General features: G+C 62.8%; 55 protein-coding genes and 1 tRNA gene (1 of these 56 running past the window's edge). 24 read left to right on the top strand and 32 right to left on the bottom strand.

Annotated features, from left to right (window positions below; all coding sequences use genetic code 11):
- The 6 genes from ATY78_RS24775 to lipB all read right to left on the bottom strand — a co-directional run.
- Window positions 1-162 carry the beginning of a YaiI/YqxD family protein gene (locus tag ATY78_RS24775; protein ID WP_088684953.1) on the bottom strand. It extends 306 nt beyond the left edge of the window, so only the first 162 of its 468 coding nucleotides appear in the window; it begins with the start codon at window positions 160-162; its stop codon lies off the left edge, out of view.
- Window positions 163-172: 10 nt separating this feature from the next.
- Window positions 173-646, bottom strand: coding sequence for a GNAT family N-acetyltransferase (locus ATY78_RS24780; protein WP_088685136.1), 474 nt, complete (start codon window positions 644-646; stop codon window positions 173-175).
- 117 nt (window positions 647-763) lie between these two features.
- The gene (locus ATY78_RS24785) at window positions 764-2,773 is read right to left on the bottom strand and encodes an acetyl/propionyl/methylcrotonyl-CoA carboxylase subunit alpha (protein ID WP_088684954.1); all 2,010 of its coding nucleotides are present in this window, start codon (window positions 2,771-2,773) and stop codon (window positions 764-766) included.
- A 90-nt stretch (window positions 2,774-2,863) separates the two neighbouring features.
- Window positions 2,864-3,568 (bottom strand): hypothetical protein, encoded by a 705-nt coding sequence (locus ATY78_RS24790; RefSeq protein ID WP_088684955.1) that lies wholly within the window; start codon window positions 3,566-3,568, stop codon window positions 2,864-2,866.
- 97 nt (window positions 3,569-3,665) lie between these two features.
- On the bottom strand, window positions 3,666-4,592 hold the full coding sequence (locus tag ATY78_RS24795; protein WP_088684956.1) for a DMT family transporter: 927 nt from the start codon (window positions 4,590-4,592) through the stop codon (window positions 3,666-3,668).
- A 54-nt stretch (window positions 4,593-4,646) separates the two neighbouring features.
- Complete coding sequence (gene lipB / locus ATY78_RS24800; RefSeq protein WP_088684957.1) at window positions 4,647-5,360, bottom strand: lipoyl(octanoyl) transferase LipB; 714 nt, start codon at window positions 5,358-5,360, stop codon at window positions 4,647-4,649.
- Between the two features lie 182 nt (window positions 5,361-5,542).
- Here lipB and ATY78_RS24805 point away from each other — a divergent pair.
- A tRNA-Leu gene (locus tag ATY78_RS24805) sits at window positions 5,543-5,627 on the top strand.
- Window positions 5,628-5,819: 192 nt separating this feature from the next.
- Here the strand turns inward: ATY78_RS24805 and ATY78_RS24810 are convergent.
- The 3 genes from ATY78_RS24810 to ATY78_RS24820 form a co-directional block, all read right to left on the bottom strand.
- On the bottom strand, window positions 5,820-6,182 hold the full coding sequence (locus ATY78_RS24810) for a hypothetical protein (RefSeq protein ID WP_088684958.1): 363 nt from the start codon (window positions 6,180-6,182) through the stop codon (window positions 5,820-5,822).
- Between the two features lie 319 nt (window positions 6,183-6,501).
- The gene (locus ATY78_RS24815; RefSeq protein WP_088684959.1) at window positions 6,502-7,014 is read right to left on the bottom strand and encodes a BON domain-containing protein; all 513 of its coding nucleotides are present in this window, start codon (window positions 7,012-7,014) and stop codon (window positions 6,502-6,504) included.
- A gap of 71 nt (window positions 7,015-7,085) precedes the next feature.
- Window positions 7,086-7,580: a peptide deformylase gene (locus tag ATY78_RS24820; RefSeq protein WP_088684960.1), complete on the bottom strand. Its 495-nt coding sequence runs from the start codon at window positions 7,578-7,580 to the stop codon at window positions 7,086-7,088.
- A 240-nt stretch (window positions 7,581-7,820) separates the two neighbouring features.
- Here ATY78_RS24820 and mgtE point away from each other — a divergent pair, with 240 nt between their 5' ends.
- Both mgtE and ATY78_RS24830 read left to right on the top strand, forming a co-directional pair.
- Window positions 7,821-9,236, top strand: a complete 1,416-nt coding sequence (mgtE, locus tag ATY78_RS24825; RefSeq protein WP_088684961.1) for a magnesium transporter — start codon at window positions 7,821-7,823, stop codon at window positions 9,234-9,236.
- Window positions 9,237-9,299: 63 nt separating this feature from the next.
- Window positions 9,300-9,692: a MerR family DNA-binding transcriptional regulator gene (locus ATY78_RS24830; RefSeq protein ID WP_190237521.1), complete on the top strand. Its 393-nt coding sequence runs from the start codon at window positions 9,300-9,302 to the stop codon at window positions 9,690-9,692.
- A 13-nt stretch (window positions 9,693-9,705) separates the two neighbouring features.
- Here the strand turns inward: ATY78_RS24830 and ATY78_RS24835 are convergent, their stop codons facing one another.
- Together ATY78_RS24835 and ATY78_RS24840 are read right to left on the bottom strand one after the other, a co-directional pair.
- Window positions 9,706-10,695, bottom strand: a complete 990-nt coding sequence (locus tag ATY78_RS24835) for a DUF1624 domain-containing protein (protein WP_088684962.1) — start codon at window positions 10,693-10,695, stop codon at window positions 9,706-9,708.
- Window positions 10,695-11,459 carry a DUF599 domain-containing protein gene (locus ATY78_RS24840; RefSeq protein ID WP_088684963.1) on the bottom strand — a complete coding sequence of 255 codons (765 nt, stop codon included), beginning with the start codon at window positions 11,457-11,459 and terminating at the stop codon, window positions 10,695-10,697. The genes ATY78_RS24835 and ATY78_RS24840 overlap by 1 nt, the downstream gene beginning before the upstream one ends.
- 194 nt (window positions 11,460-11,653) lie before the next feature.
- Here ATY78_RS24840 and ATY78_RS24845 point away from each other — a divergent pair, with 194 nt between their 5' ends.
- Window positions 11,654-13,057: an L-serine ammonia-lyase gene (locus tag ATY78_RS24845; protein ID WP_088684964.1), complete on the top strand. Its 1,404-nt coding sequence runs from the start codon at window positions 11,654-11,656 to the stop codon at window positions 13,055-13,057.
- A 61-nt stretch (window positions 13,058-13,118) separates the two neighbouring features.
- Complete coding sequence (locus ATY78_RS24850) at window positions 13,119-13,556, top strand: DUF1489 family protein (protein WP_088685138.1); 438 nt, start codon at window positions 13,119-13,121, stop codon at window positions 13,554-13,556.
- Between the two features lie 3 nt (window positions 13,557-13,559).
- Here ATY78_RS24850 and ATY78_RS24855 read toward each other — a convergent pair whose 3' ends face one another.
- The 7 genes from ATY78_RS24855 to ATY78_RS24885 form a co-directional block, all read right to left on the bottom strand.
- Window positions 13,560-13,835: a hypothetical protein gene (locus tag ATY78_RS24855; RefSeq protein ID WP_088684965.1), complete on the bottom strand. Its 276-nt coding sequence runs from the start codon at window positions 13,833-13,835 to the stop codon at window positions 13,560-13,562.
- A 113-nt stretch (window positions 13,836-13,948) separates the two neighbouring features.
- Window positions 13,949-15,487, bottom strand: coding sequence for a D-alanyl-D-alanine carboxypeptidase (locus ATY78_RS24860; protein WP_088684966.1), 1,539 nt, complete (start codon window positions 15,485-15,487; stop codon window positions 13,949-13,951).
- A 121-nt stretch (window positions 15,488-15,608) separates the two neighbouring features.
- Window positions 15,609-16,394 (bottom strand): hypothetical protein, encoded by a 786-nt coding sequence (locus ATY78_RS24865; protein ID WP_088684967.1) that lies wholly within the window; start codon window positions 16,392-16,394, stop codon window positions 15,609-15,611.
- Window positions 16,395-16,617: 223 nt separating this feature from the next.
- The gene (locus ATY78_RS24870) at window positions 16,618-17,223 is read right to left on the bottom strand and encodes a transglutaminase-like cysteine peptidase (RefSeq protein ID WP_088684968.1); all 606 of its coding nucleotides are present in this window, start codon (window positions 17,221-17,223) and stop codon (window positions 16,618-16,620) included.
- A 365-nt stretch (window positions 17,224-17,588) separates the two neighbouring features.
- Window positions 17,589-18,560 (bottom strand): prolyl aminopeptidase, encoded by a 972-nt coding sequence (gene pip, locus ATY78_RS24875; RefSeq protein WP_088684969.1) that lies wholly within the window; start codon window positions 18,558-18,560, stop codon window positions 17,589-17,591.
- A 62-nt stretch (window positions 18,561-18,622) separates the two neighbouring features.
- Window positions 18,623-19,234 carry a PilZ domain-containing protein gene (locus tag ATY78_RS24880; RefSeq protein ID WP_088684970.1) on the bottom strand — a complete coding sequence of 204 codons (612 nt, stop codon included), beginning with the start codon at window positions 19,232-19,234 and terminating at the stop codon, window positions 18,623-18,625.
- Window positions 19,235-19,358: 124 nt separating this feature from the next.
- Complete coding sequence (locus ATY78_RS24885) at window positions 19,359-20,018, bottom strand: PAS domain-containing protein (protein WP_088684971.1); 660 nt, start codon at window positions 20,016-20,018, stop codon at window positions 19,359-19,361.
- Between the two features lie 263 nt (window positions 20,019-20,281).
- On the opposite strand from ATY78_RS24885, the gene ATY78_RS24890 reads away from it, so the two are divergent.
- Both ATY78_RS24890 and ATY78_RS24895 read left to right on the top strand, forming a co-directional pair.
- A complete protein-coding gene (locus tag ATY78_RS24890) occupies window positions 20,282-21,073 on the top strand; it encodes a rhomboid family intramembrane serine protease (RefSeq protein WP_088684972.1) in 792 nt (263 codons plus the stop codon).
- 94 nt (window positions 21,074-21,167) lie between these two features.
- Window positions 21,168-21,602: a CBS domain-containing protein gene (locus ATY78_RS24895; RefSeq protein WP_088684973.1), complete on the top strand. Its 435-nt coding sequence runs from the start codon at window positions 21,168-21,170 to the stop codon at window positions 21,600-21,602.
- 60 nt (window positions 21,603-21,662) lie between these two features.
- Here ATY78_RS24895 and ATY78_RS24900 read toward each other — a convergent pair whose 3' ends face one another.
- The 3 genes from ATY78_RS24900 to folE all read right to left on the bottom strand — a co-directional run bounded on the left by ATY78_RS24900 (window position 21,663) and on the right by folE (window position 23,840).
- Complete coding sequence (locus ATY78_RS24900; RefSeq protein WP_088684974.1) at window positions 21,663-22,631, bottom strand: patatin-like phospholipase family protein; 969 nt, start codon at window positions 22,629-22,631, stop codon at window positions 21,663-21,665.
- Window positions 22,632-22,747: 116 nt separating this feature from the next.
- Window positions 22,748-23,200, bottom strand: a complete 453-nt coding sequence (gene hisI, locus ATY78_RS24905) for a phosphoribosyl-AMP cyclohydrolase (protein WP_088684975.1) — start codon at window positions 23,198-23,200, stop codon at window positions 22,748-22,750.
- Window positions 23,201-23,225: 25 nt separating this feature from the next.
- Window positions 23,226-23,840, bottom strand: a complete 615-nt coding sequence (gene folE / locus ATY78_RS24910; RefSeq protein WP_088684976.1) for a GTP cyclohydrolase I FolE — start codon at window positions 23,838-23,840, stop codon at window positions 23,226-23,228.
- A 307-nt stretch (window positions 23,841-24,147) separates the two neighbouring features.
- On the opposite strand from folE, the gene ATY78_RS24915 reads away from it, so the two are divergent.
- The 4 genes from ATY78_RS24915 to thrS all read left to right on the top strand — a co-directional run bounded on the left by ATY78_RS24915 (window position 24,148) and on the right by thrS (window position 27,743).
- Entirely contained in the window at window positions 24,148-24,594 is a 447-nt protein-coding gene (locus ATY78_RS24915) for an iron-sulfur cluster assembly scaffold protein (RefSeq protein ID WP_088684977.1), read from the top strand.
- A gap of 5 nt (window positions 24,595-24,599) precedes the next feature.
- Window positions 24,600-25,004, top strand: a complete 405-nt coding sequence (gene yidD / locus ATY78_RS24920; RefSeq protein ID WP_088684978.1) for a membrane protein insertion efficiency factor YidD — start codon at window positions 24,600-24,602, stop codon at window positions 25,002-25,004.
- Between the two features lie 83 nt (window positions 25,005-25,087).
- Window positions 25,088-25,615 carry a DUF1697 domain-containing protein gene (locus ATY78_RS24925; protein WP_088684979.1) on the top strand — a complete coding sequence of 176 codons (528 nt, stop codon included), beginning with the start codon at window positions 25,088-25,090 and terminating at the stop codon, window positions 25,613-25,615.
- Window positions 25,616-25,736: 121 nt separating this feature from the next.
- The gene (gene thrS, locus ATY78_RS24930) at window positions 25,737-27,743 is read left to right on the top strand and encodes a threonine--tRNA ligase (RefSeq protein ID WP_088684980.1); all 2,007 of its coding nucleotides are present in this window, start codon (window positions 25,737-25,739) and stop codon (window positions 27,741-27,743) included.
- A 155-nt stretch (window positions 27,744-27,898) separates the two neighbouring features.
- On the opposite strand, the gene ATY78_RS24935 is transcribed toward thrS, so the two are convergent.
- Complete coding sequence (locus tag ATY78_RS24935) at window positions 27,899-29,002, bottom strand: hypothetical protein (RefSeq protein WP_088685139.1); 1,104 nt, start codon at window positions 29,000-29,002, stop codon at window positions 27,899-27,901.
- 113 nt (window positions 29,003-29,115) lie between these two features.
- Here ATY78_RS24935 and ATY78_RS24940 point away from each other — a divergent pair, with 113 nt between their 5' ends.
- The 3 genes from ATY78_RS24940 (at window position 29,116) to ATY78_RS24950 (ending at window position 31,564) form a co-directional block, all read left to right on the top strand.
- Window positions 29,116-29,700, top strand: a complete 585-nt coding sequence (locus tag ATY78_RS24940) for a nitroreductase (protein WP_088684981.1) — start codon at window positions 29,116-29,118, stop codon at window positions 29,698-29,700.
- A complete protein-coding gene (locus ATY78_RS24945) occupies window positions 29,700-30,317 on the top strand; it encodes a flavin reductase family protein (protein ID WP_088684982.1) in 618 nt (205 codons plus the stop codon). Before ATY78_RS24940 ends, ATY78_RS24945 begins: the two co-directional genes overlap by 1 nt.
- A 101-nt stretch (window positions 30,318-30,418) precedes the next feature.
- Window positions 30,419-31,564, top strand: a complete 1,146-nt coding sequence (locus ATY78_RS24950) for a DUF2336 domain-containing protein (protein WP_088684983.1) — start codon at window positions 30,419-30,421, stop codon at window positions 31,562-31,564.
- On the opposite strand, the gene ATY78_RS24955 is transcribed toward ATY78_RS24950, so the two are convergent.
- Window positions 31,561-31,983 (bottom strand): hypothetical protein, encoded by a 423-nt coding sequence (locus tag ATY78_RS24955; protein ID WP_088684984.1) that lies wholly within the window; start codon window positions 31,981-31,983, stop codon window positions 31,561-31,563. The genes ATY78_RS24950 and ATY78_RS24955 overlap by 4 nt on opposite strands.
- Window positions 31,984-32,113: 130 nt before the next feature.
- Here ATY78_RS24955 and ATY78_RS24960 point away from each other — a divergent pair, with 130 nt between their 5' ends.
- Window positions 32,114-32,572: a GNAT family N-acetyltransferase gene (locus tag ATY78_RS24960; protein ID WP_088684985.1), complete on the top strand. Its 459-nt coding sequence runs from the start codon at window positions 32,114-32,116 to the stop codon at window positions 32,570-32,572.
- 18 nt (window positions 32,573-32,590) lie between these two features.
- On the opposite strand, the gene ATY78_RS24965 is transcribed toward ATY78_RS24960, so the two are convergent.
- The 3 genes from ATY78_RS24965 to parE all read right to left on the bottom strand — a co-directional run bounded on the left by ATY78_RS24965 (window position 32,591) and on the right by parE (window position 37,320).
- Window positions 32,591-33,796 carry an AI-2E family transporter gene (locus ATY78_RS24965; RefSeq protein WP_088684986.1) on the bottom strand — a complete coding sequence of 402 codons (1,206 nt, stop codon included), beginning with the start codon at window positions 33,794-33,796 and terminating at the stop codon, window positions 32,591-32,593.
- 115 nt (window positions 33,797-33,911) lie between these two features.
- Window positions 33,912-35,051, bottom strand: coding sequence for an esterase-like activity of phytase family protein (locus ATY78_RS24970; RefSeq protein ID WP_088684987.1), 1,140 nt, complete (start codon window positions 35,049-35,051; stop codon window positions 33,912-33,914).
- A gap of 196 nt (window positions 35,052-35,247) precedes the next feature.
- Window positions 35,248-37,320, bottom strand: coding sequence for a DNA topoisomerase IV subunit B (parE, locus tag ATY78_RS24975; RefSeq protein ID WP_088684988.1), 2,073 nt, complete (start codon window positions 37,318-37,320; stop codon window positions 35,248-35,250).
- Between the two features lie 207 nt (window positions 37,321-37,527).
- Here parE and ATY78_RS24980 point away from each other — a divergent pair, with 207 nt between their 5' ends.
- The 4 genes from ATY78_RS24980 to ATY78_RS24995 all read left to right on the top strand — a co-directional run bounded on the left by ATY78_RS24980 (window position 37,528) and on the right by ATY78_RS24995 (window position 41,716).
- Window positions 37,528-38,427, top strand: a complete 900-nt coding sequence (locus ATY78_RS24980; protein WP_088685140.1) for a phospholipase — start codon at window positions 37,528-37,530, stop codon at window positions 38,425-38,427.
- A gap of 126 nt (window positions 38,428-38,553) precedes the next feature.
- Complete coding sequence (tpiA, locus tag ATY78_RS24985) at window positions 38,554-39,324, top strand: triose-phosphate isomerase (RefSeq protein WP_088684989.1); 771 nt, start codon at window positions 38,554-38,556, stop codon at window positions 39,322-39,324.
- 119 nt (window positions 39,325-39,443) lie between these two features.
- On the top strand, window positions 39,444-39,944 hold the full coding sequence (gene secG / locus ATY78_RS24990) for a preprotein translocase subunit SecG (RefSeq protein ID WP_088684990.1): 501 nt from the start codon (window positions 39,444-39,446) through the stop codon (window positions 39,942-39,944).
- 143 nt (window positions 39,945-40,087) lie between these two features.
- Window positions 40,088-41,716: a CTP synthase gene (locus ATY78_RS24995; protein WP_088684991.1), complete on the top strand. Its 1,629-nt coding sequence runs from the start codon at window positions 40,088-40,090 to the stop codon at window positions 41,714-41,716.
- Window positions 41,717-41,788: 72 nt separating this feature from the next.
- Here the strand turns inward: ATY78_RS24995 and ATY78_RS25000 are convergent, their stop codons facing one another.
- Window positions 41,789-42,877 carry a citrate synthase/methylcitrate synthase gene (locus ATY78_RS25000; RefSeq protein WP_088684992.1) on the bottom strand — a complete coding sequence of 363 codons (1,089 nt, stop codon included), beginning with the start codon at window positions 42,875-42,877 and terminating at the stop codon, window positions 41,789-41,791.
- An 84-nt stretch (window positions 42,878-42,961) separates the two neighbouring features.
- Here ATY78_RS25000 and ATY78_RS25005 point away from each other — a divergent pair, with 84 nt between their 5' ends.
- The 5 genes from ATY78_RS25005 to ATY78_RS25025 all read left to right on the top strand — a co-directional run bounded on the left by ATY78_RS25005 (window position 42,962) and on the right by ATY78_RS25025 (window position 49,379).
- On the top strand, window positions 42,962-44,107 hold the full coding sequence (locus ATY78_RS25005; protein WP_088684993.1) for a citrate synthase: 1,146 nt from the start codon (window positions 42,962-42,964) through the stop codon (window positions 44,105-44,107).
- 129 nt (window positions 44,108-44,236) lie between these two features.
- Entirely contained in the window at window positions 44,237-44,755 is a 519-nt protein-coding gene (locus ATY78_RS25010) for a FecR domain-containing protein (protein WP_088684994.1), read from the top strand.
- A gap of 3 nt (window positions 44,756-44,758) precedes the next feature.
- Window positions 44,759-46,615, top strand: a complete 1,857-nt coding sequence (locus ATY78_RS25015) for an adenylate/guanylate cyclase domain-containing protein (RefSeq protein WP_088684995.1) — start codon at window positions 44,759-44,761, stop codon at window positions 46,613-46,615.
- Window positions 46,616-46,713: 98 nt separating this feature from the next.
- Window positions 46,714-48,663, top strand: coding sequence for a DEAD/DEAH box helicase (locus ATY78_RS25020; RefSeq protein WP_088684996.1), 1,950 nt, complete (start codon window positions 46,714-46,716; stop codon window positions 48,661-48,663).
- A 44-nt stretch (window positions 48,664-48,707) separates the two neighbouring features.
- Entirely contained in the window at window positions 48,708-49,379 is a 672-nt protein-coding gene (locus ATY78_RS25025) for a 50S ribosomal protein L11 methyltransferase (RefSeq protein ID WP_088684997.1), read from the top strand.
- A gap of 2 nt (window positions 49,380-49,381) precedes the next feature.
- On the opposite strand, the gene glp is transcribed toward ATY78_RS25025, so the two are convergent.
- From glp to ATY78_RS25050, 5 genes are read right to left on the bottom strand one after another with little or no spacing between them, the layout of a single operon-like run.
- Window positions 49,382-50,605, bottom strand: a complete 1,224-nt coding sequence (gene glp, locus ATY78_RS25030) for a gephyrin-like molybdotransferase Glp (protein ID WP_088684998.1) — start codon at window positions 50,603-50,605, stop codon at window positions 49,382-49,384.
- Window positions 50,602-51,099, bottom strand: coding sequence for a cyclic pyranopterin monophosphate synthase MoaC (gene moaC / locus ATY78_RS25035; protein ID WP_088684999.1), 498 nt, complete (start codon window positions 51,097-51,099; stop codon window positions 50,602-50,604). The genes glp and moaC overlap by 4 nt, the downstream gene beginning before the upstream one ends.
- A 1-nt stretch (window position 51,100) precedes the next feature.
- Window positions 51,101-51,913: an indole-3-glycerol phosphate synthase TrpC gene (gene trpC / locus ATY78_RS25040; protein WP_088685000.1), complete on the bottom strand. Its 813-nt coding sequence runs from the start codon at window positions 51,911-51,913 to the stop codon at window positions 51,101-51,103.
- 9 nt (window positions 51,914-51,922) lie between these two features.
- Window positions 51,923-52,939 carry an anthranilate phosphoribosyltransferase gene (gene trpD, locus ATY78_RS25045; protein ID WP_088685001.1) on the bottom strand — a complete coding sequence of 339 codons (1,017 nt, stop codon included), beginning with the start codon at window positions 52,937-52,939 and terminating at the stop codon, window positions 51,923-51,925.
- A gap of 16 nt (window positions 52,940-52,955) precedes the next feature.
- The gene (locus ATY78_RS25050; protein WP_088685002.1) at window positions 52,956-54,848 is read right to left on the bottom strand and encodes a peptidylprolyl isomerase; all 1,893 of its coding nucleotides are present in this window, start codon (window positions 54,846-54,848) and stop codon (window positions 52,956-52,958) included.
- Between the last annotated feature and the right edge of the window lie 66 nt (window positions 54,849-54,914).

The following is a 54,914-nucleotide window of genomic DNA, read 5'->3' on the forward strand; positions in this document are numbered from 1 at the left end:
GGCGGCATCGAAGGCGTTGGAGACGATGACGTTGCGGACCATCGGGTCGCGCGAGGGGCGCAGGCCGGAATTGGCGACGAAGGTGACTTCGAGGCCATGACGCTCCGCGACCTTCAGGATTTCCGGCTTCACCGGGCAGGCATCGGCATCGACGTAGATCATGACGATATCCTCATGCCGGCTGCGTGGCCGGCTGGCGGACCATATCGATATGGGGAATGCCGTCTTCCAGATATTCCTGCGACGTGCCGATAAAGCCGAAGGATTCATAGAAGCCGCGCAGATGGGCCTGAGCCGACAAGGCAATGGGGTTTGCCGGATAAAGCCGCGCGCAAGCGGCGATCGCCTCATTCATCAATGCATCGCCCAGACGCTTGCCGCGATGGGCGGGCGAGACGACGACGCGGCCGATCTTCGAGGGATCCTGCACACTGTAGGGCTTGAGCAGCCGCGCGGAGGCAAGCAGTTCGCCGCCATCCAGCAGCCGCAGGTGCAGGGCATCGACATCCTTGCCGTCGAGCTCGGGATAGGGGCAGTTCTGCTCGACGACGAAGACGTCGACGCGCATTTTCAGAAGGTCGTAGAGCTCGCGCGCGGAAAGCTGATCGAGACCCTTGAGGTCGGTTGTGTAGGTCGTCGGAGCCATCGATAGAACCACGCTGCGGATGCCCTTGCCGGAACACATGGGCCAAGGTTTTCCGTATATGTACGACGGGACGGCTGACTTCAAGCGAGGAAATGGCGGGCTGAGCTGCGCCTTGCCTCAGGCGAACTCCATGATCACGGCATCGACGGCCAGGCTTTCGCCGGGGGCGGCATTGATCTTGGAGACGACGAGATCGCGTTCGGCGCGCAGCACGTTTTCCATCTTCATCGCCTCGACGACTGCGAGCGTCTCGCCAGCCTTGACCTCCTGACCCTCGGCAACCGCGATGGCGACGACCAGGCCGGGCATCGGGCAGAGCAGCAGCTTCGACGTATCCGGAGGCAGCTTCACCGGCATCAGCCTGTCGAGCTCCGCATGACGCGGCGAAAAGACCTTGGCGACCACCGAAAGCCCTTGCCAGTCGATGCAAAGGCCGTTCAGGACGGGGCGGATCTGTGCGGTGACATCGAGGCCGCCGACCTTGCCGCTCCAGACCGGATCGCCAGGTCTCCAATCGGTGACAACTGCTGAACGTTCGCCCTCTATCGCCATCTCCATATCGAAGGGGATAGTGACGAGGCCGTCGAGCAAGTTGGCGGCGACATATTTTTCGCCGATCTTGATCACAAATTCCTCGCGTAGCGCGGCGGATGCGGCACGCAGGCGATCGGAGAAACGTTCCCGGCGGTTCGTCTCGATCAGGAAGGCGGAGAGGGCGACGGCGGCAAGTGCCGCCTCTTCCGCCCGGTCCGGTTTCATCGGGGCAAAGCCATTGGGATATTCTTCGGCGATAAAGCCAGTGGAAAGTCGGCCCTCGCGCCAGCGCGGATGCTTCATCAGCGCCGACAGGAAGGGAACATTGTGCTCGATGCCATCGACGACGAAGCCGTCTAGCGCCCGGCCCATGGCGTCGACCGCTTCGTTGCGGGTCGGCGCCCAGGTGCAGAGCTTGGCGATCATCGGATCGTAATACATCGAGATCTCGGCGCCTTCGAAGACGCCGGTATCGTTGCGGACGACGACATTGCCGGTCCTGCCTTCCGCAGGCGGGCGGTAACGCGTCAGGCGGCCGATCGAAGGCAGGAAGTTGCGGTAGGGATCTTCGGCGTAGAGCCGGCTCTCGATCGCCCAGCCGTCGAGCCTGATCTCGTCCTGGGTGAAGGGAAGGGGCTCTCCGGCCGCGACTCGAATCATCTGTTCGACGAGATCGATGCCGGTGACGAGCTCGGTGACGGGATGCTCGACCTGCAGGCGGGTATTCATTTCGAGGAAATAGAAATTGCGGTCGCGGTCGACGATGAATTCGACGGTGCCGGCGCTCTGGTATTCGACGGCTTTGGCAAGCGCCACCGACTGTTCGCCCATGGCTTTGCGGGTGTTTTCGTCAAGAAAAGGCGAGGGCGCCTCTTCCGCCACCTTCTGGTTTCGCCGCTGGATCGAGCATTCGCGCTCGCCGAGATAGACGACATTGCCATGCGCATCGGCCAGTACCTGGATCTCGATATGGCGCGGCTCGACGACGAATTTCTCGATGAAGACGCGGTCGTCGCCGAAGGAGCTCTTCGCCTCCGAACGGGCGCGCTCGAAGCCGTCGCGCACCTCCGCCTCGTTCCAGGCGATGCGCATGCCCTTGCCGCCGCCGCCGGCGGACGCCTTGATCATGACGGGATAGCCAATCCCGCCAGCGATCGTTTCCGCGTGGACGGCGTCCTCGATGATGCCGAGGTGGCCGGGCACGGTGGATACGCCGGCAGCACTGGCGAACTTCTTCGATTCGATCTTGTCGCCCATCGCCATGATGGCTTTCGGCTTGGGGCCGATGAAGACGATTCCCTGCTTTTCCAGCTCAGCGCAGAAGGAGGCGCGCTCGGAGAGGAAGCCGTAACCGGGATGCACCGCCTCGGCGCCCGTCGCCTTGCAGGCGGCGATGATCTTGTCGGCAACGAGATAGCTTTCGGAGGCGGGGGCAGGGCCGATGTGAACGGCCTCGTCGGCCATCTCGACATGCAGGGCGTCCCGATCCGCATCCGAATAGACCGCGACGGTCAAAATACCCATGCGGCGCGCGGTCTTGATCACGCGGCAGGCGATCTCGCCGCGATTCGCGATCAGGATTTTCTTGAACATCGAGACTCCACCCAGAAATGCGTTCCGAAGTTTTACGCACAAAACACCGGAACGCACAATCAGGCTTGAGGCAGGTCACGCTTCGAGGGGTCAGGCGACGGCGGCTGCCGCAACGGGTTCCTCGTCGACGATGCGCAGCCAGCGGCTGCGCCGCGGCTCGGGACGATCGAGCAGCTCGACGGCGGCCATGATACCGGTCCAATGCGGGTGATTCGCGCCCGGCAGCGTCGCCTGCTCGATCTGCTGGAGCACGCCATATTCGGCCGGAGAGACGGGGATGACGCCGCCTGCGGAGATGCCTCTGAAAATGCGCATGGCGAAATCGACGTCCTGGCGGGCGATGCTCCTGCGGTCGACGGCGCGCGACAGGTGGTAGCCGCCGATCCCGTCGGTGATCGCCAGACGAAGCTGATCGAGGGCAAGCGCTCTCAGTTCGCCCGGGACATCGGCCGAAATCTCCATGACATGGAGGATGAGCTCGAGTTCCAGCGCCGAGTTGACGACGCCGTCGGTCGTGAACATCCGCATGATCCAGGCGACGTTGATTTCATCGAGCGAGCCTTGCGGATAGGTGTGATCGACGATGAAACCGGCGAGCTGCTCTACGAAGAAAGCATTCCACTCGCCACATTTTTCAGGACAGGAATTGTTGAGCGCCAACATCGCCACGACGTCCTGGGACGTCCGGATACCCTCCGGAAAAGCATGTTTGCGCAACAGCACTATATCTTCGGCCGTCAGCCGATGCTTGCCGGCCACGATACAGGCCGGAAAAGCGAGACGGAATTCGCTCATGTTTTAGCTCCAGGCTTCATCATGAAGCCGGAGACAGTTTTACCGCCCGCGCATTGACGATCCCTCAAGAAGAGGAGTTAACCCTGTATTCTCCAAGTCAGGAGGATTTTAACGATCGTGCCTGCACCCGCTCGCGCCAGATGATGAAGAGGCCGGACGCGACGATGATGAAAATGCCGATCCATTTGGAGAAATTCGGGAAATCGTTGAACAGCGCATAGCCGAGCACCGTCGCCGAGATGATCTCGAAGTACTGGAACGGCGCGAGCAGCGACAGCGGCGCAAGCCGGAAAGCCTTAACCACCAGGATATGCGCGTAGCCCGAGATCGAGCCGAGGATGAGAAGCAGGACGAGGCCGAGAGCCGAGGCGGGCAGGGACATGGCAAAATCGGCGTTGCCGGCGCTGCTCCCGACGAGCAGGGCCGCCGCCATGAAGGCGGTTCCGCCGATGCCGGCCATCGTCTGCATGGTCAGCGGCGAATCGGCCACGCCGATCGCGCGGTTGAGAAAGAGATAGAGCGAGAACAGGAAGGCGCAGGCGACCGGCAGCAGCGCCTTCAGGCCGAAGATCTCGTAGCTCGGCTGAATGACGATCATCGCGCCGCCGAAACCGACCACGATCGCCATCCAGCGCCGCCAGCCGACCTTCTCCCCGAGAAACAGGGCCGACATGGCGGTCAGCATGAAGGGCTCGACGAAATAGATGGCGAAGACATCGGCAAGCGGCATGTATTTGACGGCGACGAAGAAAAGCAGGCTTGCCGCGCCGTGCAGGACGCCGCGCAGCAGGTTCATCCATGGCCGCTTGGCCGAAAGCGCCTTTCGGCCGAAAAGGGCGAAGAGAATGGGCACGGTGCAGGCGATCTGGAAGAAGAATCGGTAGAACGTGATCTGGCCGGGCGACATCGCCTCGAAGGTCGCCATGTATTTGGCGATGGCATCCATGATCGGCAGGATGAGCATCGCGCCGGACATGATGGCCATGCCCTGCAGGGAATTTTGATGGGCTGACTGTTCTGCCATGGCTGCCGATTCTTTCGGGGAACGACGCCATCAATCACGGGAAAGCGGGGCAGATCAAGCCACGGTTTCGCCGAAAACCGACTCGAAAGCGGCGCGCAGCCGGATATCGACATCCGACATCATCACCAGCAGGCCGAGATCGACGAGGCTGGTCACGCCGTAGGCCGATATACCGCAAGGCACGATGCCGCTGAAATGATCGAGATCGGGATCGACGTTGAGCGACAGGCCATGGAACGTCACCCATTTGCGCAGCCTGATTCCCAAGGCGGCGATCTTGTCTTCGGCCATCGTTCCATCGGCCAGCAAAGGCTTCTCCGGGCGGCGCACCCAGACGCCGACGCGATCCTCGCGCCGCTCGCCGCGCACGTTCATCATGTCGAGCGTGCGGATGACGACTTCCTCCAGGGCGGCGACGAAGGCGCGCACATCCTGGCGCCTGCGTTTCAGGTCGAGCATGACATAGGCAACGCGCTGGCCCGGCCCATGATAGGTATATTCACCGCCGCGCCCAGTCGCGAAGACCGGAAAGCGGTCCGGCTGGACGAGATCGCCCGCATTGGCGCTGGTGCCGGCGGTATAGAGCGGCGGATGCTCGACGAGCCAGACGAGCTCGTCGCCGCCATCCGATATTACCGCCACCTCGCGCTCCATCGTCTCCACCGCCTCCTGATAGGGAACGAGCCCATCGGTGATGCGCCAGCGCACCGGGCGGGCGCCGAGTTTCGGAAGCATGGAGAATTCGAGATCGGTGCGAAGCATGGCCATTCCTTGCCGCGCTCCCCGAAAAGCCTGTGAAAGAGGGGCGGCAGGAGATCTATATGGACCCGTTTCGAGGCCAATTCAAATGCTGCGACCGGTTTTGAAAAAAACTGTCACATCGCCCTTGTGCACCCCAGATGCTTTTGCTACATGCAGCCCCGCCGGAGCAAATCGGCGCCTACCACGATGCGGTCGTGGCGGAATTGGTAGACGCGCAGCGTTGAGGTCGCTGTGGGGCAACCCGTGGAAGTTCGAGTCTTCTCGACCGCACCAAATTGTTTAAAAAACCCTCGTGACCTTTTGGTTCCACGAGGTTTTTTTACGTCTTCATTCCTGCGGATATTTTGTCAGACGCACCGGCGCGATTGAAATAGCGGGCGTTGTCAGGCCACGTCAAAAAGACGGCCCGATAGAAAAAAAGGGCCGATTTCCGGCCCTTTCCTCTCGATCATGCCTTGCAGCCGATCAATGCGTTGCACGGCATGCTTCCGTGCGGGAAGCACCGCTATCGGCGCCCTTGGTGTGGGAGCCGCTCGGGCCGATCATGCTGTGGCATGGGGGCAGGGCCTTGATGCTGGCGGTCGCGGTCTTGTCGACCACCGGAGTCACGGCCGTCGGCGCGAATCCGTCGCTGTCATTGGTATAGTCGCTCGAATAGGCCGGGGCCTTGCGGTTGGAATAATGCACCGGGGCTGGCTTGGCCACCGGGCTCGGCGCGAATCCATCGCTGTCGTTGGTGTAGTCGTCGGAATATGTCGGCTGGGCGAAGGCAGCGCCTGCAAGGCTGACGGCGAACAGGGACGCGGCGAGGGCAAATTTGATGCGCATGGTTCATCTCCTCAATCTATTGTTGAATTCAACAATATAAACCAACCCCTGGCGCTTAAGAGTTCGCGCCCCAATTCTGGCAATTTTGTGAAAGAAAAAGGCGCTGACCGCGACCTTTTGTCCAAATGAAATCACAGTCTTGTCAAGGAATTTGACGTTTTCGTTACGGGAATCCGCCTAAGAAAAACAGGCGAAGACGGCAGGCATCAAACAGCTCTCGCCACAATCGGAAATTGTTAATTTTTGGTAATGTGAAATGAGGCCGCCCGGAAGGCAACGCTGCCTCCCGGCCGACATGCTGTGTCTGTCATGGGTGATGTCAGTCCTCGTTCGGAATATGCGCATCGACGCCTGTCAGCCGGAGTTTGTTGCGGACATGACGGACGCCATCGACAGCAAGCGCGCTGAGTTCGACCTTGCGGGCGATGCCGATCGTTTCCACCGAACCTTCCAAGGTGATCACATGCCCGTCGGCATGTACCTCGATACTGTCGATGTCGACGTCGGGGATGTTTTCGAGATTGTCGTTCACCCGCGCCTCGAGGTCATCGCTTTCGTCGCGGTCGATCGTATCGGCGCGCAGCGAATCCTTCAGCCGGTTCTCGTTTCCGTCGGCGTCCGTGCCGTCGATCCGAAAGCCCTGGCTGGGATCGCTGTCGAAATTGGCGGCCGTTTCGCCATAGGGGCGGTTGGCGGGATCGCTGGCGCCGTTACCGTCGGCATAGGGCCAGCCGTCATCAAGGTTGCGCTCATCGAGGTCGCGATAGTCTTCCTCGCGCGAAAGCTCCTGCTTTCCGCGGGAAGGCGAAGTCTTTTCGCCGATTCTTGCCATTGCATTCGCTCCTTGTTTCTCTGCTGGAAACGTTGGCAGCGGCGAATGGTTCGGGGTGGGGCGGGGATTTGTCAGCCCTGCGCCTTCTCCCATTTTTTCACGAGGCGTTCGCGCTTCAGCCTCGACAGGCGCTGCAGCCAGAAAATGCCGTCGAGCTGGTCGACCTCATGCTGGATGCAGATGGCGAGGAAGCCTTCGGCGGCATCCTCATGTACGGTGCCCGCGCCATCCTGATAGCGGAAGCGGATCGCCCGTGGGCGCGTGACCTCGTCGGTTGCGCCGGGCATGGAAACGCTGCCTTCGGCATGGCTCATCGTCTCCTTCGAAAACCATGTGATCTCCGGATTGACGTAAAGGCGCACGCCGTCGGCCCTGTCGAGTTCCAGCACCGTGACGCGGCTGAGGACGCCGATATGGGCGGCGGTGATACCGACGCCGGGGGCAGCGCGCATCGTCGCCAGCAGGTCGTCGGCCAGTTCGGCGAGCGACGAATCGAAAGCCGTCACCGGCGCGCAGGCGGTCTTCAGATCAGGATGCGGATAGCGCAGAATCGGACGGATGGGCATCGGGCGGGCTTTCTCTGCTTGGACGGCTGCGGAAACTATCGCCGGCCGCGAGCATTGTCATCACGAAGCATGGTTTGCCGCTTTACGACATGGATGCTTTGAGCTAGCAGGAGCAGGAATTCCGGGCGCGGGAACGCCGAGCGGGATTGACTTATCCGCTTGTTGACAATCGTGTTTTCGGCCGACATTTGCGAATGTGGGCGGCAGTCGTTGAAATTCGAACCAGATGCGAGGCGGCAGATGACGACGACCGACGGGGAAGACCGCATTCGCAGGCGTCCCGACGACGAGGAAGCCGATATCTACGACGAGGACGGCAATGTCCGCAGCGATTTCCTGGCGCTCGTCGGCGCTGCGATCGCCGATCGCGACACGCTGTTCCTGCGTGAGAATGTCGCCCGACTGCATGAATCCGAAATAGGCGACCTGCTGGAATCGATCCAGCCGGATCAGCGTCTGGCGCTGGTGCGCCTGCTCGGCGACGATTTCGACATGACGGCGCTGACCGAGGTCGACGAGGCGATCCGCCGCGAAATCGTCGACCAGATGCCGAACGATCAGATCGCAGCGGCGATCGGCGAACTCGATTCGGACGATGCGGTCTACATTCTCGAAGACCTCGACAAGGAGGACCGGGAAGAGATCCTCGCCCAGCTGCCGTTCACCGAGCGGGTGCGGCTGCGCCGGGCGCTCGACTATCCCGAAAGTTCGGCCGGGCGCCGCATGCAGACGGAATTCGTCGCCGTGCCGCCGTTCTGGACGGTGGGACAGACGATCGACTACATGCGCGACGAGGAGGATCTGCCCTATTCCTTCTCGCAGATCTTCGTGATCGATCCGACCTTCAAGCTGCTCGGCGCCGTCGATCTCGACCAGATCCTGCGCACCAAGCGGCAGACGAAGATCGAGCAGATCATGCGCGAGACCAACCATCCCATCCCGGCCGAGATGGACCAGGAGGAAGCCGCGCAGCTCTTCGAGCAGTACGACCTTCTCTCGGCCGCCGTCGTTGACGAGAACGGCCGGCTGGTTGGCGTATTGACCATCGACGACGTCGTCGACGTCATTCACGAGGAAGCGGACGAGGACATCAAGCGCCTCGGCGGCGTCGGCGACGAAGAGCTCTCCGACAACGTGCTCTCGACGGCCCGCTCACGTTTCCTCTGGCTTCTGATCAACCTCGGCACGGCGATGCTCTCGGCCAGCGTCATCGGCCTGTTCGACGCTTCGATCGAGAAAATGATCGCGCTGGCGGTGCTGATGCCGATCGTCGCCTCGATGGGCGGCAATGCCGGCACGCAGACGATGACGGTGACGGTGCGCGCGCTCGCCACCCGCGATCTCGATATCTACAATGCCGGCCGCATCATCCGCAGGGAGGCGGGCGTTGGCATCCTCAACGGCATCGTCTTCGCGACGATCATGGGCGCGATCGCCGGCACGTGGTTTCACGACTACCAGCTCGGCGGCGTGATCGCGGCGGCGATGATCATCAATCTGATGGCGGCAGCCCTTGCCGGCATTCTTCTGCCGCTGCTGCTCGACAAGGTGGGGGCCGACCCGGCAATCGCCTCGTCCGTCTTCGTCACGACCGTGACCGACTGTACCGGCTTTTTCGCCTTTCTCGGCATCGCTACATGGTGGTTCGGCATCTGATCGACCGCAGAAATTGACTATTACGTAAAAGTCAATATGATGGCCCATGCTGATGGGGAAGACATGCTGGTGAACAAATATTATAGCATAACGGAGCTGACGCGCGAATTCGGTGTATCCACGCGCACGCTTCGCTTTTACGAAGACGAGGGACTGATCCATCCGGAACGGCGAGGGCGCACCCGTCTGTTCCGGCCCGCCGACCGGCGGCTCATCGCCGAAATCCTTCGCGGCCGGCGTATCGGCTTCACCATCGCGGAGATCCGCGAGATCATCCAGGTCTACAAGGAGCCGCCGGGCGAACTCGGCCAGCTGAAGCTCCTGATGAAGCGCGTCGACGAGAAGCGCGATGACCTGCGCCAGAAGCGCAAGGACATCGACGATACGCTGACGGAACTCGATAACATCGAAGAGGCCTGCCTCGGCCGCCTCGCCGAAATCGGCGTCACCACCTGAAAACTGCCGCGTTTTATTGCGCCTCGGCGCTGCATTCGGCGGCGATGGTCTGAACCCGCTCGTCGTTTTCTATGTCGATCGTTCCGGCCTGCAGCGGCGTGAGCAGGCTTTGCGTCTGCAATTTTTGCAGCGTGCATTGGCAGAAGCTGCGGCAGAGCGCTTCGCCTTGCTGCATCACGCAGGCGGCATTGCATTGCTTTAGGTAAGTTTCGACCGGGTCGGGCGTCGGCGGCGGCACTGCGAGGGAAAGCCCGTAGGCGATTGCGATCAAAACCGGCTGGTGAATGAGGTAAAAGGCAAGGCTGTGACGACCGAGCCATGCCGGCCACGAGGAGCCGGTGCCGATTGCGGCAAGCCGGCGTGTCAGCCCGGTTTTCAGCGCGATCGAGGCGAGGCTCAAGCCGACGAAAAAGGGCGTGGCCCAGGGAAAGAGCGGCACGTAGTCGTTGGAACGCTCCGGCATCTCGGCAAGGCCGATCCAGGCAAGATATCTGGGATCGAAGAAGGACGATCGAAGCAGGCCCGGCGGTCCGAAATTATCGGTGATCCAGGCGGCCAGCAGGGCGACCGTCACGATCAGCGTCAAGGCAAGCGGCAGCCTGACGAATACGATGCCGATGAGCGTCAGCACCGCGATGCAATGCAGGATGCCGAAGTAGATCCACCCGTCCGGCATCGCGATGCGCGTCGCGATCGAAATGATCGCGGCCGAGGCGGCGATCATGCCGAAACGCTTCCAGAAGGACGGCCAGCGAATCTCGGGCGTGCTGGAGAGCACCAGGCTGACGCCGACGATGAAGAGAAAGGTCGTGGCGATCGCCCGGGCATAGATCTTCAGCCAGCCGGTCTCCGCCGTGCCGGCGGCGAGATAGCCCATGAACTCCATATCCCAGCTGAAATGGTAGGTCGCCATGGCGATCAGCGCGACACCGCGCGCGGTGTCCAACAGACCGATGCGCGGCGGTCTGGCCGCCGCATCGGCTTCAATTGCCGGCAATGTCATCAGAGGCCCTCGGGCAAATCGTTTCCGTCGCGCGACGGTATATCGCGGCGAATAGCAGAAAGGTGGAGATTTGATGGCGAGCCGACATCCATGATCGCCAAACGCGCCTCCGAAAAGAACTGCCGGCGTGCGAGCACGAAGATGACGACCGCCGTCGTCACCATGAAGACATAAGGATTGATGAACCAGCCGAGATAACCGATCGACAGGAAGATCGCCCTGAGACCCTCGTTGAAATTGCTGCCCGCAATGACATTCATGCGGATGACGCGTTCGGCGGCCCGCTCGGCGGCAATGACGTCGTTCTCGCTGTCGCGCATCATCGGGATGGAGCCGAAAAGGATGGTGCAATAATTGAACAGCCGATAAGACCAGCCGAACTTGAAGAAGGCATAGCCGAAAAGCGCCGCCAGCCCACCGACCTTGAGCTCGAAAGCGGCGTGGCCGCCATGGAAGACAAAGGGCAGGTCGGCGAAAACGGCATCGACCTTTTCCGTCGCGCCGAGCAGCGCAAAGCAGCTGCCGAGTGCAAAGATCGAGGTCGAGGCGAAAAAGGCGGTGCCGTTCTGCAGGCCGGACATGATCTGCGTATCGATCATCTTCAGGTCACGGCGCAGCGAATTGTAGATCCACTCCCGGCGCCGTTCGGTCATCGCATGCGTCAGGCTGGTGCGTCCGAAGAAGGTGCGGCCCTTCAGCAGCCAGGAATAGCCCATCCAGACACAGGCAAAGAAGGCCAGAGCGATGTAATCCGCCGTCGTCATCAGTGATTCAGTCTCCTCGTGAATGCGGGCCACTCTACATATGCAATGAAATGCTGCAATGACTGGTAAGACGGGCCGCCTGGATTTAGTGTGCAGCCGGAATGTCGCACCGGCTCCATGCGATGTCGGTGCGCCGCACGGGTCGAAAACCGGCCTCGCTTAAGCTTGCATACTTGTGTTCAGAAGGCGCATCCATGTTTCTTTCGGTATTCGATGTCTTCAAGATCGGTGTAGGGCCGTCGAGCTCCCATACGATGGGTCCGATGTCGGCGGCCAACCGGTTTCTCGAGCTGATTCTGTCGAACGAATGGCCGCGCCCGTCATCGGGTGCACAGGTCGCGGCGATCAAGGTCAGCCTGCACGGCTCGCTTGCCCATACCGGCATCGGCCACGGCACGGGCAGGGCCGTCATTCTCGGGCTGATGGGCGAGGCGCCCGACAGCGTCGATCCCGACAAGATGGACGGCATCATCGATACGGTGGAGCGCACCGGCCGCATCACGCCCGAAGGTCATCCCGCCTATCAGTTCCAGCCGAAGACCGACCTGATCTTCGACAAGAAACAGCCGCTGCCGGGCCATGCCAACGGCATGTCCTTTTCCGCCTATGACAAAGACGGCCGGCTGCTCCTCAAGCGCATCTATTATTCGGTTGGGGGCGGCTTCGTCGTCACCGATACCGAGCTGGAGCAGATGCGCGCGAAAAAGAACGCGAGCGGTGGGGCGCGCGTGCCCTATCCCTTCTCGACCGCCAGGCAGATGCTCGACATGGCCGAGCGCTCCGGGCTTTCGATCGCGCAGATGAAGCGGGCGAACGAGGAGAGCCAGCGCTCGCCCGAGGAGCTCGATCAGGGACTCGACCGCATCTGGGAGGCGATGCGCTCCTGCATCGAGCGCGGCCTCAAGGTCGAGGGCATCATGCCGGGCGGCCTCAACGTCAAGCGCCGCGCGCGCCGGATTCACGACAAGCTGCAGGAGGAATGGCGCAGCAACCGCGTCAATCCGCTACTCGCCAACGATTGGCTGAGCGTCTACGCAATGGCCGTCAACGAAGAAAATGGGGCCGGCGGACGTGTCGTCACGGCGCCGACCAACGGCGCGGCCGGCGTCATTCCGGCGACGATCCGCTACTACGAGCATTTCCACGAGGACTGGGACCAGAACGGTATCCGCGACTATCTGCTGACCGCTGCGGCGATCGGCGGGATCATCAAGCACAATGCCTCTATCTCCGGCGCCGAGGTCGGCTGTCAGGGCGAGGTGGGCTCGGCGGCTGCGATGGCGGCTGCGGGGCTTGCCGCCGTCATGGGGGGTACGCCGGAGCAGATCGAGAATGCTGCGGAGATCGCGCTCGAACATCATCTCGGCATGACCTGCGATCCGGTCGCGGGCCTCGTGCAGGTTCCCTGCATCGAGCGCAATGCGCTCGGCGCGGTGAAGGCGGTCACGGCGGCCTCGCTCGCCGTCAAGGGCGACGGCCAGCATTTCGTGCCGCTCGACGCCTGCATCGAGACGATGCGCCAGACCGGGCACGACATGAGCGAGAAGTATAAGGAAACCTCGACCGGCGGCTTGGCCGTCAATGTGGTCGAATGCTGAGTTTGTGGACTCCTGAGGCTTCGTGCTTGACGCCCGCTGCCAAAAGGATTTCAACGGCAGCATGGCATTGCATCTCATCAAACTCTGTGTCGGCGCCGACTCGATAGACGATCTGCGCGAATGGGTGGCGGAACGCTCGCTTAGCGCCATCGCCGCCGGCCTTGAGCCGCATTCGGTGCACACGACGCGCATGGTGCCCAAACGCATGGAAGAGCTGCTCGACGGCGGCTCGCTCTATTGGGTGATCAAGGGGCAGGTGCAGGCGCGCCAGAAGCTGCTCGACATCGAGACCTTCACGGACGGCGAGGGGATTTCACGCTGCCGCCTGATGCTCGGCCCCGAAGTCATCGAGACTGCGGTACAGCCGAAACGGCCCTTCCAGGGCTGGCGCTACTACGTACAGGACGACGTGCCGCCCGACCTGATGAGCCTCGGCGCCGGCATCGCTGAAATGCCGGCCGACCTTCGCCGCGAGCTTACGGAACTTGGCCTGCTCTGAAATTCAGCGCAGGCGCAGTTGCACCGGCGCACTGCCGTCCGGCGAGGTCACATGCAGATGAATGCGCGCCTCCGGCTGGGAGTAACGCCAGGCGCGGGCGCCATGGCAAAGCAGCAGATTGATGAGGTCGCGGGTTTTCGGCGATTTCGCCTTCGGCCGCTGCAGGCCGATTTCGGCCAGGCGCAACGCCGCCTCGTGCAGAGGATGCAGGGATGAACGCGTTCTGGCCGCAGTGCGGCGCTCTGAAGGCGTTCCCGGAACATTCTCATTGATCGCCATTGTTTTCCCCGTAAGCAATACTGATCGAGTTCAAGAATGGTGGCCGGAAACGCAAACACCGATTCCGGCCGTTGCCGATGCCGCCGGCACTTCTGTGGGCAGCATCGAATGGCTCATTGGGCGGCCGCCCAGCACTTGACGCCGGCCTTCTTCAAGGCCTTGCAGGCGTTGACGGCATCACGCTGATCGTCGAAGCCGCCGAAGCGCGCACGGTAGACCTGGTCGCTGCCGGCGCCGTAGGCGACCGCGAAGGGCTTTGCCGAGGCGAGCGCCTTACCGCCCTTGCTCTTTGCGCCTTCCAGCAGGTCCATCGCCATCTGACGGCTCGGCGAAACACCGACCTGCACGACCCATCCGGCCGGACCGGTGTTGGCCGAAGTGGCGTTAGTCGAGGCGGTCGTGACATGATCGACGCCGGCATCGTCGCGCTCCGTCGGCTTTGCGGCCGAAGTCTGCGGCTTGAAAGTGGTGGTCTTGACCTTGGTTGGCGAAGGCATCGACTGCGTCACCAGTGGATTGTCGGATTTCGGAGCGGCGGTCTCGGCATAGGCGACTTCGGTCTCGGCGACCTGATAGCGCGCATCCGGCAGCGGCCCCTTGTGCGGCAGGCTGAGATCGGCGGCAGCGGCCGTGACCGGAGGCTGCGCTGCCGTGATCGTCTTTGCGACCTGCTGCGGAGCCTTCTTGGGCTGGACCGGGGCGGGCGTTTCGATGATCGCCGGCTCCGGAGCAGGGGCTGTCTGGGCGATCAGCGCCGAGGATCCGCCGCGGCTCGATGCCTTCGGCAGGTAGGTTGCGATCAGATTGCGCATCTGGGCGTCGCGGGCAGGCGTCGAGGTGCCGCCCATCACGACACCGACGATCGACCTGCCGTCCACCTGGACGGAGCTCACCAGATTGAAGCCGGCAGCACGGGTGTAACCGGTCTTGATGCCGTCGACGCCGCGCACGGAACCGACCAGACGGTTGTGGCTGCGGATCGTGCGGGTGCCGAACTTGAAGGCGCGGGTAGAGAAATAGCCGTAATATTGCGGGAAATGCTGGCGAAGGGCGATGCCGAGGCGGGCCTGATCGCGTGCCGTCGTCATCTGCGCCGTGTTCGGCAGGCCGTTGGCATTGCGGTAGGTGGTGCGCGTCATGCCGAGAGCATGCGCCTTGGCGGTCATCAGCTGCGCGAAACGATCCTCGCTGCCGCCGAGCATTTCACCGAGGGCGGTCGAGGCATCGTTGGCCGACAGGGTGACGAGACCGAGAATGCCCTGTTCGACGGTAATCGAGCCGCCGGCGCGCACGCCGAGTTTCGTCGGCGCCTGGGCCGCGGCATGAGCGGAGAAGGGAACCGGCGTATCGAGACGGATGCGGCCCTGCTCCAACGCTTCGAATACCAGATAGAGGGTCATCATCTTGGTCAGCGAGGCGGGATATTGCAGCCGATCGGCATTCTCACTGTAGAGAACGTTGCCGGTCTTGGCGTCGACGACGATGCCGGCATATTTCGGATTGGCCGCTTTCGCTTCGACACTCACCGAATCAACCAGGACGACCGTGACAGCCACCGAAAGGATCGCCAACAGCTTTGCGATAAAGCTGCCGGAACGGGACGATGATACGGAGGAGACTGACCTTGACACTATTCCACTCTTCGCTTGCATTTCAGTTGTTTGGCTCAAACCGCGCACACTCCCCACCGCACGGTTCGTCTTTTGAAATTACCGATTGGGCGTTACCAATCCGTTTATGATGAATCGTTTATTTCACTGTCCGGGGAGCATTTTAGGGACTTGTCGCAGAACGGTTCATAAGACGCGCCTCCACAAAGGTCCGGATAGCGGCATCAATATGTTCCCAGTCGCCGAGATGACTGCTGGAGAAGCGGTAAAGAACGCTGAGATCCCTGCCGACCTTGATGTCGCGCTGGCAATCTCCGCTCGCGGCCTTGTCGGGCGTTGAAGGCAATATGCAGCGCACGACGTAATCCGGCCCGTCCTTGACGGGGGCCGTCAGCAGCACCTCGTCGCCGTAACCCGCGTCGGCGCGCAGACGATGCAGCATCAAGCCGTTGCGAAAAGGCTCGGCAGTTCCTTCGAGCAGATGCGAATAGATCGGTTCGAGACGTCCGGACATGTCGCGCGACATGGTGCTCTGGGCGATCTGCAGGAAGATCAGGCCGGAGGATTGGGCGACGTCATCGAATCGAAGATGGTTTTCCTTGCCGTAACCCAGCATATCGGGCCAGGCGAGGTAGAGATCGACTCGCTCGGCGGCGCCGTCATGTCTCTGGCTTGGGAAGCGGATGGCGTTCTCGGGAAATTTGACGGTATCGCGGCCGATGGTCAGCGTGATTTCGGCCGTGCTGTCGGTGTTGCCGGCGAGCGAGATATGCCGGCCGAACCAGCGCCCGCCGATGCTGATCGCAACGGTCAACACCGCCAGGACGGCGATCACCGCCATGGTGCGGAGAAGAAATCCCATGGAAAGAAGCGGCTGCTCGTCGGGTGCGCTTTGCGCGGCTTGGCTCATGGCGGTTCTTCGCATTTCGGCCCGCCGCAGGAAGAACATGAGCCGCCGGCGCCGATGATGAATCTCATCGGCATGATCAGACCAGCAGGGTTAATACTTCGCTAAGATTTCCAAGGGATCGCTGCGTAGGAAACGAAACACTTGTTCCAAAAAGGAGCGAGCCGTTCCCGGGACAGCGGGAACGGCTCTTGGGCACCGGTCGGGACGGGATGCGGGGACTGACCGGGCCGAGGCCTTCTGCCGGTATTGCCGGCGGCCGTTCTTACTTGACGCTACCGACCGCGACAGTGCGGCCGTCCTGAAGCTTCGACCAGCGGGCCGGATCGTTGGCGGACTGGCGCTTCAGGTAGGTATATTCGGTATCCGACCACAGCAGCACCTTGTTGCGCATGTTGTCGAGGATGAAGTCGCCATGGTCGGTGCGGACCGTCAGCACGGCATGGCCTTCACCGTTCGGCTGCAGCACGACCGTGATCAGCGTATCGGAGGGCGAGAAACCGTCCTCGATCAGCATCTTGCGCTTCAAGAGGACATAATCCTCGCAGTCGCCGACGGTCGTCGGATAGGCCCAGCGCTCTTCGACACCGTAGATCTGTTCGTCCGTCTCCGGCTGGATCTCCGAATTGACAGTGTAGTTGACCTTCAGGATTTCCTTCCAGCGGTCCTCGGTGAGAATGGCCGGTCCGGCATCACCGCCAGAATAGGCGCATTCCTTCGGGTTCGCCTTGCAGAATTCATAGTGTCCGATCGGCGGGCTGGCATTGCCTGCCAATGCCATGCTGGCGGGCGTGGCCTGTCCCGAGCCCGCCATTGCCATCATGATCGCACCGGCCAGAAGGCCGCCTTTCAGGATTTTCGCAGTTGTCATTGCCGTCTCCCCGTAAGTTGAGGCGACAATGACACAGACGTTTTTATCTCACGGAAAATTACGCAATAGAATTAAAGGCTTAGTTGAAACAAATGCCGATAAAACCTGACTAAAAACAATCTCAAATGCGCATAAAATTTGAAGCTGATTTGTCTCGAATTCGATTAAAATTGAATCATACGGAACAAGGCTTTCAGTCGCGTAAGGCTTGTGCTCTCGCCCCTGTGTTAAGGATTTTCGTTGAGCCGGATAAATGCCGGTGTGCGCCCAGCGGCTGGTAGCCGGCGGGTGATGCCGTCGAAACCGATCGATTCGGCCGCTTCAAAATCAGAATGTCGCTCACGTCCGGGGTTTTGGCTGAAAAATTATTTTCGACAAAATTCGCGAAATCTATCGGTGGCGGCGACGATCGCGGCACTCATATCGGGGCTGAACATGGAATGGGCGGCGCGTGGAAGGATCTTGAGCTCGCTCTGCGGCCAAGCTCGCGCCAGTTCCCAGGCGGTGACGAGCGGCGCCTCGATGTCGAACCTTCCCTGCAACAAAATACCGGGAATGCCGGTAAGCAGCGCGGCATTCTTCAAAAGCACACCGTCTTCCAGCCATGCGCCATTCACGAAGTAGTGGGTAATGATGCGCGCGCGCGCCAGCAGATAGTCCGGATCGGCCCAGCGGCGCGGCCGGCCTTCGGGATCGGCGAGCAGGATCGAGGCCGCCTCCCAGTCATGCCAATCGCGCGCCGCCTTGAGACGCGTGTGCTGATCCGGATCGTTGAGAAGATGATGGTAGGCAGCAACCATATCCTCGCCTTGCGCCTGGCCCGAGGGAATCGCCTCGCGGAAACGGTGCCATTCCTCAGGAAACAGAGGCGCCATGCCGCGATAAAGCCAATCGATCTCCGAACGCCGGGTGGTGGTTACGCCCGCAATCACGACAGCGGCGACGCGCTCCGGATGGGTTTCGGCGTAAGCGAGCGCCAGCGTCGAGCCCCAGGAATTGCCCAGAAGCAGCCAGGTTTCGATGCCGAGATAGTTCCGCAGTCGCTCGATATCGGCAACGAGATGCCAGGTGGTGTTGAGGGAAAGATCGGTTTCGGGATCGGCGGCGCTCGGCAGGCTGCGCCCGCAATTGCGCTGGTCGAACAGAATGATCCGATAGGCATCGGGATCGAACTGGCGTCGCGCCGCGGTCGAGCAGCCGGAGCCCGGCCCGCCATGCAGCACGAGCGCCGGGCTGCCGGCCGGATTGCCGCAGGCCTCCCAATAAATCACGTTGCCGTCGCCTGTATCCAAGAGGCCGTGATCATATGGTTCGATCTCAGGATAGAGAGGTGACATCGGCGCGCCCCGATTGAGGAGACGAGCCTTATGCGCCGGATCGGTGGGGAGGAAAAGACGGCTTACAGGAACTCGCGCAGCGTTTCGCGGGACTGGATCGAGAGAAACTCGATTGCGACACCTTCGACGAAGTGGCGCACGACACGGCCGCGCATATTGCCGAGACGCACCGCCGTCCCGATCGAGGGACGCATTTCGACGTCGATAGCGGCGCCCGAGAGCGAAAGGTCCATGATGCGGCAGGAATAACGCGTGCCGTCATCGAGGGTGAGTTCGGTCTTCACGTCACGCGGCGTCAGACGGTCGTGGCGACGATCCTCGGGCAGGCCGAGCTCATGTTTGTTGGCAAGCCAGGTGAGCTGGGCGGCGAGCTTCTCGCGCTTGCGGTCCGTGGCATTGATGGACATGGTGAAGCCGCGGCCGTCGAGCGTCTGGACATAGCCTTCGACACGGCCGAGATGGTCGATATAGGCGACGACGCGTTCGTTGGCGCGGGGCCGGCCAATGCAGGTGACGTACATGTCGCCCGGCGACATGTCGATCACCATGCATTCGAATTCTTCGTAGTTCGCAAGCATCAGCCGGCCCTGCATATTGATGGGCACACGCTGGAAAACGCCCTGTTCAGGGCGCGGCGCAGGTCGTTGCGTCTGAGCTGGCTGGAACGAGTGCATCAAAAGGCTTCTTCATGAAAATGGCAGAGTTCGATCATTACCCGCAATCCATTAACAGAAGGTTGTTCCGTCCGATCCCGGCATAGCCGAAAACGAGTATGCCGGGTGTCCTGAAACGGGATTGTCAGCGCGCCTCCGCGCTCAGCAGATGCGACACCATGCGGCGCATGGCTTGCCCGAAACGGGCGCTCTTGCCGGCGGCGATCTCGTTGATCGGGCGCATTTGGGCGGATGCAGACTTGCCGAAATGTGTCGGGCCGAAATGTGTCGGGAGCAGACGGCTGCGGTCGAGCGCCAGGAATTCGAGCGGCACGATCTCCAGCCAGCTTGCAGCCGCCGCCGGTGTGATTGCGCCGAGCAGCCGGTCGCAGGCGCCGCCCGGCGAACGCAGCGGCATCATGACGATTTCGAAGGAAGCCTGATGGCCAACGGTGCTGTAGCCGGTGGCATTGAACAGCGCCGGCATCGCATGATCCATCACACCCATCGCCGTGCGTTCGATATCCGTATGCTGGCCATGCGCCCAAAGCGACGAAAAGCGCTCGCCGCGCAGGTCGCGTCCGAAGAGATCGCAGATACGGGTGCCGGCGAGCCGGAAGCCGATGTCTCCGCCTCCGCGCATCTCCAGAATGAAGAGGCTCTGGAGAAGATGGGGAACGGCAGAGGGTTCGACTTGTGACTTCAACGGCGCATCCGCAGTGCCGCGGATGCGATTCCAGTAGTCGAAGATTTCGATGGTCGTTTGTAAACGCATTTCACACCAACCTGTCCCATTCCGGAGCAATTTCAGGCCCTCATGGCCCTTACAGGCTTTACCATGCGGATTTCATGCCAAAGCCGGGCCGGTAAGGTTAACAAAGGGTTTCGATTGAGGTGCGATGCCTGTCGTGACACTGTCTCATCATGGCTTCGACTTTCGAAGTTCAGCACAGCCTAACCGGGCCGAAGTCTTTGCTTGAGATCCCGGTACGCCGCCCGACACTCCGGGCGGCTTTTTTTTTGACAAGCGCTCCTGTATGGCTGTGGCCTCAACGAGGCGAAATGCAGATGAATGAGCAGACGGCCGAGCCGAACAAGGCGCCCGAACCTCTTAAGGTCCAGCCGCCGGCACGGCCACCGCGCGTACCGGTCTTCAATCTTCCGCCGGCGCTGTTCTTCAGCCTTTGCCTGCTTGCCGTCATCTACTTGGTGCAGGCATTCCTGCTTCCCGACGATGCTGTGGAGTGGCTGCTCTTCACTTTCGGCTTCGTTCCCGCGCGCTATGTGATTCCATTGTCGCAGCAGGGGCCGGAACTATTCTGGACGCCCATTACCTATTCACTGCTGCATGGCAGCGTCGAGCATATAGCCTTCAATGCATTGTGGCTGATGGCCTTCGGCGCGCCGGTCGTGCGCCGCATCGGGACGCTGCGTTTCGTGCTCTTCTGGATCTTTTCCTCCGTTGCATCAGCCGCCTTGCACACGGCCCTGAACTGGGGGGACATATCGCTGCTGATCGGCGCATCCGGCGTCATCTCCGGGCTGATGGGAGCAGCCTGCCGCTTCGCTTTTCCGGCCGAGCGGAGGCCGATGCTGCCGGCGCATCTCAACGCGCGGCTTTCCATTTTCGAGGCGCTGAAGAGCCGGACCGTCGTCATCTTCATGCTGTTCTGGCTGTTCGGCAACGCGCTGATCGCCGTCGGCATCCCGCTCGTCGGCGACGGCAGCCAGGAGATCGCCTGGGATGCGCATATCGGCGGATTCGTCTTCGGCTTTTTCCTGTTTTCGCTTTTCGACCGGGCGCCGCCGCGCCCGTCTGTGGAACCTGCCGAAGCGGAGAAGGATGTGTTGCAATCCTGAGCCGGGCAGTGCACCATCGACCTATTATCCGCGCTGGGGGGAGAAACCGCCGCGGATGCCTGTGACAAGTGTTTCACGGACATAGGAGGTTCGAATGACCGGTTCAGTCAAAGCAATTCTCGACCTGAAGGGCAGGGACGTCGTCACCGCCGGGCCGAATACCACCGTCGCCGAGGCGGCCAATATCCTGAGCAAGAAGAAGATCGGCGCCATCGTCGTCGTCGGCATGGAGAACCGGATTTCCGGCATGTTCACCGAGCGCGATCTCGTGCATGCCATCGCCAAGCACGGCAAGGAAGGCCTCGATCAGCCGCTCTCCCAGGTGATGACGTCAAAGGTCTATCGCTGCCACGAGGAGACGACCGTCAACGAGTTGATGGAGCTGATGACCAGCCGTCGTTTCCGTCACGTGCCGGTGGAAAGCAACGGCAAGCTTGCCGGCATCATCTCGATCGGCGACGTGGTGAAATCGCGCATCGCCGCGGTCGAGCGCGAAGCCGAGGAGATCAAGGCTTATATTGCCGGCTGAGGTTTGGCCGGCCTCGGTTCTATGCATATTGCCCGGGCCGCCTGGGGACGGCATGCCTGCTCAGGGATGGCTGGCGTAGACTTCCTGCATGCGCTTGATTTCGGGGAGCCGGGCTCTGGCTTCCTCGTAACCGCGTTCGATCGCCTCGCCGGCCCGGTGGAATTCGGAGAGGCCGATATCGCTGAGACGCGGCTGCAGCGAAATATCAGGCGGGTCGCCGGCAAGGCGGGCGCGGGCAATCCTGTCCTGGATGATGTTGAAAGCCTGCACCATGACGCCGGTCATGCCGAGCCGTGCATAGGGCGCCTCTTCCTGCTTCTGAACTTCCTGCGGCGAAAGGCTGGCATTATGCCGGACGACGGCCGAGCGGCCGTAGAGATCGTAATTGAGATTGACGGCAACGACGAGGAGCTGCTCGTAAGCGCGGCAGACCGAGACGGGAACCGGATTGACCAGCGCGCCATCGACCAGCGTGCGGTGATTGCTGCGCACCGGCTCGAAGATGCCGGGCAGGGCATAGGAAGCCCTGAGCGCCGTGATCAGCGAGCCGTTGGCGATCCAGACTTCGTGACCGGTATTGACCTCCGCCGCGACCGCGACGAAAGGCCGGTCGAGATCCTCGACGTTGAGGCCTTCGAGATGCTCCTGCATCCGCTTGGTCAGCCGCATGCCGCCGAAAAGGCCGCTGCCGCCGATGGTGAGGTCGAGCAGGCTTGCGATGCGGCGCATGGTGAGCGACCGGGCGAAGCTTTCGAGCTCATCGAGTTTGCCGGCGAGATAACAGCCGCCGACCAGCGCGCCGATCGACGTGCCGGCAATCATGCCGATCTCGATCTTCGCTTCGTCGAGCGCGCGCAACACGCCGATATGCGCCCAGCCGCGGGCAGCGCCACCGCCGAGCGCGAGCGCGATCTTGATTTTTCTGGGAGGCGCGGGGGGAGGGATCGTTTCGAGTGTGGTAGACATGCCGGAACCGGAGCCGGAACCCTCGCCTTCAGAGCTTTGACGATGCAGACTCCAGCTCAGCATGGCGCTCTCCCCTCCCAGCAGAACACGTGACTTCCGATAGTGTGCCCGATCCGTTTCTAAATCGTATATAGAGGCGGTTTCTGGCGCAATAAGGGACAAATGTCCGGAAATCGGGGCTATTTTCCGTAGATGTCCTTCGGATCGAAATGACGCTCGTCGTCAACGATATCGAGCATCGGCTTTCCGTCCTGAAGGGTGATCGTCCGGTAGAAGCAGGAGCGCCGGCCGGTGTGGCAGGTGGCGTCGTGGCCGGCGACCTCGACTTTCAGCCAGATGGCGTCCTGATCGCAATCCGTGCGGATTTCCTTCACAGTCTGGAGATTGCCAGAGGTTTCCCCCTTCTTCCAGATCTTGCCGCGCGAACGGCTGAAATAATGGGCCGTGCCGGTCTGGATGGTCAGCGCCAGCGCCTGCGCGTTCATATGCGCCACCATCAACAGTTCGCCGTCGCCGGCATCCGTGACGATCGCGGTGATCAGGCCGCGATCATCGAAACGCGGCGTGAAATCGCCAGCGTCTTCCAAGGTGGACTTGTCCTCGGACGGTTGATTGAAGATCAGTTGGCTCATCGCGGCCCTCCTGAGGGAGCCGGTATCAGCGGCCCCGCACCATGCTCATGAAACGGGCCTGGTCGGCCGGCTCCGTCTTGAACGTTCCCGTAAATGTTGTCGTCAGCGTGGTCGAGCCCTGCTTCTGAACGCCACGCATCGCCATGCACATATGTTCAGCCTCGATCATCACGGCGACACCGCGCGGATTGAGCGTATCGTCGATCGCCCGGGCGATCTGCGCGGTCATGGTTTCCTGCGTCTGCAACCGGCGGCCGAAGATTTCGACGACGCGGGCAATCTTCGACAGGCCGAGCACGCGGCCATCGGGCATATAGGCGACGTGGGCCTTGCCGATGATCGGGACCATATGATGTTCGCAATGCGAATAGAACGGAATGTCCTTGACGAGGACCATGTCGTCGTAGCCGGCGACCTCCTCGAAGGTGCGGCCGAGCACGTCTTCCGGCGCCATGTCGTAGCCGGAGAAAAGCTCGCGGTAGGATTTGACGACACGGGCCGGCGTCTCGAGCAGGCCTTCACGCGTCGGATCGTCACCGGCCCAGCGCAGCAGCACGCGAACGGCTTCCTCCGCCTCCTGCTGGGAAGGGCGGTCGGACTCGCGGTTCGTCTGCGGAAAGTTCTTCACGATGGCGTCCATGATCAATGGTCTCCTGGTCCACATCGCGGACCCATCTGTCGGAATTGCCACTGGTCAGTCCCATGAGGGAATTCTTGCACCTTTGGCAGGCTCCGGGGCTTTCAGGGCCAATTCAGCCCGTCCGGCACGGTTTCCCAATCAAACTTACACGAGGCCATTGCATTTTCATGGCCTTCGAACGACATACATATAGGAAGACGGCCGTGCTATGTAAGTATCCTGAGAGGACACGGTGCGTTTTTTGTTTCAACGACAATAACAGGCTGAAAAACGGCCAATCCGCAGCGATTTTGGAGCGGAATCCAGCATGGATGACATCTACAACAGCAAAATCCTCGAATTCGCAGGCAATATTCCGCTGACCGGGACGCTTGATGATGCCGATGCGAGCGCCCAGGCCCATTCCAAACTCTGCGGCTCGAAGGTGCGGATCTGGCTGAAGATGGACGGCGATACCGTGATCGGTTTTGCCCATGACGTAAAGGCATGCGCGCTCGGGCAGGCCTCGTCCTCGATCATGGCTCGCCATGTCCTTGGCGCGACATCGGGTGAAGTGCGCCAGGCGCGCCAGGACATGCTCGCCATGCTGAAGGCGGACGGCGCAGGCCCCATCGGCCGGTTCGAGGACATGCGCTACCTGCTGCCGGTGCGGGATTACAAGGCCCGTCACGCCTCGACGATGCTGACCTTCGATGCGGTCGTCGATGCGATCGGGCAGATCGAGGCGAAACGGGCGGAAGTTATCGAGGCGTAACCGGGATGTGCGAGTTCTGTGCCCTGCAGGCCAGCGATGAGGACGACGGCGGCGCCGCCGGATCCGAAAAGCCGCGCAAAACGGTGGCACACCGTTCCCGCAACTATGCCGGCGCCTTCCGCAAGACTCCCGATCGCCTGCTCGGCATGGGGCTGATCCGTCTCTATCAACTGACGCTTTCGGGCTTTGTCGGCAATTCCTGCCGCCATATCCCGACCTGCTCGGAATATGGCTACGAGTCGATCGCCCGCCACGGCCTTTGGGCAGGGGGCTGGATGACGCTCTTTCGCGTCGGCCGCTGCGGCCCGGGCGGGACCAGCGGGCTCGACCAGGTGCCGGAGACGCTCGGCGACAGTTTTCGTTGGTGGACCCCGTGGCGCTATCTCGCCCTCGGACGCAAGAGAGGGTGAGCGCAGCAACCAAGCGTGAGGCGCGGGTCACCGTTCAGTGACCGTGATCTCGAGCGCGGAGGAGAGGAGGAGAGCGAGTGGCTATGAGCATGTTTGTTGCCCTTCTGCACAGCATCGTGCTGACTCCCGACCGCCGGGTCATCATGGAGGATCTGCGCGCACTTGCCAAAGAGCTTGGCTATCGCGAGCCACGCACGCTGGTTTCAACCGGCAATCTGGTCTTCGAGGCAGACGGAATGCGGCCGCATGAACTCGAGGTCGCGCTGGAAGAGGGCTTCGAAGAGAAGTTCGGCAAGCATGTCGATATCATCGTACGCAGCGACTGCACCTGGATGGCGCTCTGCGGCACCAATCCCTTTCGGGATGGCAGCGGAGACCAGGTCATCGTCCGGGTCATGCGCCTGCCGATCGACCCGGAAAAGGTGGAGGCGCTGAAGCCGCTAATGGCGGAAGGCCAGCGCATCGCGGTCGTCGGCGGCGACCTCTGGATCGATTTCGCCGGCAAGCCGAGCCAATCCAAGCTGCTCTCGGCGCTGACGACCAAGCGGCTCGGCATCGGCACGATGCGCAACTGGAATACGGTTTGCGGCCTCGCCCAAATGATCATGTAGACCGGGCATCTTCTTTACTCCCGCGGAAAATCTGAGTATCAGGCGGCAGCGCATCCAGCAAAGGGAAGCGCGTCGTTGCAACCACCCGCATTCGTTGGCGGGACTGGACAAGGAGAATTCGATGTCTGAAGCCATTTCCCTGACATTTCCCGATGGTTCGGTGCGCAGCTTCCCGGCTGGCGCGACCGGCAGGGATGTCGCCGAATCCATTTCGAAGTCGCTCGCCAAGAGCGCCGTCGCCATTGCGATCGACGGCGATGTGCGCGACCTTTCCGATGCCGTGACCGACGGCAAGATCGAGATCATCACCCGCAAGGATGGCCGCGCGCTGGAACTCATCCGGCATGACGCTGCGCATGTGATGGCCGAAGCCGTACAGGAGCTGTGGCCCGGCACGCAGGTGACGATCGGCCCCGTGATCGAAAACGGCTTCTATTACGATTTCGCCAAGAACGAGCCCTTCACGCCCGACGATCTGCCGAAGATCGAAAAGAAGATGAAGGAGATCATTGCCCGCAACGCGCCCTTCACCAAGCAGATCTGGTCACGCGAGAAGGCCAAGGAGGTCTTTGCCGCCAAGGGTGAAAACTACAAGGTCGAGCTCGTCGATGCGATCCCGGAAGGGCAGGATCTGAAGATCTACAATCAGGGCGAATGGTTCGACCTCTGCCGCGGCCCGCACATGGCCTCCACCGGCCAGATCGGCACGGCCTTCAAGCTGATGAAGGTTGCCGGCGCCTATTGGCGCGGCGACAGCAACAACGCCATGCTGTCGCGCATCTACGGCACGGCATGGGCCGACCAAGCCGATCTCGACAATTATCTGCATATGCTGGCGGAAGCCGAAAAGCGCGACCACCGCAAGCTCGGCCGCGAAATGGACCTGTTCCATTTTCAGGAAGAGGGTCCGGGCGTCGTCTTCTGGCACGGCAAGGGCTGGCGCATCTTCCAGTCGCTCGTCTCCTATATGCGCCGCCGGCTCGCCGTCGATTATGAAGAAGTCAACGCGCCGCAGGTGCTCGACACTTCGCTCTGGGAAACCTCGGGGCACTGGGGCTGGTATCAGGAAAACATGTTCGCCGTGAAATCGGCGCATGCGATGACGCATCCCGAAGACAAGGAAGCTGACAATCGCGTCTTTGCGCTGAAGCCGATGAACTGCCCCGGCCACGTGCAGATCTTCAAGCATGGCCTGAAGTCCTATCGCGAACTGCCGATCCGTCTGGCGGAGTTCGGCCTGGTTCATCGCTATGAGCCCTCGGGCGCGCTGCATGGTCTGATGCGCGTGCGCGGCTTCACGCAGGACGACGCGCACATCTTCTGCACTGACGAGCAGATGGCCGCCGAATGCCTGAAGATCAACGATCTCATCCTTTCGGTCTACGAAGATTTCGGCTTCAAGGAAATCGTCGTCAAGCTTTCCACCCGTCCGGAAAAGCGCGTCGGTTCCGACGCGCTCTGGGATCGCGCCGAAGCCGTCATGACCGACGTGCTGAAGACGATCGAGGCGCAGTCAGAAGGCCGCATCAAGACCGGCATCCTGCCGGGCGAGGGCGCTTTCTACGGGCCGAAGTTCGAATATACGCTGAAGGACGCGATCGGCCGTGAATGGCAGTGCGGCACGACGCAGGTCGACTTCAACCTGCCGGAACGCTTCGGCGCCTTCTATATCGACAGCAACTCCGAAAAGACGCAGCCGGTGATGATCCATCGCGCCATCTGCGGCTCGATGGAGCGCTTCCTCGGCATCCTGATCGAGAACTTCGCCGGCCATATGCCGCTCTGGGTATCGCCGCTGCAGGTGGTGGTCGCGACGATCACCTCGGAAGCAGATGCCTACGGGCTTGAAGTGGCCGAGGCGCTGCGCGAGGCCGGCCTCAACGTCGAGACCGACTTCCGCAACGAGAAGATCAACTACAAGATCCGCGAGCATTCGGTCACCAAGGTTCCCGTCATCATCGTCTGCGGCAGGAAAGAGGCCGAGGAGCGCACGGTCAACATCCGCCGTCTCGGCAGCCAGGATCAGGTTTCGATGGGGCTCGACGCCGCCGTCGGGAGCCTTGCCCTCGAGGCGACGCCGCCCGACGTTCGCCGCAAGGCCGAAGCAAAGAAAGCCAGGGCGGCCTGAAAATCGCTTGAATACGACAGCGCCGACCTCGGCGCTGTCGGAAACCGCGCCAACCTGCACTTCGAAAAATCTTCCCGCCAATCATTGAAATTCGCCCGAAGCGCTGGCCGATTTGCGCGATCGCTATAGCGCGTCGGAAACGGGTGCTTGGCAGATCAATCGAGGCTGGCGCCGTCGCCGCCGGCCTGCGGTACGAGCTGTTCGTATGAGGGCAACGGCGCCTCTGGAGCCGGCTGGACACCCGGGGGCGAGGGCGTGCCGGCCGGCACCTGCTGCACGGTGCGCGCCGCAGGGCTCTCGGGCTGCTGCGGCTGCTGGTCCTTCATCAGGACTTCGACATCGGTGTTCCTGCCGGCGGCGATGGTGAAATCGCGCTGGTAGATCTTGTCCTTGTTGCGGGCGACGGCCGAATATTCGCCTTCGGCGAGAACCATGGTTGGAAAGGCGCTGACGCTTTCGCCGACGCTGTCGCCGGCTGCCGTCAGGATCGACCAGGCCGTATCGGCGATCGCCTCGCCGCCTGCTTCGGAAACCAGCTTGAAGGTGACCTGCGCGGCGCGGTGCTGGATCGTCGCTTCCGTCAGCTTGCCGGCCTCGACCTGGATGTCGGCGCGGATGACGGCGTTGACGCTGCCATATTCGGAAACGATGTGATAGGTGCCGGCATTGAGGCGCACCACCGTGTTCGGCGAGACGTCGGCCACGACCAGACCACGCTCGCCGTCGTCGCGTACTTCCGAGGAATAGATCGAGAAGCTCAACTGGTCCGGGCGGATGCGGGCATCGGCGCCGGAGACGGCGTTGAGCAGCAGGCCGCCGGCATCGAGCACCATCACCTGCTTGTCGACTTCGCCATCGGTGGGCACGGTCAGTTTCTTGGTGACGCCGGCGCGGCCGAAGGAGACGTTGACGAAATAATCACCGGGGGCGAGCTGAAAGTCGGCGGGGCCGCCCTTGGCGCTGGCGATCAGCGGCAGCTTGCCGTCGGTGCCGGCGATCGGGCTGAAGACATACCAGGAGAGACCGTCCTCGACAGGCGTGCCGTCGGCCGTCAGCTTGGCTTCCATTGCGACGTCGCGCAGCTTGGTGCCTTCGGGCGCCGTGCCGGGCGCGATGAAGGCGTTCAGCTTGGGCATCTTCGAGCTCGAATCGAGCTGTTTGAATTCCTTGAAGGCATCCTGCGCGCCGGCGCCGAAGGGCATCAAGACCATCAGGGCGATGGCGAGGCCGGTGCGTGCAAGAGGCGAAATGCCAAACATCTGTTTCGTGAACCGATTGACTTCTGAAATCGCAAAGGCCACTTCAAGACCAACGCGATGGCAAATTCAAGACCCACCTTTTGCAGCAGCATAAAAATGAAAGTTTCTCCCGCATGAAATCCGATATCAAGCTGATCGACTATCTCGCCGTGCGCCGCTCCATCCCCGCTTTCCAGATGTGCGAACCAGGCCCTGAGAAGGCCGAGATCGAGGAGATCCTGAGGCTTGCCTCGCGCGTTCCCGATCACGGCAAGATCGCGCCGTGGCGCTTCATCGTCTATCGCGGAGAGCAGCGCGAAAAGCTCGGCGAGGCGCTGCTGAAGCTCGCGCTCGAGACGAAGCCCGAACTTTCCGAAGAGATGATCCAGGTCGAGCGCACCCGCTTCACCCGCGCGCCTGTCGTCGTCGCCGTGGTCAGCAAGGCGGGACCGCATATCAAGATCCCGGAATGGGAGCAGCTGATGTCGGCGGGCGCGCTCTGCCTCAACGTCATTCTCGCCGCCAATGCCAGCGGTTACGTCGCCAACTGGCTGACGGAGTGGTTCGCCTATGACGAGCGCGCCTATCCGCTGCTCGGCGTCGGGCCCGGCGAAAAAGTGGCGGGCTTCATCCATATCGGCTCGACGACATTTCCGGCGATCGAACGGCCGCGGCCGGAGCTTGCCGATACGGTGACCTGGGTCGGCGGAGAGGACTGATGTTCTACACGACGGACAGCAACCGGCACGGGCTCGCACACGACCCCTTCAAGGCGATCGTATCGCCACGCCCGATCGGCTGGATCGGCAGCAAGGGCAGGGACGGTTCGATCAACCTCGCGCCCTATTCCTTCTTCAACGCCATTGCCGATCGGCCGAAGCTGGTGATGTTTTCCTCCGCTGGGCGAAAGGACAGCCAGCGCAATGCGGCTGAGACCGGCGTCTTCACCTGCAATTTCGTCAGCCGCGATCTCGCCGAAAAGATGAACCTCTCCTCGGCGGCGCTGCCCTATGGCAGCAGTGAATTCGACTTCGCGGGCCTGACGCCGAAGCAGGCCGAACTGATCGATGCGCCCTATGTCGCGGAAGCTTTCGCCGTACTCGAATGCAAGGTCACCGAGATCATCGAGCCGAAAACGCTGTCGGGGGCGCCGTCTGAAAACGTGCTCGTCTTCGGCGAGGTGGTCGGCATCCATATCGACGAAGCGATCGTCAGGGACGGCCGGCTCGACATGTCGATCGCCCGGCCTGTCGCGCGCATGGGCTACATGGATTACAGCGAAGGCAGCGATGTTTTCGAGATGTTCCGGCCGCACGTGCCAAAAGCGGAGGCCTGAGCGCAAGGCATACAAAGGCTTAAGAAATATGGTGAACCAATCTTAAACCTTTTGTCGCTACGGTCACAGCATTGAATGAAACGCGAAGGAATCGCGTTCAAGTGCTGGGGCGTCGTGTGATCGTAGAAGCTTTCCTTCGTTGGATCGAAACCGCCAAGACCGGCGATCGGGCTCGGGCCGCGAATGCGCTCGGGCGAGCTTATCTGCAGTCCGATATGTCTCAAGAAGAGCGGAAGGCGGCCGAGATGGCTATGACCTTCCTTCTCGACGATCCATCGCCGCGGGTGCGGCTTGCGCTTGCCGAATCAATCGCCTGGTCGCCCGATGCGCCGCGCAGCCTGGTTCTTTCGCTTGCCGAAGACCAGCCTGAGGTCGCCTGCCACGCCGTCACCTGTTCACCGCTTTTGAGCGATACCGATCTCGTCGATCTTGCCGCGCGCGGCAATGGCGCCACCCGCATGCTGATTGCAGCCAGAGCCCATGTCACGCGCCCGGTCTCTGCCGCCCTTGCGGAGGTCGGCGACGAGGAAGAAGTGCTCTGCCTGCTCGAGAACGACGGCGCGGCGATCTCGACGCAATCGCTGAAACGCATCGCCGAACGGCTCGGCGACAGCTGCGACATCCGCAACCTGCTTCTCGACCGCAGCGATCTTCCTGCAGATGCCCGACAGCTGCTCACCCAGCATGTCAGCAATGCGCTGATCGGCTTGCCGCTGGCGCAGGCGGTGATCGGCCTGCAGCGGCTCCAGCGCATCAGCCGCGAGGCGACCGAGGCCGCCATCATTTCACTTGCCGGCGACATTGCGCCGCGCGAAATACCCGATCTCGTCGAACATCTGCGCCTCAACGGCCGGCTGACGCCATCCTTCCTGATGCACGCGCTCTGCGCCGGCAAGGTGGATTTCTTCGCTGCCGCGATCGTCGCTCTGACAGGCTGCGGCGAGCGCCGGGTGCGGTCGATCCTGGCGACCGGGCGCATGCATGCTGTGCGCGCACTCTACGAATCCGCCGGCCTGCCGAGGGATATCAGCGTCATCTTCGTCGAAGCCACACTGCTTTGGAGGGATGCCGCCAGAAAGGCGCCGGGCAGCGTGCTCGGCAATATTTGCGGCCGTCTTCTCGAAAAATTCCGCCATCACGACGGCTCGCACAGCGCTGTCGGCGAATTGCTCGATATGGTGGAAAAGCTTGGTGTCGCCGAACAGCGTCAATCGGCCCGTGTCTATGCGGCGCTTGCGGCGGCTTAGTCGTTCAGCCGCGTCACCACCCAGGAATAGCTGGCGGATACGAAGTGGACGGGCTTGGAAAGCGTCTCCTTGACGTCTCGGCCTGTCGGAAGATGCGCGCGAACTTGGCCGGCGATATTTTCAGCAAAGCCGGCGAGCTTGCCTACAGGTTCCTCGGGGGCGGCAGGAGCAGTCTCGGCAGTGGCAACAGGCAGAGGCGACGGCTTCGGCGGTTCGGCGGCGGCGAGCGCTTTCGGCGCTTCGCATACTGCGATCACCGAGGGATAGCTGACATTGGCATAGGTTTTGAGGCGGCGTTCGGCTTCGGCATCGCAAGCGGCAACGGTTTCCCAGCGCTTGTCGACCGTCGCGACATACCTGCACTGGCTGACGGAATCGTCGCAACCGAGAATGGTCATGGCGATGAGCACCGCTTGCATATTCTGCCCCCTTGGCTATTGAACCTGATATCGCCTTAGACGGCGCAATTCCAACCGAAAGAAGGCGAAAGCATTAACTCTTCGTCATGTCGAGAAGAATTTGCGCCTCTCGCCAGCATTGGGAACCATCATGTCCGTCACCATCGCCCAGGAGCCGCCGCGCCAGCAGGGCATCATCCGTCTTCTCGATCTTTCCGATGCCTATGCGCAGTCGCTCTATCCTGCGGAGAGCAACCATCTGGTCGACCTTTCCACGCTGGAAAAGCCGTCCGTGAGCTTCCTCGTCGCCCGTAATCATGGTGCGATCGTCGGATGCTGCGCGCTGGTCGAAGCCGGCGACGGGACGGCGGAAATCAAACGCATGTTCGTCGATCCCGAGGCGAGAGGGCTGAGGATTGCCAGCGGTCTGATGAATGCATTGGAGGCGATCGCGAGGGAAAAGAGGCTGACGGCGATTCGGCTCGAAACCGGCATCTACCAGCCAGAAGCAATCGCCCTCTACCGCAAATACAGATATCAAGAGATCGAGGCCTTCGGCAGCTATCTGCCGGACCCGCTCAGCCTCTTCATGGAAAAGCGGCTGGGATAGCGACTGGCGAAGGCCGCGTCAGCCTTCGGCAACCCGAGAGATCGTTTTCGACGAGGGAGGGGCCTGTTCGTCCACGACGATCTGCGGCACTGCCTCGATCTTTTCGGCGTTGCGGGCCTCGTGGATCCACTCGCGCCAGATGGCGACGATCAGCGCCATCAGCACGGGACCGATGAAGAGGCCGAGGAAACCCATCGTCTTGACGCCGCCGACGAGGCCGAAGAAGGTCGGCAGGAAGGGCAACTTGATCGGACCGCCGACGAGCTTCGGCCTCAGCGTCTTGTCGACGATGAAGAGCTCGACAGTGCCCCATACGAAGAGGCCGACGCCGGCGACATGCGAGCCGCTCGCCAGGAGATAGATGGAGACCAGCGTGAAGGAGAGCGGCGCACCGCCCGGGATCAACGCCATCACGCCGGTGAGCACGCCGAGCGTCACCGGCGACGGCACACCGGCGATCCAGTAAGCCACGCCGAGCACGATGCCTTCGCCGATCGCAATCAGCGTCATGCCCATGACGGTGGAGCTGATCGTCGCCGGCACGACGCGGGAAATGCGCTCCCAGCGGTTCGGCAGGATGCGTTCGCCCAGCATATCGATCTGCTTGGAGAAGGAAAAACCGTCGCGATAGACGAAGAACAGCGCGATCAGCATGAAGAGCAGCGTCAGCAGAAGATGGAAGGCGCCGCCGCCGGCTGCCAGCACGGCGCGATAGATATTGCCGATATGGGCGCCGCTGACTGCCTGAATGACCTCGCCCAGAGCGCCGGGACTGCCGATGTATTTCGTCCAGAGATCATCGAGATAGGGGCCTGCGAACGGCAGCGCGACGATCCAGTCGGGCGTCGGCGCGCCGGCGCGGTTGGCGTGGATCGCCCATGTGACCCAGGTGCGCACTTCACCCGTCGTATAGGTGACCGCAAACCCGATCGGAATGACCAGAAAGGTGACGATCATGACGATAGCGATGGTCGCGGCGATCGTCGTATTGCCGCCGACGCGGGCCAGCAGCTTGCGGTAGAGCGGCCAGCTGGCAAAGCCGATGACCAGCGCCGCAAGCACCGGCACGAGGAAGCCGTAGAAGAAATAGACGCCGGCCGCGACGATCAGGACCAGCAGCCAGCGCGCCGCCGAGATGGAAGGGATTAGCGGCGCGCGCGTCGGCGCCGACGACCCCAGCCATCGTGGCTCATGATTGGCTTTCTGACGATCGAACACACCCACGCGCGCCTCTTCTTATTCTTGTACTCTGGTTATGGGCCATGAACCCGGCGGTTTCAAGGTACGTAGCGTGAAAGCGTATACAAAGCGTCGCTATTCGACCGCCAGACGCGACGGTTTACTGCTGCGGACGGCTGACGATCTTGAAGGCGTAGAACTGCGTCTTCTGGGCGGGCGAGAAGTTGTTGTCGGAGCCAAGGATGAGAACGTCGGCGCCGTCCTTGGCCTTGCCGAGCGACATGGCCTCGATATTGTCGGGGACGAGGCCGATCGCTCTCAGATCGAGGATCTGGCTCTTGCGGGCAGGGACGACGCGCTGGTCGTTCTTGGCGAGTGAGGCGATGGCGGAGACGTCGGTCGCATCTGCGAGATCCATCATCATGATCTTGATGTTATTACCGAAGCCTTCGGCATAGCTGCGCTCGACGGCGAGCAGGCGATGATCGTCGAGGGCGAGCATTTCCGACATGCCGTTGTCGTTGCCGCCGTTTTCCTTGGCGGCAGCCTGCGGGATCGGAGAGACCGGGTAGACATACTGCGCCTTCGGTTCGCCGGTTGCGCCGTCATAACGGATGATGCGCGACAGGCTGCCCGTCGTCAGCGACGGCTTCGGGCCATCCTGGTAGAGGGCTGCCTCGACGCCGACGAAGACGTCGCCGGAGGGTGCTGCGGCAAGATCCTCGAAGGCGAGATTGTCGCGGATGCCGGTCGACTTGTCGGCGGTCGGCGCAAAGCCCTCCGGCAGCTTGAATTCGCGCACGAACGAGCCGTCCGGTGCAGCGACGCGGATGAAGGGCGGCAGCAGCGCCTTGCCGTCGCCCTCACTGCCCCAGTAGATCCCATCCTTGCCGAGACGAATCGATTCCGGATCGACCGTCTTTGCGGCGAAAGGTTCGCCGTTCTTATCCTTCAGCGTGACCTGCTTGACGATCGAAACACCCTTGAGGCCCGACGCATCGACATCGACGTCGAGCTCATAGAAACGAGCCGGGGCCTTGTCGGAGCGATCGTCGCTGATGGCGACATAGTGGCCGGTGGCGGCATCGAAATCGAGGCCCGATATGCCGCCGAACTCGACGCCGTTTTCCATATGACCTGTGGGGATGACGAATTCACCGAGATAAGAGAGCGAAATGCCGGCGGCGCAATCGCCGAAAGGGCAGGCGGTCTCAAAGGTGGCGCCGATCTCGGTGGCGCTGACGGTGACGGTGCTGGACAGGAGAACGAAAGCGGCAGTCGCGAGAAAACGCTTGGTCATGACAAATATCCGGCAAAGGGTTGAAAAACGGTTCGAACGGGCGCGGGCGTCACTCCAGGGAGGCCGCGCCGACCGCTTCATGCGCCGGTTGTTTGACGGAGTTGTTACGGTTCTTCGTCAGTTCCGTGAAATCGCAAATGCTAAAATGTAGCGCGCCGAACCGTACCAGTCCGGCTGTTCGGCGCGTCTATAACATTTAAATATCCAGGTTTTCGGCGAAAGCCGCACGCTCCTGGATGAAGCGGAAGCGGGCTTCCGGCTTGGTGCCCATCAGGTCGTCGACGGCGCTGCGGGTGCCCTCGAAATCCACCTCGTCGATCAGCACCCGCAGCAGGGTGCGCTTGGACGGGTCCATGGTGGTTTCCTTGAGCTGGGCAGGCATCATTTCGCCGAGACCTTTGAAGCGGCTGATCTCTACCTTGGCCTTGCTCTTGAATTCCGTCTGCATCAGCTCGGCGCGATGATTGTCGTCGCGGGCATAGGCGGATTTCGCCCCTTGGGTGATCTTGTAGAGCGGCGGCACGGCGAGGAAGAGGTGGCCGCCGCGCACCAGCTCCGGCATTTCCTGATAGAAGAAGGTGATGAGCAGCGAGGCGATATGGGCGCCGTCGACGTCGGCATCGGTCATGACGATGATGCGCTCGTAGCGCAGGTCTTCCTGCCGGTATTTCGAGCGCGTGCCGCAGCCGAGCGCCTGGATGAGATCGGCAAGCTGCTGGTTGGCGCCGAACTTTTCGCGGCCGGCGCTGGCGACGTTCAGGATCTTGCCGCGCAGGGGAAGGATCGCCTGGTTGGCGCGATTGCGCGCCTGCTTGGCCGAACCGCCTGCCGAATCACCCTCGACGATGAAGAGTTCGGCGCCTTCGGCCGTGTTCTGCGAGCAATCGGCAAGCTTGCCGGGCAGGCGCAGCTTGCGCACGGCCGTCTTGCGGTTGACTTCCTTTTCCTTGCGGCGGCGCAGGCGCTCCTCGGCGCGCTCGATCACCCAGTCGAGCAGCTTGGCCGCCTCGTTCGGATTGTCGGCGAGATAATGGTCGAAGGGATCGCGCAGCGCGTTCTCGACGATGCGCTGGGCCTCGACGGTCGCCAGCTTGTCCTTGGTCTGGCCGACGAATTCCGGCTCGCGGATGAAGACCGACAGCATGCCGACGGCCGAGATCATCACGTCGTCGGTGGTGATCTGCGCGGCGCGCTTGTTCTGCGTCAGCTCGGCATAGGCTTTCAGGCCCTTGGTCAGCGCGATGCGCAGGCCGGCCTCATGCGTGCCGCCTTCGGGGGTCGGGATGGTGTTGCAATAGGAATGCACCTGCGGATCGCCGCCATACCAGGTGATCGCCCATTCCATCGAACCGTGGCCGCTGGTTTTCTCCGTCTTGCCGGCGAAGATTTCGCGGGTGACGGTGAATTCCTTGCCCATCGTCGCCTGCAGGTAGTCCTTCAGGCCACCGGGGAAGTGGAAGACGGCCTTGTCGGGAACTTCGGAACCTTCCGGCAAAACGCCCGGTTCGCAGCTCCAGCGGATTTCGACGCCGCCGAAGAGATAGGCCTTGGAGCGCGCCATGCGAAAGACGCGGCCGGCGTCGAACTTCATGTGATCCCCAAAGATCTGGGGGTCGGGATGGAAGCGCACGCGGGTCCCGCGGCGATTGTGGACGTCGCCCAATTCTTCGAGCCCGCCCTGCGGCAGGCCGCGGGAAAAACGCTGGCGATAGAGCTTGCGGTTTCGCGCCACCTCGACCTCGAGGAAGTCGGAGAGCGCGTTGACGACCGAAACGCCGACGCCGTGCAGGCCGCCCGAGGTCTCGTAGGCCTTGCCGTCGAACTTACCGCCGGCATGCAGCTTGGTCATGATGACTTCGAGCGTCGACTTGCCCGGCACCTGCGGATGGTTCTCGACCGGGATGCCGCGGCCGTTGTCGGAGACCGTGAGATAACCCTGCAGATCGAGATGGACCTCGATGAAATTGGCATGGCCGGCGACGGCTTCGTCCATCGCATTGTCGATGACTTCGGCAAAGAGGTGGTGCAGCGCCTTTTCGTCGGTGCCGCCGATATACATGCCGGGGCGCATGCGCACCGGCTCGAGGCCTTCTAGGACGCGGATCGACGAGGCGCCATATTCATCCGCGTTCGAGGCGGCGGGCGCCGGGCGCGGGGCGACAGGCGCAGCCGTTACCGGCGGCCGTTCGGCCTGGGCCGCAGGTTTCTGGGCCTCCTCGCGTTTTTCAGAGAGGGGCATTCCGGAAAAAAGGTCGTTGCTGTCGTCCATGGAACCGTTCAGATCTTCATCCTGTTTCGAGCTGGCATCCGCGCCGGCCCAAAATCACCGCATTTCACGTCACGTTTGCGAATCGGGCAGATTCTGCCAGAAAGCACCTCTATACGCGACACCGCCTATTCGGCGGCTTTTTCAGACATGATTTGCGTTGCCGGGCGCGGAATGGCAAGCGGCGGCAGGCTTCAGGAAACCATCCGCATGCGAATGTCCACAAGTCATTGCACCCTTATATCAGCAATTGCGGCCTTTTTGCTGTCCGCAGCCGCGCTTTCCGCTGGCGGACCGGCGCGGGCGGCCGACGCGCTGCCGCCTTTCAAGGACGATCTCTTCTCGAAACAGGCCGTGCTGCAGACAAGCGACGACGGCGCCTTCGAGGTGATCGGCTATGACGAGATGCGCGATATCAACGGCCGCGACCAGATCCCGGAAAAGCGGGCGCAGCAAAAATATGTCTCGCTCGGCATCCGCAAGGCTCAAGTCGACGAAACCCTCTCTCTCGACGGCATCAGGCTCGATGTCACCAGGGTGGGACCATCTCAGAACGCCGCGTTCACGGTGATCTTCATTCACGGCCGCGACGGCGACCGGCGGCTCGGGGCCAACGACTACAGCTTCGGCGGCAATTTCAACCGGCTGAAGAACCTCGTCGCCGGCAATGGCGGCGTCTATTATTCGCCGACGGTCAGGAGCTTCGACAGCAACGGCGTTGCCGCGATCGAAGGCCTGATCCGTTATGCCGGCGCGCAATCGCCTGGCCGGCCGATCGTCCTTTCCTGCGCTTCGATGGGCAGCCAGGTCTGCTGGGGCGTTGCGCGCGACGGCGACAGCGTCAAGCGGCTGAAGGGCATGCTCGTTATGAGCGGGGTCACCGATCCCGATTTTACCAGGAGCGCGTTTTACAAGGCCAAGCTGCCGCTCTGGTTTGCGCATGGCAGCCGTGATCCGGTCTACGCCGCAACCGACCAGCAGGCGCTGTTCGAGAGCCTGCGCAAGGCGAAGTATCCGACGCGCTTCACGCTGTTTCAGACCGGCAACCACGGAACGCCGATCCGGATGATCGACTGGCGCAGGGTGCTGAACTGGATTCTTGCCGGCTAATGACGGTTTTTGGCAGAAAATATGCGCGAGCACGCAGAGATTTCCCTTACGTCAAGGGCATGATGCTTTTCTTTACCGCAAGCTTTTGATATTGCCGCAGGCATAAGCAGATTTTGGAAGGCCGGCATGACCCCTGATGTACGCCCGCTCGTGGCGGGAAATTGGAAGATGAACGGCACGCGTGCCTCCCTGGATCAGATCAAGGCGATCGCCGAGGGCGTTCGCCCGCCGCTCGCCAACGAGGTCGAGGCGCTGATCTGCCCGCCGGCGACGCTGCTTTACGTGGCGACCGCGCTCTGCACCGACAGCCCGCTTGCGATCGGCGCGCAGGACTGCCACCAGAAACCATCCGGCGCACATACCGGCGACATCTCCGCCGAAATGATCGCCGACAGCTTCGGCACCTATGTGATCGTCGGCCATTCCGAGCGGCGCACCGACCATGCCGAGACGGACCATCTGGTGCGCGCCAAGGCCGAAGCGGCTTTTGCCGCGGAATTGACGGCGATCATCTGCATCGGCGAGACGGCCGACGAACGCCGCGCCGGGCAGGAACTCGACGTCATCAAGCGCCAGCTTTCCGCCTCCGTTCCCGATGCCGCGACCGCCGAAAACACCGTTATCGCCTACGAGCCGATCTGGGCGATCGGCACCGGTGTGACGCCGACATCAGCCGATGTCGAAAAGGCGCACGCCTTCATGCGCGCAGAGCTCGTGGCCCGCTTCGGCGACGAAGGCCGCAAGATGCGCCTTCTCTACGGCGGCTCGGTAAAACCCGCCAATGCCGGAGAACTGCTTGGCATCGCCAATGTCGACGGCGCGCTGATCGGCGGGGCAAGCTTGAAAGCCGCCGACTTCCTCGCCATCTACCGGGCTTATGAGGCGCTGCTCGCCTGAGGCATTGTTCATTGCTCGGTTTATTCCTGACCGAAGGGCTTGGAATAGGCGAGAGCCTCATGTAAAGAGCCGCCAGAATTCTTACTTATGTCCGTCTCCAGGCGGGCAGGACTGGACCCATGCAGACAGTATTGATTGTCATCCATCTCATGATCGTGCTCGCCCTCGTCGGCGTCGTGCTCATCCAGCGCTCTGAAGGCGGCGGCCTCGGCATCGGCGGCGGTTCGGGCTTCATGTCGGCCCGCGGCACGGCCAATGCGCTGACGCGCACGACCGCGATCCTTGCGACCCTGTTCTTCCTCACCTCGCTCGGCCTCGGCATCCTGACGCGTTACGAAGGCCGTCCGACCGACATTCTCGACCGTATTCCGGCAACGGGCGGCCAGGGCAACGGCATTCTCGATTCGCTCGGCGGCGGCGCACAGGCTCCGGCCCAGCCGGCCGGCAACGGCGTTCCGAACGGCGGCGCAGCCGCTCCGGCACCGGCCGCCCAGGCTCCGGCAACGTCTGCGCCTGCAACCCAGGCACCGGCCGCCACGGCACCGGCGGCGACTGCTCCGGCAACGCCCGCAGCTCCGGCCGCACCGACTCAGCCCTCCGGCGTCCCGACGGGACAGTAAACCGGGCTTCGACATAAACCGCCGGCAGGCCCTCGGGTCTGCCGGTTTTCTTTTGTTCAGATTCCCGCGGCACGCTCCAAAAGTTCTGGAAAAGAATTTTTGGGCTGGTGGAATCGTTTTTGAAAAGGTATCCGGTGAATCCCATGGCGCGATACGTATTCATCACTGGCGGCGTGGTTTCCTCCCTCGGAAAAGGAATTGCGGCCGCGGCTCTCGGAGCGTTGCTGCAGGCCCGTGGATATCGGGTTCGGCTTCGCAAGCTCGATCCCTATCTGAACGTGGACCCGGGCACGATGAGCCCGACCCAGCACGGCGAAGTCTTCGTCACCGACGACGGCGCGGAAACCGATCTCGATCTCGGCCACTACGAACGCTTTACGGGGCGTTCGGCGACCAAGACCGACAACATCACCACCGGCCGCATCTACAAGAACATCATCGACAAGGAACGGCGCGGCGATTACCTCGGCGCGACGGTGCAGGTCATCCCGCACGTCACCAACGAGATCAAGGATTTCGTGATCGAGGGCAATGACGACTACGATTTCGTCATCTGCGAGATCGGCGGCACGGTCGGCGACATCGAGGCGATGCCCTTCATGGAAGCGATCCGCCAGCTCGGCAACGACCTGCCGCGCGGCACCGCCGTCTACGTCCACCTGACGCTGATGCCCTATATTCCGGCCGCCGGCGAGCTCAAGACCAAGCCGACGCAGCATTCCGTCAAGGAACTGCAGGCGCTCGGCATTCATCCCGATATCCTGCTGGTGCGCGCCGACCGCGAAATTCCGGAAGCCGAGCGCCGCAAGCTCTCGCTGTTCTGCAACGTTCGCCCGTCCGCCGTCATCCAGGCGCTCGACGTCGCCAATATCTACGACGTGCCGATGGCCTACCACAAGGAAGGCCTCGACGACGAAGTGCTCGCCGCCTTCGGCATCGAGCCGGCGCCGAAGCCGCGTCTCAACCAGTGGGAAGAGGTCTGCAACCGCATCCGTACGCCGGAAGGCGAGGTGACCATCGCGATCGTCGGCAAATATACCGGCCTCAAGGATGCCTATAAATCGCTGATCGAGGCGCTGCATCACGGCGGCATCGCCAATCGCGTCAAGGTCAAGCTGGAATGGATCGAGTCCGAGATCTTCGAGAAGGAAGATCCCGCGCCCTATCTCGAAAAGGTCCATGGCATTCTCGTGCCCGGTGGCTTCGGCGAACGCGGCTCCGAGGGCAAGATCCTAGCGGCGCGCTTCGCCCGCGAGCGCAAGGTGCCGTATTTCGGCATCTGCTTCGGCATGCAGATGGCCGTCATCGAAGCGGCCCGCAATCTGGCCGATGTGACGGACGCTTCATCGACGGAGTTCGGACCTGCGAAAGAGCCGGTGGTCGGCCTGATGACGGAATGGGTGAAGGGCAACGAGTTGCAGAAGCGCACAGCGGCCGGCGATCTCGGCGGCACCATGCGTCTCGGCGCCTACAAGGCGGCTCTGAAGAAGGGCACGAAGATCTCGGAAATCTACGGTTCGACCGATATTTCCGAGCGTCATCGCCATCGCTATGAAGTCAATATCGACTACAAGGACCGGCTGGAGAATTGCGGCCTCGTCTTCTCCGGCATGTCGCCTGACGGTGTGCTGCCGGAGACGATCGAATATCCCGATCATCCCTGGTTCATCGGCGTACAGTACCACCCCGAACTGAAGAGCCGGCCGCTCGACCCGCATCCGCTGTTTGCAAGCTTCATCGAAGCGGCGACGGAACAGAGCCGTCTCGTCTGACGCATGCCCATGCCGCCTTCGTCGGCGGCCAACGAACGGCTGCAGGGGCATATCCTGCCGCCGAATTCACCTTCAGGCAGCGGCCGGCAACGGTCCGATATAGACGGAACGCGGACGGATCAGCCGGCCGTCGAGCGCCTGTTCACGCGCATGCGCCAGCCATCCCACCGTACGCCCGATCGCGAAGACGCCGGTGAAGGCCTCACGGGGAAAGCCGAGCGCTTCGAGCAGCAGCGCGGTGTAGAATTCGACATTGACGTCGAGCGGCCGGTTCGGTTTGCGCCGCTTCAAAATCGCCAGTGCGGCGGCCTCCACTGCCTCGGCGAGTTCGCCACGGGCGCGGTTCACCTGTCCTGACGCGATCAACGGCTTCAGCGCGCCTTTCAGCGCGTCAGCGCGAGGATCGCGGACGCGGTAGATGCGGTGGCCGAAGCCCATGAGCCTTTCGCCACGGTCAAGCGCCTGACCAAGCCATTGCCCGGCATTCTCGGCCGTCCCGATCGCATCCAGCATGTCGAGGACCGGACCGGGCGCGCCGCCATGCAGCGGCCCCTTCAGCGCGCTGAGTGCCGCCAGCACGGAGGAGGTGAGGCCGGCCTGCGTCGAGGCGATGACGCGCGATGCGAAGGTCGAAGCGTTGAGGCCATGGTCCGAAATCGTCACGAGATAGGCATCGAGGGCCGCTGCCTGCTCCGGGCTTGGCAATTTTCCGGTCAACATGCGCAGGATATCGGCCGCCTGGGGTAGCGAGGCGTCGGGCGCGATTGGCTGTTCACCGCGCTGGAGGCGCAGGATCGCGGGCAGGAAAACCGCAGGCGCGGCCAGCAGACCGAGTGCGGTGTCGAAGTCCTCACCATCAGGCAGCCGGGCGATCAGCGCCCGCATCGCATCGACCGGCGGCAGAGCCAGCAGGGCGGCATCGGCAGCCTCGATATGGCCGAAAATCCTTATTCGCGCTTTCGCCAACCAGTCGCGCAATTGCGCTTCGCCGACACTTCGTTCCATCAGACCGTCGAGCAGCAATGCGGCGACGCCTTCATAGCTGCAGTCTGTGACCAGGTGATCCAGCGATACGCCGCGGATGATCAGCCGTCCCGCTTCGCCATCGACGTCCGAAAGCTGGGTTTCGGCGGCAATAACGTCTTCCAAGCCGTTTTTCATGATGTTTTCTCCTTTACGGCCTGGATGATCGGATCTACTTTTATTGACGTCAATCTTGACGTAATTGATCAATATGAGGCTCCGATGTCGTGGCTGACCGCCGAGGAAGCGCTGCAGGCACTGAAAACCAAGCCGCAGACGCTCTACGCCAATGTCAGCCGTGGGCGCATTCGCGCCAAGCCCGATCCCGCCGACCCGCGCCGCAGCCTCTATCAGGCTGCCGACGTGCAGCGGCTTGCCGAGCGCCATGCCGGCCGCCGCAAGGCCGAAACGGTTGCCGCCGAGACGATTCGGTGGGGTGATCCGGTTCTCTCCTCAGCGATCTCGACCATTATCGAAGGGCGCCTGTTCTATCGCGGGCGGGATGCGGCCGATTTCGCCGACACGGCGACGCTGGAGCAGACAGCCGCATTGCTCTGGAACGGTGCGGAGGCTCTGTCGTCGGGCACCACTGGCGAAAACACCTCTCCATCTCTTCAGACGGCCTTTCTGGCGCTTGCCGGGCGCGTGACGACCGATCTGCCGTCGCTCGGCCGGTCGCAGGCAGCACTTCGGCGCGAGGCGCACGGAGTTCTCTCCACCGTCAGCGATGCGCTGGCACCCGGGCTCCCGGACCGGCCGCTGCATCTCAGGCTTGCGGAAAGCTGGCAGCGGCCGCAAGCAGCCGATTGCCTGCGTCGCGCTTTGGTGCTGCTTGCCGATCACGAACTGAATGCCTCGACCTTCACCGCGCGCGTCACGGCATCGGCGGGCGCCGCACTTTCGGCCACCGTGCTTTCTGGTCTCGCGACACTGACGGGACCGCTGCATGGCGCGGCCTGGCAGGGCGTGGACGCATTGATCGAAGCAACAATTGCCGTCGGGGCGGAGCAGGCGCTCCGGCGCACACTTGCCCAGGGCAATTCCGTCGCGGCCTTCGGCCATCCGCTCTATCCTGACGGCGATATCAGGGCCTCGGCGCTGCTTGGGTATTTCCCCCTGCCGTCGAAATTTGCCGAACTCCGGGAGGCGGGCGAAGCCATGATCGGCGAGAAGGTCAATGTGGATTTCGCGCTGGCCGCGATGGCCGCCGCCTTCGATCTTCCCAGGGAGGCGCCGATCATCATCTTTTCGCTCGCCCGTTCCGTCGGCTGGCTGGCGCATGCGATGGAGCAGGTCGAGAGCGGAGAGTTGATCCGGCCGCGAGCGCGCTATGCCGGCCCGGCGCCAGAAACCGTTACCCGCCGCTGAAGGCTTGGGGCCGCTTTGCTTTTTTTCGCGTGGGGAAATATCCGAATTCGGCTATCATGCCCCAAATGGAAGAAGACGGTTGGCGGACACTCTCGTAAAAGCTGTTCCGCACGGTCAAAGGGGCTTTCCATGAATAAGATGCTTCGCAGTCTGCTTGCCGCCGCGCTCGTGATCGGTCTGTTTCCGCATGAGACCGCCTTTGCTCAGTCCGCCGGCTGCGCGGTGTCGCGCGATGCCAGCGCCCGTCAGGTCCTCACTTGCCCGGGCGGCGTCAAAGTGACGGCGGAAGCCGGCGCTTCGTTCCGCCTCGCCGACCGCAATCGCGATGGCAGCCCCGATTCCCTATTGCTGCGCAGCAAGGCCGTTTTGGTCGACGTCGACAGCAGCCAGCACGCCGGCGGTTTCCAGGTCGTGACGCCGCAGGCAATCGCTGCGGTGCGCGGCACGCAATGGGCCGTCGACGTTGCAGGCGGCGCAACCTCGGTGCTGGTGGTCAGAGGCAATGTCGCTGTCCGCCGCCCGGCCGGTGAGCCGGTGGTGCTGGCGCCAGGCGAGGGCGTCGATGTCAGGAGCGGAACCGAGCCGCTCGTCGTGCGCCGCTGGCCGGCGCCGCGTGTGGCCGCTCTTCTTGCCCGCCTCGGCCAATAATCCATGAGCCATCGCCTGCTGACGGTGATCGTGCTGCTGCTCGCCGGTCTTTGGGGAGCGGCACTCGGCTATCTCCATGTCAATGGGGGAAGCGGCTTTCTCGACCGGATGGAAGCTTCGCTCGCCGATATCCGCAGCCTCGTCGTCGGAGCGAAAACGCCGCCGCCGGTCGTCTCGATCGTCGCGATCGATGATCGCACGGCAGCGGCCCACGGCTATCCGCTTGATCGGGCCACACTCGCGCGCCTCGTCGGCACAATCACCGCGCTGAAGCCGAAAGCCCTGGCGCTTGACATTCTGCTCGTCGACCCGGGGCCGGAGGAGGGTGACGCGGCGCTCACTACTGCCCTTCGCCAGGGACCGACCGTTATCGCGGCGGCAGCCACCTTTGCTCAGAGCCGCCAGCGTGTCACCGATGCAGCCGGCGATCCACTTGCCGCCATCCCCGAGGCAAACCATCTTCTCTTGCCGCTTTCTCGTTTTGCCGAGGCAGCCGCGGTCGGCGTCGTCAATGTCGCGACCGACCAGACCGGCACGCCGCGCTTCATTCCGCTGATCTCGCGCGCCGCCGACCGGCTGGACCCGGCTTTTCCCCTGCGCGCCGCTTCGGTAGCGCTCGGTGTCGATCCCAGCATCGAACCCGATGCCATCATGCTCGGGAAACTCCGCATTCCCACAGATACCGGCCAACGCCTGCCGGTAACCTTTTACGGCGGGCACGGCAGCATCGCCACGTCAAGCGCCGCCGATGCGCTTGAAGGCAAGCTGCCGGCGGATGCGGTTTCAGGCCGTATCGTCGTCATCGGTTCGACTGTGACCGGCGGCGGCGATGTGTTCCCGACGCCGTTCGATCCTGTCATGCCCGGCGTGGAGGTGATGTCCACGGCGATCACCCATCTCATTGCCGGCGACGGGATGGTGCGGGACCACAGGATACGCCTGATCGACGCCGGCATCGCGATCGGGCTGCCGATCCTGCTCGTTTCGCTGATCGCGTGGCGGCGCAGCGCCGCCGGTTATGTCGTCATCGTGTTGACGCTGATCGTCTGGGCGATGCTCAACCTGTCGGCCTATGCGCATGGCTATTGGCTGAGCGCGGCGCTGCCGATCACCGCAGCCTTGCCGCCGGCGCTGCTCTTCGGCGCAGCCGAGCTTTGGCTTGACCGTGGCCGGGCCCGCCATTTCGCTGAGCAGAGCGCGCTGCTGCAACGCATCGAGGCGCCTGGCCTCGGCGAGTGGTTGGCGCATAACCCGGATTTCCTTGCCGAGCCGGTACGCCAGAACGCCGCCGTCGTGTTCATCGATCTCTCGGGCTTTACCGGCCTCAGCGAAAACCTCGGACCGGTCAAGGTAAGCGAGGTTCTGAGCGGCTTCTTCGAAGTGATCGATGAGGAGGCGCGTGCGCATGGCGGTGCCATCACCAGCTTCATGGGCGACGGTGCGATGATCCTGTTCGGCCTACCGCAACCTGCCGATGACGATGCCGCCCGCGCCGTCGCCTGTGCGGTCAGCCTGTGCGACCGCACGCGGACCTGGCTGGAGGTACATGCCGGCTTCGCCCAAAAGAAGATCGGCTTCAAGGTCGGCGCCCATTGCGGGCCGATCGTCGCCTCGCGGCTCGGCACCGGCGACCGGCAGCAGATCACCGCGGCTGGTGATACGGTGAATGTCGGGAGCCGCCTGATGGAAGTCGCCGCCCGCCATGGCGTCGAGCTGGCGCTCAGTGCCGAAATCGTTCGCGCCGCAGGCCCTGACAGCGTGCTCCTCAAGTCCGGCCGGATCGAGGGTCCGCTGGAAACGGAGCTGCGCGGCCGGGCAAGCCACATCGACGCCTGGCTGTGGCGAACCCGCACGCTTTGACAATCGCCGCGGGAGCCGCTAGGAACGGCGCAAACATCCAGCCGGCTGGCTCCGGCCATGGCGCAGATCGCGCCTGACAGCTCCGAAAGATCGAACTCATGACAGAATTCAACGGCGTCGTTCCGGCGATCGCCAAGGCGTTGCAAAAGCGCGGTTACGCCGAACTCACCCCGGTGCAGCAGGCGATGCTCGATCCGGCGCTTGCCGCTTCCGACGCGCTGGTCTCGGCCCAGACCGGCTCCGGCAAGACCGTCGCCTTCGGACTGGCGCTGGCGCCGACGCTGCTCGAAGGCAGGGAGCGCTTCGGCAATGCCGGCGCTCCGCTCGCCCTCGTCATCGCCCCGACACGCGAGCTTGCCCTGCAGGTGAAGCGCGAACTGGAATGGCTCTACGAGTTGACCGGCGCGGTGATCGCGAGCTGCGTCGGCGGCATGGACATCCGCAGCGAGCGCCGCTCGCTCGAACGCGGCGCCCATATCGTGGTCGGCACGCCGGGTCGCCTGTGCGACCATATCCGCCGCCATGCGCTCGACATGTCGGAACTGAAAGCCGCCGTGCTCGACGAGGCCGACGAAATGCTCGACCTCGGCTTCCGCGAGGACCTGGAATTCATCCTCGACTCCGCGCCGGACGAGCGTCGCACGCTGATGTTCTCGGCAACGGTGCCGGCCGCGATCGCCAAGCTCGCCAAGAGCTATCAGCGCGATGCCGTGCGCATCAGCACCGCGGCCGAGGAGAAGCAGCATGTCGATATCGAATATCGCGCGCTCGTGGTGGCCCCGAGCGACCGCGAGAACGCGATCATCAACGTGCTGCGCTATTATGAAGCGACCAATGCCATTGTCTTCTGTTCGACGCGCGCGGCGGTCAATCACCTGACTGCGCGCTTCAACAACCGTAATTTCTCCGTCGTGGCACTATCAGGCGAACTGACGCAGAACGAGCGCAGCCATGCGCTGCAGGCGATGCGCGATGGGCGCGCTCGCGTCTGCATCGCAACCGACGTCGCCGCCCGCGGCATCGACCTGCCGGGCCTCGATCTCGTCATCCACGCCGACCTGCCGACCAATCCGGAAACGCTGTTGCACCGCAGCGGCCGTACCGGCCGTGCCGGGCGCAAGGGTATCAGCGCCATGATCGTGCCGCTGAATGCACGGCGCAAGGCCGAGCGCCTGCTCGAGAATGCCGGGATTTCGGCCGCCTGGGCGCGGCCGCCTTCGGCCGAGGAAGTAAGCGAACGCGACGACGAGCGGCTGCTTGCCGATCCGATCTTCCACGACGCGCCGCAGGAGGAAGAGCAGGGGCTGGTGCAGCAGCTTCTTTCGAGCCATGGCGCCGAAAAGCTTGCCGCCGCTTTCCTGCGTCTTTACCGCACCAATCATTCGGCGCCGGAAGATCTCATCGAGGTTGCGGTTCAGGACGATCGCAGCCGCAAGCGCCGCGACAATGCCACGCCCTACGAGCCGGCGCAGAAGGGACCGCGCGAAGATTTCGGCCCCAGCGTCTGGTTCTCCGTCTCGGTCGGGCGCAAGCAGAATGCCGAGCCGCGCTGGCTGATCCCGATGCTCTGCCGCAACGGCAACGTGACCAAGCGCGAGATCGGCGCGATCAAGATGCAGCCCGAGGAAACCTATGTGGAGATCGCGGCAGCGAGCGCCGATAGTTTCCTGAATGCAATCGGCCCGAACAAGGCGCTGGAACGCGGTATCCGGGTCACAAGGCTTCCCGGCACGCCTGACTTCAGCCGCGCGCCGGCGCCGAAAGCCTATGCCGGCAAGCCCTCCCGTGATGAGCGGCCGGGCGAGGCGTTCCGCGACGAGCGGCCGAAGAAGAAGTTCGGCAAGGGTCCGGGATACGCCGCAGCCGACAATGGCAGCGGGGAAAAACGGGATTCCAAGCCCTGGAGCAAGAAACCGGGCAAGCCCGGCTTCGACGGTCCGAAATCCGACAAGCCCAAATATGATAAGCCGAAATTCGAAGGCGGCAAATATGAGGGCAAGGGCGGCGCTGGACCGAAGGGCAAATTTTCGAAGAAGAAGCCCGGCTGATTTTGATCGCCGCGTGATTTCTTGACCGGCAGGATCAGACGACGATGAAACGCTCCGGCATGTCACGTGTCGATCCGTCCGCCTTCATCAAGGCCAATCTGCCGATCTCAGCGGTCCCCTTGATCCCCGAGATCCTGCTGCACACCGCAGGACCGGCGAGCGGGCTCTGGCGGCTTGCCGGCCGCGGAGAAGCCGATCCGCCGCCATACTGGGCCTATCCCTGGGCAGGCGGCGCCGTCCTTGCCCGCCATCTGCTCGACCGGCCGGAAACCGTTGCCGGCCGCCGCGTCCTCGATCTCGGCGCCGGCTCGGGGCTCGTCGCCATTGCGGCGGCAAAGGCTGGAGCCGGCGCGGTTACCGCGGTCGATATCGATGCCAACGCCATTGTCGCAATCGGCCTCAACGCGGCGGTGAACGGTGTGACCATCAACGTGGTCGCCGCCGATATCATCGAGGCCTCGCTGCCGGAGACCGATCTCCTCGTCGTCGGCGACCTGTTCTACGATCCGTCACTTGCTTTGCGAGTCGTCGCTTTCCTGCGGCGTTGCCAGGCCGCAGGCATCGACGTGCTGGTTGGCGACCCGGAGCGGGCCTATCTGCCGCAAAAGGAATTCAGGCGGATCGCCACCCATCCCGTTGCGGATTTCGGGGCAGGCGTGGGCGGCCAAGCGGTGCAGGCGGGCGTGTTCTCGCTCTCGGCAATCGCTGAGGCGTAAAGCTAGACCAAGAGCTCTGGGCGCAGCAGCATGACGGGGCAGGGCGCTCCGGCCGGCAGCTCCGGCGCATGCGGCGGGCGGACGATGAGGCAGTCCGAATGGGCGAAGGTCTTCATCATCGATGAGTCCTGCTTGTCGAAGGGCTCGACCAGCCAGTCGCCGGCGGCGGATTTCGAAAGTTTCGCCCTGATATAATCCTGCCGGTGATCGTTGGCGCGCAATGTGACTGCCGCTTCCGCCACGGCCTCGCGCCGCACCGGCGGCAGGGAAGCAAGTCTACGAATCAACGGCTCGAGGAAGAGCAACGAGCAGACGAGGCTCGAGACCGGATTGCCGGGCAGGCCGAGCACATGCGTCTCGCCGAAGCTGCCGACCATCAGCGGCTTGCCGGGGCGCATGGCGATGCGCCAGAAATCGAGCTGCATGCCGGCCTCGATCAAAGTGGCCTGCACCAGATCATGATCGCCGACCGAAGCGCCGCCGAGCGTGACGATGACATCCACCTTGGCATCCCGCGCCCTCTCGATTGCACCGGTGATCCTGGCTTTATCGTCAGGCACGATGCCGAGATCGAGCACATCGGCGCCGGCTTTGCGGGCAAGGGCTGCAATACCAAAGGTGTTGGATGCAATGATCTGCGAGGGGCCGGGCGTGCTTCCGGGCGGCAGCAGTTCGTCGCCGGTTGCGAGGATGGCTATCAGAGGGCGACGAAGCACCTCGACATCGGGTCGGTTCATGCCGGCGGCGACCGTCAGCCGCGAGAAATCGAGCACGATGCCGGCAGACAGCACCGCTTCGCCGTCCACGAAATCCTGGCCGCGGGGGCGGACATGCTGTCCCTGCCGTACCGGAAAATTGGTTCTGACGCCGCCTTCGATCTTCTCCGCATCCTCCTGCAGCAGGACGCTGTCGGCGCCCGGCGGAACCGGCGCGCCGGTGAATATGCGGACGGCCTCTCCCTGACCAACGCTTCCCTCGAAGCCGTGGCCCGCGGAAGACGTGCCGATGACCTTCAATACGGCGCCCGGCTCCGGCGCGTCTTCGCGGCGCAGCGCATAGCCGTCCATGGCAGAGGCATTGAAGGGCGGCTGGGTCAGGCGCGCCTTAAGATCGACAGCCAGGACGCGGCTTTCGGCCTCGGCGAGCGGCAGCGTCTCGGAGGCAGCGACGGGCTTTGCGCGAGAGAGCAGGCGGCTCAGGGCCTCGGAGACCGGCAGAAGGTTCATTTTGCCTCCGGATGACGGAAATCGCCTGATTTGCCGCCGGATTTTTCGAGCAGCCTGACGCCGCCGATCTCCATTGCCTTATCGGCGGCCTTGGCCATGTCGTAGATGGTGAGACAAGCGACCGAGACGGCGGTCAGCGCCTCCATCTCCACGCCGGTCTTGCCGGTGAGCTTGGCGGTTGCCGTGACGCGCAGGCCGGGCAGGGCAGCATCTTCCTCGATCTCGACCGAGACCTTCGTCAGCATCATCGGATGGCAGAGCGGGATGAGATCTGCGGTGCGTTTTGCCGCCATGATGCCGGCAAGGCGGGCCGTGCCGATGACATCGCCCTTCTTGGCATTGCCGTGGCGGATGAGCGCGAGGGTTTCCGGCGCCATCTTCACATGGCCCTCGGCCGTGGCGATGCGCACCGTCTCGGCCTTATCGGAGACATCGACCATATGCGCCTCGCCGGAGGCATCGATATGGGTGAGGCCGGGCTTTCCGCCGCTCATATCATTCAGCCGCGATGGCGGCTTCGCCAAAGAGCAGCCCGCGGGTGGCAGCCGCTACGTCATCCTTACGCATCAGGCTCTCGCCGACAAGGAAGGTATTGATGCCGGAGGCCTGCAGGCGCTGGCAATCGGCATGGGTGAAGATGCCGCTTTCGCCGACGAGCAGCCGATCGTCAGGAACCATGGCCGCCAGCGTCTCGCTGACCGTCAGGCTGACCTCGAAGGTCCGCAGATTGCGGTTGTTGATGCCGACGAGCGGCGAGGAGAGCTTCAGCGCGCGCTCCATTTCCGGCGCGTCATGAACCTCGGCCAGCACGTCCATGCCGAGCGAGAAGGCTTCGTCCTGCAGACGCTCCGCATCGTCATCCGTCAGTGACGCCATGATGAGCAGGATGCAATCGCCACCCCAGGCGCGCGCTTCATGGACCTGATAGGTCTCGAACATGAAGTCCTTGCGCAGCGCGGGCAGGGCGCAAGCGGCGCGCGCCGCCGTCAGGAATTCCGGCGCACCCTGGAAGCTCGGCGTATCCGTCAGCACGGAAAGGCAGGCAGCGCCGCCGGCTTCGTACGCCTTGGCCAACGCCGGCGGGTCGAAATCGGGGCGAATGAGACCTTTCGAGGGGCTCGCCTTCTTGATCTCGGCGATCAGACCGAAATGGCCGGCGTCGCGCTTGGCGGCAAGCGCCTTAAGGAAGCCGCGCGGAGCGGACTGATCGGCCTGCATCGCCTTCAGGTCGGCGAGCGACACCGCCGCCTTGGCGGCGGCGATTTCCTCGCGCTTGTAGAGTTCGATCTTCTTCAGGATATCGGTCATCGGCCAATCCTAATCGATATCGTTGGAAACGGCGACGAGTTTGTCGAGCGCGAGCGCCGTGGCGCCGCTATCCAGCGACTGCGCGGCCAGCATCATGCCGTCGCGGATCGTCTCGGCCTTGCCGGCGATGACGAGCGAGGCTGCGGCATTGGCCAGCGAGACGTCTCGATAAGCATTCCTGGCGCCGCCCAGAACCTCGCGGAGCGCCGCGGCGTTCGCGACACCGTCGCCGCCTTTGATATCGGCGAGGATGCAGGGGCTGACGCCGAAATCGGCAGGAGACAGCTCGAAGGTGCGGATCTTGCCGTCTTCGAGCGCGGCGACCTGGGTGATTCCCGTCGTGGTAATTTCATCGAGGCCGTCGCCATGGACCACCCAGACGCATTCGGAGCCGAGATCGCGCATCACTTCGGCAAGCGGCACCAGCCACTGCGGCGAGAAGACGCCGAGCAACTGGCGGCGGACGCCGGCCGGATTGGAAAGCGGCCCGAGCAGGTTGAAGATGGTGCGCGTGCCGAGTTCGACGCGCGAAGGGCCGACATGGCGCATGGCGGAATGATGAAGCTGCGCGAACATGAAGCCGACGCCGGCTTCCGCGATGCAGCGCGTGATGATCTCGGGACCGACATCGATATTGACCCCGAGCGCCGCGAGATTGTCCGCCGCACCCGATTTCGAGCTCAGCGCCCGGTTGCCGTGCTTGGCGACGGGCACACCGGCGCCGGCCACGATCAGCGCCGCCAGCGTCGAAATGTTGTAGGTGCCGCTGGCATCGCCGCCGGTGCCGACGATGTCGATCGCGTCTGCCGGCGCCTCGACGGTCAGCATTTTCGACCGCATGGTGGTGACGGCGCCGACGATCTCGTCGACGGTTTCGCCGCGCACACGCAGCGCCATCAGGAAGCCGCCGATCTGCGAAGGCGTCGCCTGGCCGGACATCAGGATGTCGAAGGCGGCGCGGGCCTCGTCACGCGTCAGTGCCTCGCGGCTCGCGGTCTTGGCCAGGAACGGCTTGAGATCGGTCATACGGTTTCCAAGCCTCCTAGCGGACGGTCGCCTGCTCTGCGAGCGTCTGGTTGATCTGAGCGCCATACTGCGTTTGCAGCAGGTTGACCATCTGATCGAGAATATCATCGCCGGCGGCGTTGGCCATGGCGGTGATCTGGGCGTCGCGGTTGTTCAGCACGTCGCCGGTCGGCTGGGTGTTGACCTCCGTGACCTTCATGAGGATCTGCGTCGAAGGATCGGCGCCGACAGCGCTCGCCACCGTATCGACCGGGCCGGAGAAGGCGGCGCTGATGCCTGCGCGGCCGAGCACCGGATCGTCGGTGGAGCGGGTGACGCCGCTCTTGCTCTCGACCGCGATGCCGAGCGGAGTTGCGATATCGGCAAGTGCGGTGCCCTTGGCCGCCTCGGCCTTCAATTCGTCGGCCTTCTTGGCGAGTGCGGCTTTCTGCTGCTCCGCCGTCCAGTCCTCGACGGCCTTCTCGCGCACCTCGGCGACGGGACGCTCGCGGTCCGGCGTGATTTCGCGGACGTTGAACCAGACATAGCCGTCATTGCCCATCGGGAGCGGCGGCGCATCGACGCCGACCTCGGTCTTGAAGGCTTCGCCGAGCAATTGCTGCCGGATCGGGATATCCTTGATCTCGTTGCCGTCCTTGCCGGCGCCGGTCATATCGACGGCATCGACCGTCACCGCCTGGAGCTTCAGCTGGCTGGCAATATCCTCGAGCGTGGAACCGCCGGCGCGCATATCCTCGATGCGGTCGTGAACATTGATCACTTCCTGAGAGGCATTGCTGAGTGCCAGCTGCTTACGGATATCTTCCTTCACCTCATCGAAATTCTTGGCCGTTTCCGGCTTGATGTTGCTGATGCGCAGGATGACCGGACCGAACGAGCCGTCGACGACAGGCGTCGTGCCGCCATCCTTCGAAACAGCGAAAGCGGCATCGGCGACGGCCTGGTCGGGAACCTTGTCCTTGGTGAATTCGCCGAGCAGCACATCGTTTGCCGTCTTGCCCTGATCGGTGACCAGCTGATCGAAGCTGGTGCCGCTCTTCAGAGCCGTTTCGGCGGCGGTGGCAAGATCCTTGTTGGCGAATGCCAGTTGCTCGATGGTGCGGCTTTCCGGCGTGCGGTAGCTATCCTTGCCCTTGTCGAATGCCTCGCGGATCTGGTCGTCGGCGACGGTCGCCGCGTCGGCGATATCGGCTGGCTGTAGCTTCAGATAAATGATCTTGCGGTATTCCGGTGCGCGGTAGCGCTGCTTGACGCCTTCGAACCAGGCAGCCAGCACGTCGTCGGCAGGCGCCTTGATCGGCTCGATATTGGCGTTGGTGAGCAAGAGATAGTCGACGCCGCGGCTTTCCTCGCCATAGAGCTTGAGAGCGTCGACCAGCGTTTTCGGCGCGGTGAAGCCGTTGGAAACGGCATCGACGATCTGGCTGCGAACGGCGACTTTGCTGCGCTCCTTGATGTAGTCCTCCTGGCGGATGCCGGCATTGCGCAGGCGCGAGATGAAGAGCTCGCGGTCGAACTTGCCGTTGACGGCCTTGAAGGCCGGATCGTCACCGATGAGCTGGGCGAGGCGGTCCTCGGAGAGGCCAAGGTTCATGTCCTCGGCAAGCTGGTCGAGCGAAGCGCCGGCGACGAGCTGGGCGAGCACCTGCTGCTCGACGCCGAAGGCGCGGGCCTGCTCGGGAGTGAGGCGCATGCCGAACTGCTGGCTGAGGCTTGCCACCTGGCGCTGATAGGCGAGATGGAATTCGTTGACGCCCACCTGCTGATCGCCGACGGTCACGACCGTGGTGCTGTTGCCGCCCGTTATCAGCTCGCGCGACACGCCCCAGATGCCGAAAGAGGCGACGAGCAGGAGCAGGAGCAGCTTGGCAACCCAGGTCTGAGCAGCTCTTCTCAGGAAATGGAACATGAAAACGCAAACCTCGCAGTATCATTGGCCCGCACGCGGGCAGACATTCGACGTTCCTTAAAACAA

Source organism: Rhizobium sp. R635, assembly GCF_002211285.1.
In the GTDB taxonomy this organism is placed as follows: domain Bacteria; phylum Pseudomonadota; class Alphaproteobacteria; order Rhizobiales; family Rhizobiaceae; genus Rhizobium.

Excerpts from the sequence above, each read along its gene's own strand:
- ATY78_RS24780 (WP_088685136.1), bottom strand. The coding sequence starts at position 646 with ATGGCTCCGACGACCTACACAACCGACCTCAAGGGTCTCGATCAGCTT.
- ATY78_RS24785 (WP_088684954.1), bottom strand. The coding sequence starts at position 2,773 with ATGTTCAAGAAAATCCTGATCGCGAATCGCGGCGAGATCGCCTGCCGC.
- ATY78_RS24790 (WP_088684955.1), bottom strand. The coding sequence starts at position 3,568 with ATGAGCGAATTCCGTCTCGCTTTTCCGGCCTGTATCGTGGCCGGCAAG.
- ATY78_RS24795 (WP_088684956.1), bottom strand. The coding sequence starts at position 4,592 with ATGGCAGAACAGTCAGCCCATCAAAATTCCCTGCAGGGCATGGCCATC.
- lipB (WP_088684957.1), bottom strand. The coding sequence starts at position 5,360 with ATGGCCATGCTTCGCACCGATCTCGAATTCTCCATGCTTCCGAAACTC.
- ATY78_RS24810 (WP_088684958.1), bottom strand. The coding sequence starts at position 6,182 with ATGCGCATCAAATTTGCCCTCGCCGCGTCCCTGTTCGCCGTCAGCCTT.
- ATY78_RS24815 (WP_088684959.1), bottom strand. The coding sequence starts at position 7,014 with ATGGCAAGAATCGGCGAAAAGACTTCGCCTTCCCGCGGAAAGCAGGAG.
- ATY78_RS24820 (WP_088684960.1), bottom strand. The coding sequence starts at position 7,580 with ATGCCCATCCGTCCGATTCTGCGCTATCCGCATCCTGATCTGAAGACC.
- mgtE (WP_088684961.1), top strand. The coding sequence starts at position 7,821 with ATGACGACGACCGACGGGGAAGACCGCATTCGCAGGCGTCCCGACGAC.
- ATY78_RS24830 (WP_190237521.1), top strand. The coding sequence starts at position 9,300 with ATGCTGGTGAACAAATATTATAGCATAACGGAGCTGACGCGCGAATTC.
- ATY78_RS24835 (WP_088684962.1), bottom strand. The coding sequence starts at position 10,695 with ATGACATTGCCGGCAATTGAAGCCGATGCGGCGGCCAGACCGCCGCGC.
- ATY78_RS24840 (WP_088684963.1), bottom strand. The coding sequence starts at position 11,459 with ATGACGACGGCGGATTACATCGCTCTGGCCTTCTTTGCCTGTGTCTGG.
- ATY78_RS24845 (WP_088684964.1), top strand. The coding sequence starts at position 11,654 with ATGTTTCTTTCGGTATTCGATGTCTTCAAGATCGGTGTAGGGCCGTCG.
- ATY78_RS24850 (WP_088685138.1), top strand. The coding sequence starts at position 13,119 with ATGGCATTGCATCTCATCAAACTCTGTGTCGGCGCCGACTCGATAGAC.
- ATY78_RS24855 (WP_088684965.1), bottom strand. The coding sequence starts at position 13,835 with ATGGCGATCAATGAGAATGTTCCGGGAACGCCTTCAGAGCGCCGCACT.
- ATY78_RS24860 (WP_088684966.1), bottom strand. The coding sequence starts at position 15,487 with ATGCAAGCGAAGAGTGGAATAGTGTCAAGGTCAGTCTCCTCCGTATCA.
- ATY78_RS24865 (WP_088684967.1), bottom strand. The coding sequence starts at position 16,394 with ATGTTCTTCCTGCGGCGGGCCGAAATGCGAAGAACCGCCATGAGCCAA.
- ATY78_RS24870 (WP_088684968.1), bottom strand. The coding sequence starts at position 17,223 with ATGACAACTGCGAAAATCCTGAAAGGCGGCCTTCTGGCCGGTGCGATC.
- pip (WP_088684969.1), bottom strand. The coding sequence starts at position 18,560 with ATGTCACCTCTCTATCCTGAGATCGAACCATATGATCACGGCCTCTTG.
- ATY78_RS24880 (WP_088684970.1), bottom strand. The coding sequence starts at position 19,234 with ATGCACTCGTTCCAGCCAGCTCAGACGCAACGACCTGCGCCGCGCCCT.
- ATY78_RS24890 (WP_088684972.1), top strand. The coding sequence starts at position 20,282 with ATGAATGAGCAGACGGCCGAGCCGAACAAGGCGCCCGAACCTCTTAAG.
- ATY78_RS24895 (WP_088684973.1), top strand. The coding sequence starts at position 21,168 with ATGACCGGTTCAGTCAAAGCAATTCTCGACCTGAAGGGCAGGGACGTC.
- ATY78_RS24900 (WP_088684974.1), bottom strand. The coding sequence starts at position 22,631 with ATGCTGAGCTGGAGTCTGCATCGTCAAAGCTCTGAAGGCGAGGGTTCC.
- hisI (WP_088684975.1), bottom strand. The coding sequence starts at position 23,200 with ATGAGCCAACTGATCTTCAATCAACCGTCCGAGGACAAGTCCACCTTG.
- folE (WP_088684976.1), bottom strand. The coding sequence starts at position 23,840 with ATGGACGCCATCGTGAAGAACTTTCCGCAGACGAACCGCGAGTCCGAC.
- ATY78_RS24915 (WP_088684977.1), top strand. The coding sequence starts at position 24,148 with ATGGATGACATCTACAACAGCAAAATCCTCGAATTCGCAGGCAATATT.
- yidD (WP_088684978.1), top strand. The coding sequence starts at position 24,600 with ATGTGCGAGTTCTGTGCCCTGCAGGCCAGCGATGAGGACGACGGCGGC.
- ATY78_RS24925 (WP_088684979.1), top strand. The coding sequence starts at position 25,088 with ATGAGCATGTTTGTTGCCCTTCTGCACAGCATCGTGCTGACTCCCGAC.
- thrS (WP_088684980.1), top strand. The coding sequence starts at position 25,737 with ATGTCTGAAGCCATTTCCCTGACATTTCCCGATGGTTCGGTGCGCAGC.
- ATY78_RS24935 (WP_088685139.1), bottom strand. The coding sequence starts at position 29,002 with ATGTTTGGCATTTCGCCTCTTGCACGCACCGGCCTCGCCATCGCCCTG.
- ATY78_RS24940 (WP_088684981.1), top strand. The coding sequence starts at position 29,116 with ATGAAATCCGATATCAAGCTGATCGACTATCTCGCCGTGCGCCGCTCC.
- ATY78_RS24945 (WP_088684982.1), top strand. The coding sequence starts at position 29,700 with ATGTTCTACACGACGGACAGCAACCGGCACGGGCTCGCACACGACCCC.
- ATY78_RS24955 (WP_088684984.1), bottom strand. The coding sequence starts at position 31,983 with ATGCAAGCGGTGCTCATCGCCATGACCATTCTCGGTTGCGACGATTCC.
- ATY78_RS24960 (WP_088684985.1), top strand. The coding sequence starts at position 32,114 with ATGTCCGTCACCATCGCCCAGGAGCCGCCGCGCCAGCAGGGCATCATC.
- ATY78_RS24970 (WP_088684987.1), bottom strand. The coding sequence starts at position 35,051 with ATGACCAAGCGTTTTCTCGCGACTGCCGCTTTCGTTCTCCTGTCCAGC.
- parE (WP_088684988.1), bottom strand. The coding sequence starts at position 37,320 with ATGGACGACAGCAACGACCTTTTTTCCGGAATGCCCCTCTCTGAAAAA.
- ATY78_RS24980 (WP_088685140.1), top strand. The coding sequence starts at position 37,528 with ATGCGAATGTCCACAAGTCATTGCACCCTTATATCAGCAATTGCGGCC.
- tpiA (WP_088684989.1), top strand. The coding sequence starts at position 38,554 with ATGACCCCTGATGTACGCCCGCTCGTGGCGGGAAATTGGAAGATGAAC.
- secG (WP_088684990.1), top strand. The coding sequence starts at position 39,444 with ATGCAGACAGTATTGATTGTCATCCATCTCATGATCGTGCTCGCCCTC.
- ATY78_RS24995 (WP_088684991.1), top strand. The coding sequence starts at position 40,088 with ATGGCGCGATACGTATTCATCACTGGCGGCGTGGTTTCCTCCCTCGGA.
- ATY78_RS25000 (WP_088684992.1), bottom strand. The coding sequence starts at position 42,877 with ATGAAAAACGGCTTGGAAGACGTTATTGCCGCCGAAACCCAGCTTTCG.
- ATY78_RS25005 (WP_088684993.1), top strand. The coding sequence starts at position 42,962 with ATGTCGTGGCTGACCGCCGAGGAAGCGCTGCAGGCACTGAAAACCAAG.
- ATY78_RS25010 (WP_088684994.1), top strand. The coding sequence starts at position 44,237 with ATGAATAAGATGCTTCGCAGTCTGCTTGCCGCCGCGCTCGTGATCGGT.
- ATY78_RS25015 (WP_088684995.1), top strand. The coding sequence starts at position 44,759 with ATGAGCCATCGCCTGCTGACGGTGATCGTGCTGCTGCTCGCCGGTCTT.
- ATY78_RS25020 (WP_088684996.1), top strand. The coding sequence starts at position 46,714 with ATGACAGAATTCAACGGCGTCGTTCCGGCGATCGCCAAGGCGTTGCAA.
- ATY78_RS25025 (WP_088684997.1), top strand. The coding sequence starts at position 48,708 with ATGAAACGCTCCGGCATGTCACGTGTCGATCCGTCCGCCTTCATCAAG.
- glp (WP_088684998.1), bottom strand. The coding sequence starts at position 50,605 with ATGAACCTTCTGCCGGTCTCCGAGGCCCTGAGCCGCCTGCTCTCTCGC.
- moaC (WP_088684999.1), bottom strand. The coding sequence starts at position 51,099 with ATGAGCGGCGGAAAGCCCGGCCTCACCCATATCGATGCCTCCGGCGAG.
- trpC (WP_088685000.1), bottom strand. The coding sequence starts at position 51,913 with ATGACCGATATCCTGAAGAAGATCGAACTCTACAAGCGCGAGGAAATC.
- trpD (WP_088685001.1), bottom strand. The coding sequence starts at position 52,939 with ATGACCGATCTCAAGCCGTTCCTGGCCAAGACCGCGAGCCGCGAGGCA.
- ATY78_RS25050 (WP_088685002.1), bottom strand. The coding sequence starts at position 54,848 with ATGTTCCATTTCCTGAGAAGAGCTGCTCAGACCTGGGTTGCCAAGCTG.